Raw genomic sequence first — 49,302 nt, 5'->3', positions numbered from 1 at the left:
AGGTCCGCGACGCCGTGACCGGGGTGAAGGAGAAAATCATGGGAGCAGCAGACACCGCCGGCACCAAAGTCCACGACACCACCGCCACCGGAGCCGGGCACACCACCAACGCCATGCACACCGCAGGAGACAACCTGCACCAGGCAACAGACACCGTCTCCGCGAAACTCTCCGACGCCGGCCAGGCCGTCTCCCACGCCCCCGACCAGGTCAAAGCCAAAACCGCCGGCAACCCCCTGGCCGCCGGCCTCATCGCCTTCGGCGCCGGCATGCTGATCTCCTCCCTGATCCCAGCCAGCGACAAAGAACGCGAAGCCGCGGACCAACTCAAAACCGCAGCCCAGCCCCTGGCAACCCAGGTCACCGACGCCGCCAAAACCATGGCCCAGGACCTCAAGGAACCCGCCCAGGAAGCCATGGAAAACGTCAAGGCCACCGCCACCGACGCCGCCCAAAACGTCAAAACCGAAGGCCAATACGCAGCCACCGACGTCAAAGACCGCGCAACCGACGCCAAAGACACCATCCAAAACACCTAGTCCGCGCGGGCAGCGACGGACTGCAGCAAAGCCGGCTCCGCATCATGCGGGGCCGGCTTTCTGTTATTCGGTCAACAACCAGGTGCCTGGTGGGCTCATGGGGGCTAGCGCTTGCCCTTCTTCCGCGACCCCTTGCCGCGGCCCTTGTCAGGGTTGGGGGCATAGCGCTGGGCCACCTTGGGCGCTTTTTTGGTTCCGGTGCCGCGGCGGTCCGGTTTGGGTTCCTTCTTCACCTTTTGTGGCTGGGCGGAGGGCTGGCGGGAGCTCTGGGCGGTGCGGCCGCGCACCACGCCAATGAATTCCTCCAGCACGTCGTCCGTGGCCTCCGCGGGCCAGGCCAGGGCGATTTCCGTCTCCTCCGCCCCGGTGAGCCTGCGCGCCACGGTGTCTTTGACGTTGAAGTGGCGCGCCACTGACATCGGGAGGACCAGCAGCCCGGCCCCGGAGGCCACCACCTGGAGCGCCGTCTCCGGGCCGCCCAAGGCAGCAGCATCGAGGAAGGACTCCTGGGCGAGGTCGGCAAGGGCCACTTCCTCGAACACTGAGATCTCGTGGCCCTTGGGGGCAACCACCACGGGTTGTTCCTCGTAGAGCGGGATGACGCTGAGGCCGTCCCGGTCAATCGGCAGGCGGACGAAGGCCATGTCAGCCTGGCCGCTTTCCAGCACCTGGCGCTGCACGCCGTCGTCGATCATGAATGCTTCAAGGGGAATATGGGGCATCCGCTCTTCCCAGCGGCGGATCCACTTGCCCGGCGTCACCCCTGCCACATACGCGACGCGCAGCACCCGCGGCGCCGCCTCGTCGGGGGCGGGCTGGGAATCAGGCATGGGGGCATTGTCGGCGGGCACGTCTTCACAGTACCCGCCGCCCGGATACCCTTGAAGCATGACCTCTGCAAACTCCCAGTCCATGAAGCCGGCCACCGTTGCCAAGAAACTTGGCATCTACCTGCCGGCCACCCCGCAGGAGTTCCAGGATTCAACCATTACCCGCGAGGAGTTCGCCGAACTCCAGGCCAACCCGCCGGAATGGCTTGCCGAACTCCGCCGCAATGGGCCGCACCCCCGCCCCGTGGTGGCCCAGAAGCTCAACGTGTCCATCAGCGGCCTGGCACGCGGCGGCGTGGAGGAAGCGCTCACGACGGCGGAGATCACCGCGCTGCTGCAGGCTCCCCCGCAGTGGCTCGTCACCGAACGCGCCACGCACGCTGCAGTCCGTGCCGAGGCCCAGCGGGTCAAGGACGAGGCCGCGAAGAAGCAGGCAAAGAAGGACCGCGCCCAGGCTTAGCCTGCACCGCCGCCCTTTCAGAAGCTTATTCGCCCGTCCGGAGCCTCAGCGTCCGGATGCGCGGACAAGCTTCTGTTGCATCCCGGGCCGTCAGTCCTGGTGGATCTGGATGTAGTTGCCACAGCCGTCGTCGAACACGGCGCTGGTCCCAAATGAGTCCGTGGTGGGCGGAGTCTTGAAGCTGACCCCGGCGGCCGACAGGCGGTCATACTCTGCCTGGACATCGGGTACCCCGAAAACGATGGCGGGGAGGCCGGCCTCACGCACGGCGTTCATGTAGCTGGCGCCGATCGGGTTGTCGCTGGGCTCCAGGAGCAGCCCCACCGAACTGTCGGCCGCCCCCGGATCCTTGATGATGTACAGGTTGTACTCCGGCATGGCCATGAGGGTGTCAAAGCCGAGCGTGCCGGTGTAGAAGGCGTGGGCGGCCGCGGGGTCCTGGACGTGGATGCTGCACATTTTGAGTCGCATGGTCCCACGCTACCGCCCATCATGGCGCCCTTTGGAGTGCCTGCCTCCGCATTTTGCAGCCATTGACGCTGTGCCTGGAAGACGGTCCAATGGAAGGACCAGCCCGGGCTTTCCGGCCGGGGCCAAGTCTTTGTGGGGAATGACGGGCGCGGGAGGTGCAGGATGTCAGTCGTGGCGGAGTCCTTGACCCAGGGACTGCTTCAAGGTGCGGGGGTGGTCCTGCTGTGCGGTGCCGTGCTGGTTGCCAGCGTCGCCGCCACGGTTTTCGTTGTACGACGACGGTCCCTGGCAACCGCAGGCGGCGCACCGGAGGCTCCTGACCAGCTGTTTTGGGACCTGTTCCTCGGTTCCTGCGTGGCGCTTCCGGCCCTTCTGATCCCGGCCCTGGTTTCTCCCTGGGCGGGGCTGGTGCTGGCCGGGGCAGCTGCGGCCTCGGGCCTTGCGGCCTACCGGGGCAGCCCAAAGTTCCTGGCGTGGCGCGCCGCCCGGCGTGAATACCGGGAGCAGCTCTCCGCGCATCAGGCCGCCCGGATACAGCATGATGAGCTCATAGTCCGCTGGCGGCGCTACGAACTGGATCCCGGCTGCAGCATCGACTACCCGGCACTGACCGACGTGCGGCTGCCGGAAACGTCGGCACTGATCAAGGCCATGCGGACCGCGGACCAACTGCGGACCGCCACGCACAAGGGCTACCCGGACGCCGTCGGAAGCCTGGCTGCATCGCTCGCAGCAGCGGAACGGGCGGCGGGAATTCCGGCGGCCATGCCAATGAAGCAGGCCGGCTGAAGTTAACTGCTGTGTCGAAGGGGTTGGATCGGCGCGGAGGCCCGGCGATAGCATCCCAAGATGAAGCCTGAGGAACTGCCTGTCCATGACGAGTACGGCCGGCTGCTGGAGGACCGCGGGGTCTGGCGGCAAGCCACCACGCTGGAGGCCGCCGGTGAGCTGACGGCACGGTGGCTGGAAGGCGGGAGTTCGTACCAGCCGGGCCACTTCGCTGCGGCGTTCGACGCCGAGACGGAGCCACTGGCCGCGCCGTTGGCAGAGTTGAACCGCAGCGGGCTGTTCACGAAGGAGTCCCAGCCGGGCATTCTGGCTGATGGGGCGGCGCAGCGGCAGTACGTCACCGGCTTCTGCAGCGCCGAAACCGCGCGGAGCCTGCTGGCACTTTCCACCCGCACGGAGCTGGTGACGGTAGTCCACGCTCCCGGCGAGGCAAGCAGCGCCGCCATTCCCGTGACCCTGGCCGGAGCAGAGATCACCACGGTCCTCGGCTCCAGCGAGAACCCCGTGGAGGAGGCCCAGATCCAGGACTGGGCCGGGGAGACCAACGATGCGCTGGCCCTCCTGCTCGCGGATTCCTGGTATGTGGAGATCCTGGATCCTGTGTGGGGCCGCAATGACGTGCTGCTGCCTGCAGTCCTGGAGGCATTGAAAGGGGCGGAGCAGCAGTAGCCGCCCCGCCCCCTGTCAACAGCCTGCGCTACAGCTCCACAGTTCCGCTTTCGCCGACGCTCATCCGGCTGTTGGTGACTTTTGACTTCACCCACTGAAGCACCGTGGCAGCGGTGCCGCCCGGGCTGGTCCAGTACTCGGCGGAATCCGAATCGACCCGCAGCAGGCACACCTCGGGGGTGTCCGGACCGTCCGGGAACCATGCTTCAACAACCTGGTTCCACATCTCGTGGATCTTGGCCCGGTCCGTGACCACTTCCGCGGTTCCGGCAACGGACACCCATTCGGTCTTCTTGCCAAAGGCGACGTTGACACGCGGGTCGGCCTGGACGTGCGCTACCTGCGAGGTGCCAAGGCCCGTGAAGAACCACATGTCGCCGTCGTCCTTGACCTCCTGGACCGCCAGCGGCCGGCTGACGAGGGCGCCTGCTTCGTTGATGGTGGTGACCATTCCGATCTTGGAATCGTTGATGATCTCCGTAACCTTGCTGATGCTCTGGGCGTCAGTCATGCCTCACCTCGTTCGTCGAAAAGTCGGGGACGCTCCCCGTCGCCAGCCTATTAGTAAGCATGCTTATTTACCAGCCGGATGCCACCGGAACCTTGGCAACTTCTGCGATGCGCGCCGCGGTGATGCGGCCCATGCGGATGGCGCCGTCCACATGCTGGTAGCCTTCAGCGGCGAGATCGGACGAGGACCAGTAGATGGGGCCGACGGGGGCGTGCTGGTCCTTGCCATAGCGGTGGAGTCCGCCCAGGTCATAGCTGGAGGCATAGGCGCCGCGGGTCCACTCCTCCGAGCCCCAATCGGACTCGTAGTAGACCTCCGGCGCCAGGGCTTCCGCGCCCAGGTAACCGGCGATCGAGTCGAGGATCGCCTTCCTGCGCTCTTCGGCACTCAACTCGAAAACGGCGTCGGCCTTCTCATCGGAGACGAAGCCCACCAGCGTGCCGCGGGCATCGCCATGGTTGGTGTTGTCGTACACCTCCTGGACCAGGGCGTCTGCCCCGAAACAGGTCCCGGAAAGTCCCTTGTCCCGCCAGAACGGGGTGCTGTAGACGGCGTGCACCTTGATGACCAGGCCCAGGGACTGGTGCTGGTGCATCTGGTGCTGGCGGCGCGGCAGCGGCGGATTGAAGGAGACACGGGAGTAGAGGTTGGGCGGCACGGCCATGATGACGAACCGGGCGTTCACTGTGGCCCGGTCGGATTCAACGGTGACGCGGTGGCCGCCGTCGGCATCCGGCTCCCAGTTGATGGTGCGGACCGGGGAGCCAAGGACCACGTCCTCCCCCAGTTCCTGCGCCTGCAGCAGCGAGACCTGCTGCATTCCACCCACCACGCGGCGGTCCAGGATGAAGTCCTCGTCCGTCAGGTGGGTGAAGGAGCCGGCCGAGGCGGCCATCAGGACGGCCTGCAGGGCGGAGAAGGAGTGCGCGGGCTTGGTGAGCATGCCGCCGGCGATGAACAGGCCGATGTTCCTGCAGGCTTCCTCATTGGCCGAGTTCTGCCGCAGCCAGTGGTGGAAGGAGATGGTGTCCAGTTCACGCGCTTTGGGGTGCGCCCAGGGTTCGGTTGGTCCAATCTCCGCGGCGAGTCCGTCCAGCAGCGCCACCAGGCGGTCCATTTCGACGGCGGTGTCCGGGTCCACCGGAAAGGTGTCCCCGGTGTAGCGCACGGGTGAGCCGTCGGCGCCAATGTAGATGGACTCTCCTTCGCGGTAGCGCGGGTAGGTGTCCAGGCCCAGTTCCTGGAGCAGTTCCAGGAGGGCGGTCTGGTCCGGCGAGACCCACTGTCCGCCGATTTCGAGCATGGCCCCATCAACGGTGTCGGTCCAGGTGCGGCCGCCCACCCGGTCGCGGGCCTCAAGCACGGCGACGGTGAGGCCCGCCTTCTTCAGTTCACGGGCGGCGGTGAGTCCGGACGGCCCGGCTCCAACGACCACGACGTCGCGGTTCAGGTTCAGCATGATGTCCTCTCTGCGGCCCTCGGTGACGGGGACCACTAAATGAATGCCATTCATTTAGCTAGAACTATAGCCGGTGCCTGCCGGGAGCGGAAGTGCTGGATGGAATAATGCAGGGGACATCGACGAAAGGGCAGCAATGCCGGCAGTATCAGCCGCACAGGGGCGCTCCGCCAGCAACGGCGGCGCACAGAGGAGGCGGGCAGGCCGGCCGTCGGCTGCAGTGCTGGACAAGGCGGGGATCACGGCAGCCGCCCTGGAACTGGTGAGCCGGAAAGGTTATGACGGCCTGACCATGGCGGCGCTGGCCAAGGTGCTCGACGTGGCACCTTCCGCCCTTTATAACCATGTGAAATCCAAACAGGACGTACTGCTCCTGGTGGAGGACCACCTGATGTCACTGGTGGACGTCTCAGGTTTCGGGGGCGGCAGCTGGGAAGACGCGGTGCGCACCTGGGCGTGGAGCTACCGGGATGTCTTCGCCGAACATACCCCGCTCATTCCCGTTATCGCAGTCCTGCCGGTGACGGACGCCCCCCAGACCCTTGCCATGTACGAAACCGTCAGCAAGGGGTTTTTCGACGCCGGGTTCCCCCGGGAGCGCATTGTCCCCGCCATCGTGGCGCTGGAGTCCTTCATTTTCGGCTCTGCGTACGACGTCACGGCACCGGAGGACATCTTCGATTCCGGTTCCATGGCGGAATCCACGCCGCATTTCACCGCGGCCGTGCGGAGTTCGGCCCACGGGCAGGACGGGCCGGCCCGGCAGGAACGTGGCCGCCCGGCCGATACCGCCTTCCAGCTTGGGCTCGAGGCCCTGATTGCCGGTTTCGGAGCCATCAGGACCTAGCGGCCCTCACGGACCTCAGGGGGTTTGGTCCACTGCCACAACAATCTTGCCGCGGGTATGCCCGGCCATGTTGAGCCGGAATGCATCGGCGGCCCGGTCCAGCGGAAATACCTCAGCGACCTCCACCCGCATCTTCCTGTCGTCCACCAGATCCGCAAGCTCCTGGAGTTGGGCGCCCACAGGGCTTACCCACATCCAGGTTCCGCCATGTTCCTCCACGTCACTGTCGGCGATGGAGGCGTGCCTGCCGCCGTCAGCAAGCACCGCGAGGGTAGCCTCAAGATTGCCGCCGACAAAATCGGCAACCACCTCAACACCGTCCGGGCGGAGGGACCGGACCCGGTCGGCAAGGCCGTCACCGTAGGTGATGGGATGGGCGCCCAGGGACCGGAGGAAAACGTGGTTCTTTTCCGACGCCGTCGCAATGACATGGGCTCCCAGGGCCACGGCGATCTGGATGCCCATGGATCCCACGCCGCCGGCTCCGCCGTGGATCAGCACGGTCTCGCCGGACGTGAGGCCAAGGCGGTTCAGGACCTGGTAGGCAGTCAATCCGGCCAACGGGAGCCCTGCGGACTCGTTCCATTCGAGGGTGGCGGGCTTTCGGGCCAGGAGCCTTTCAGGAAGAGCAATGTATTCGGCGAAGCTGCCGCCGTGGACATAATCCTTGCGGCCATAGGAGATGACTTCGTCCCCGGGCTTGAACTGCTGGGAATCGATTCCCACGGATTCCACCACGCCCGCCACGTCCCATCCCGGGACCGCCGGGAACTGCAGGTCCATCGCAGCATCCAGGTAGCCGGCCATGATCTTCCAGTCCACCGGGTTTACCGAAGCCGCCTTGACCTTGACCAGGACCATTCCGGGTCCCACTTTCGGCATGGGCTGCTCAGTGAGCTCAAGGACGTCGGGGCTGCCGTATTCGCTGTAAGTAATCGCCTTCATGCCTGCGTCAACAGCCTCCTGGCCTGCAGCTATTCCGGCCGGGCACCGTAAGTGGCGCATCGCACGGACGGCCCCACCTACTTGTAATACAAGTATGTGACTTATATCCTAAGAGGGTGGGCGAAGGAGCCCGCCCCGCCCAAGGAGATTAAATGAGCACCGTCGACTTCATCCGGCATGTCAGGCTGTCCACCGCCAGGCTTCCCCTCACCGTTCCCATCAGCGACGCCAAGGTCTTCACCGGCCGGCAGAAGCCCATGACCGAGGTGGTCTTCCTGTTCGCCGAGATCACCACCGAACTGGGCCATTCAGGGATCGGCTTCAGTTACTCCAAGCGCGCCGGAGGGCCGGCCCAGTACGCCCACGCCAAGGAAGTTGCCGGAGGCCTCATCGGTGAGGACCCCAACGACATCGCCAGGATCTACACCAAGCTCCTGTGGGCAGGCGCATCCGTGGGACGGTCCGGCGTCGCCACCCAGGCCCTCGCCGCCGTCGACATCGCTTTGTACGACCTCAAGGCGAAGCGCGCCGGACTGCCGCTGGCCAAGCTCCTTGGCTCCTACCGCGACTCCGTGCGGACCTACAACACCTCCGGCGGCTTCCTGAATGCCACGCTGGAGGAGGTAAAGGCTCGCGCCACCCAGTCGATCGAGGAGGGCATCGGCGGCATCAAGATCAAGGTGGGCCTGCCGGACAGCAAGGAAGACCTGCGCCGCGTTGCCGGAATCCGCGACCACATCGGCCCTGACGTTCCGCTCATGGTGGACGCCAACCAGCAGTGGGACCGCGCCACCGCCCTGCGCATGGGCCGCCGCTTCGAGGAATTCGACCTTGTCTGGATTGAAGAGCCGCTGGACGCCTACGACTTCGAAGGCCACGCCCACCTGGCGCAGGTCCTGGACACCCCTATTGCCACCGGCGAAATGCTTGCCTCCGTGGCCGAGCACAAGGGCCTCATTGCCGCGAACGGCTGCGACATCATCCAGCCCGATGCCCCTCGCGTCGGCGGCATCACCCAATTCCTCCGCCTCGCCGCCCTTGCGGACGAGCGCGGACTGGGACTTGCCCCGCATTTCGCCATGGAGATCCATCTCCACCTCGCTGCTGCCTATCCGCGCGAGCCCTGGGTGGAGCACTTCGACTGGCTGGACCCCTTATTCAACGAGCGCCTGGAAACCAAGGACGGCCGAATGATCGTCCCCGACCGCCCAGGCCTGGGCGTCACATTGAGCGACCAGGCACGGGCCTGGACCACCGAGAGCGTTGAGTTCGGCGCGTAACCCCGACGCCGTACCCTTGAGCCATGAGCCGGAACCTCACCGCGGACCTTGCCGCTGACCTCCGCAACCGCATCGTGGACGGCGTGATCCAGCCGGGCGAGAAGCTGCCCAGCGAGAACACGCTCATCAGCGACTTCGGCGTCAGCCGCACTGTGGTGCGGGCCGCCCTCACCCGGCTGCAGGCGGAGGGCCTCGTCGAAACCGAACGCGGCCGCGGCAGCTTCGCCCTTACTCCGCCCGCGGAAGGGCCGCTGGCAGTGCCCGGAGTCCGCCCCGTGGCCACTACAGAGGACCGGCTGCACCTGCTGGCCTTCCGCATGGGCGTGGAGACGGAGGCTGCGGCCCTGGCCGCCCGGAACCACACGGACCGGCAACTGCGCGCCGCCAGTACGGCACTGGAGGCCTTCACCGGAAGCGCGGGCCATCCTGCCCATGCCATGAAATCGGACTTCGAGTTCCACCGGGCCGTGGCCGCAGCATCCGGCAACCCCTATTACTCGGACTGTCTGGCGGCCCTGGGCCAGACCATGATTGCCATGCCCCGCACCCGCCTGATGACCGGCGTCGAGCATTACGCCCGGGACCATTTTGACCAGGTGGTCCAGGAGCACCGGTCCATCCTGGAGGCGATCGCCGACCGTGACGAGGCTGCCGCGGCGGCAGCCATGCGCAGCCACCTGGCCAACTCACGACGCCGGTTCAAGGCTTCAGCGCGCCCGTCCAGCTAGGGCCCCGTCCGTGAGCGCCGCCGGCCAGGCGCTCAACGCACCCGCCACCGGACGAACCACCCTGGAACGCGCGGGTGCGAAGTCCGTGCACGGGGGCAATCCTTCAGAACCGCTGATCCGTGCGGGAAACGCAAAAGAGCCCCGGTCCAAGACCGGGGCTCTTCCATTTGCGTGCGCGAGGGGGGATTTGAACCCCCACGCCCTTTCGGACACTGGCACCTGAAGCCAGCGCGTCTGCCGTTCCGCCACTCGCGCGCAACTTCCTTCACTCAGCCGGTCCGGTTTCCCGTTCCGCGCCTCGTAAAAGCAGCGAGATCAAGCATAACGGACAGATGCCGCAAATTACCAATTGGCCCCCGTCCGCCCTCCCGCAAGCCTCTCCGGCAGGCTAAAAACCGCGCAAAAGCAGGCATCCTGGGGTCATCAGCCGCGCCCCCGATTCCCCGCCGCAACAGCCCGGAGCAGTCACGCATCCGAACTTTTGCCGGCGCCCGGCCGTTGTGGATTAAGGTCATTCGCAGGGCTGGCCATTAGTATCGGATGTAGGAGTGGCCACTGCCCGCGGGCATCACCGCGCAACGATGGACTGCCCTGCAGGTGGTGGCCAGCAACAACTACTGCCCCGGAACCGGGGGGAAAGGAGAAGAACCATGGGTCTGCTGGACAAGGTTGAACGTGGCATTGAAAAGGCCGTCCGCGGCGTCTTCTCCACCGGTTCCAAAGCGCAGGTTGAGCCCGTTGAGATCGCCAGCCGGCTCCGCCGCGAGGTGGACCACAAAGCCCTCACCGTGGCGGCCGGACGCACGCTGGTACCCAACGTCTTCGACGTCCAGCTCAGTGACGATGACTTTGGCCGCGCACAGGAATGGGGCACGCCGCTGGCCGAAGAACTCTGCGACGTGGTCATCAACCACGTCCGCAGCCAGGGCTACACCCTCCAGGGCCCCGTCCGCATTTCGTTCCGGCGCGATTCCGAACTCCGCGCCGGGGATTTTGAAATAGCCTCCTCCACCGAAAAATCCCAGGGATCCGCCGCCCAGCCAAAGCCCCAGCCCAACGTTCCGGCGGCCCCGAGCCGGCAGCCTGTCAGGCTCCAGCCGGTGCTGGACATTGACGGCCAGCGCTATTCGCTCAACGCCCCGTCCATCATCCTGGGCCGGTCCTCAGAGGCGGACATCCACATCGAAGACACGGGCGTATCCCGGCGCCACCTGGAGATCCGCACGGCCAACGGTGTCACCAGCGCCGTGGACCTGGGCTCCACCAATGGCAGCTACGTCAACGGCCAAAAGGTTTCCGGAAGCACCGAACTCACAGACGGCTCCACCATCACGATGGGACGGACAAAGATCATCTTCCGCCTGCTTCCTGCCAACCAGGGTGGCCACGCATGAGCGACCTCACCATCACCGCGCTGCGGTTCGGCTTCCTGCTGCTCCTCTGGGTCCTGATCTTCAGCATCGTCTCCGCCATGCGCCGGGACCTGATGCTGGGCCGCAAGGCTGCGGCCGGTGCACCCACGGCCCGCCAGATCCGGCGAAACCCCGAACTGGCCGAAGCGCCGCCGCAGCCCGTGAAACAGCAGGCCCGGCAGCTGGTGGTGCTCGAAGGTCCGCTCAAGGGCCGGACCCTGCCCCTGGCAGCGAGCCCCATCCTGCTGGGACGCGCCCAGGAAGCCACCCTGGTCCTTGAGGACGATTACGCCTCCGGCCGCCATGCCAGGCTCTTTCCGCAGGGCAGCCGCTGGTTCATTGAAGATCTTGGTTCCACCAACGGAACCTACCTGGGAGACCAGCAACTTACCCGTGCCCTGCCTGTCGAGCCAGGGGTACCCGTGAGAATCGGCAAGACGGTCATTGAATTGAGGCCGTAACTGTGGCCGAGGCTGAAAACCCCGCAACCGGCTCCAGTCCGGCTCAGCGGCCCCTCATCATGCGCTTCGCCGCGCGGTCGGACGTGGGCCGGATCCGTTCCAAGAACGACGATTCCGCTTACGCCGGCCGCCATCTCGCAGTGGTCGCGGATGGCATGGGCGGCCACGCGGGCGGCGATGTTGCCTCAGCTGCGACCGTCCTGGACATGATCCACCTGGACAGCCCGGACCACGGGGCGGACGCCGGGACCGTGCTGGCCGATGAGATCCAAACTGCCAACTCCCTGCTCTCTGAACTGGTGCACATCAACCCGAAGCTCGCGGGTATGGGCACCACCGTCACTGCGCTGCTGCTGGCGGATGACAAACTGCATTTTGCCCACATCGGCGACTCACGCGCCTACCGGCTCCGCGACGGTGAATTCAAGCAGGTCAGCGTGGACCACACCTTCGTCCAGCGGCTCATCGACGAAGGCCGGCTGCGGCCTGAGGAAGCGGAAACGCACCCGCACAAGAACGTCCTCATGCGCGTCCTGGGTGACGTCGATGCCAGCCCCGAGCTGGACCTGGACACCCTGGACGCCCGGCCCGGGGACCGCTGGCTGCTGTGCTCGGATGGACTGAACTATGTGGCCGCGCATGCGGTGGAGCGGACTGTCCGCGAAACCCACAACCTGCATGAGTGCGCCGAAACCCTTGTTGAACTGACCCTTGAGGCCGGTTCCCCGGACAACGTCACCGTGGTCATGGTGGACATCGTGGAGGAAACGCCCGACGACGTCAGCACGGCAGCCGTCGAAATTGTCCCGCCGGTGCAGGGCAGCAAGCCCGCTGCCGCGGCGGATGCTTCACCCGCAGCCCAGGCTGCTGCCGCCGTGCCGGCCGATGGCAAGGAGGTGGCCGGTTCGGAAGCCGGAGCTCCCAAGCCAGGTACCGGGCCTGCCAAGGAAACGGAAGACGGCGCCGGCGCCAAGGACGGCGACGCCAGCCCGGCCGACTCCGGCGGCACCGACCCCCACCTTGGGGAACACCTCTCCGCCGAGGTCCTGCGCGAAGAGCTGGCCTCCCGCCCGCATGAACTGGTGGGCGCCGCTGCTGCTGCCGCAGAGTCCGGTTCCATCCCCACCGTCGCCGGCCGTACCGTGGCCCGGCGGGCCGCAACGCTCCTGACGCACAAGGCGGAACCGGCAGACGGGGAAGACACCCTGCCGCCACTGCGTCCCCGCCGCTGGTTGACCTGGTCCATCGCGGCCGCCGTCGTGGTAGTGGTGGCCGTTGGCCTCTGGCTTAGTTACGCATGGACGCAGACCCGCTACTACGTGGGCGAGTTCGACTCCCGCGTGGCCATCTACAACGGGGTGTCGCAGCGGCTGGGTCCCATCCAGCTTTCCTCCCTCGAAGCAGTGACGGATATCCGCATGGACTCCCTGCCGCCGTTCTCGCAGCAGCGCGTCCGGCAGACGGTGCCTGCCAATGACCTCTACGACGCCCAGCGGATCGTCAAGAACCTGGAGCTCACCGGAACAACTTCGCCCGAGGAAGAGTGCCCCAAGCCTTCCGCGTCCGCCAGTGCCCCGGCACCCTCCAACAGTGCGCCCCCTGCCAGTGCAGCGGCGCCGCCACCGGCACCGGATGCGTCCGCTCCTGCCCCGGCGTCCGCACCGTCACCCTCACCCACTCCCACCATCACCTGCGAGGCGGCCAAATGAGCCAGGTAAGCACCATGCCCAAGCCTCGCCGCAACGTGGAACTTGCGTTGCTGCTGCTGGCCCTTGCCGTCGGCATCGGCGCCAACATGATGGTGGGCGTGGACCAGGAGAAGGCTTTCGACTCGGATTTCTGGTTCCAGTCCAGCCTGCTGGCAGTGGCCGCCCTGGTGTTCCACGGCGTCCTGCGGTTCCGCGCTAAATATGCCGATCCAGTAATACTTCCGATCGTTGTCGCCCTCAACGGCCTGGGCCTGGCAATGATCCACCGGCTTGATGCTCCCGGCGAGGACACCGGCAACAACCAGCTCCGGTGGACCCTCATTGCCATGGCGGTGGCCATCGCCGTGGTCTTCTTCCTCAAGGACCACCGCATCCTGCGCCGGTTTACCTTTATTTCGCTGGCAGCCTCGGCCCTGTTGCTGATCCTGCCGCTTGTCCCGGGAATCAGCGCCGGTGAAATCCTGGGTGCGCGGGTGTGGATCAGGGTTGGTCCCATGACGTTCCAGCCGGGCGAAGTCGCCAAGATTACGCTGGCCATATTCTTCGCCGGGTATCTGTCCTCCAACCGCGACCTCATCCTGCTCGCCGGCCGCAAGATCGGCCCCATGCAGTTTCCGCGGTTCAAGGACATGGGTCCCATGATCACCGCATGGCTGGTCAGCATCGGCGTGCTCATCTTCCAGCGCGACCTGGGCTCCTCCCTGTTGTTCTTCGGCCTGTTCATCGTCATGATCTACGTGGCCACCAGCCGGATCAGCTGGGTGGTGATTGGGCTGGCCCTGATCATCGGCGGCGGTTTCGTGGCGGCCCAGGTGTTCGCCCACGTCCAGCAGCGCGTCTACGGCTGGCTCAACGCCTTCTCCCCCGACGTCTATGAGAACGGCAGCCGGCAGGTCATCGAAGGCCTGTTCGGCATGGCCAACGGCGGACTGGTGGGCACGGGCCTTGGCCAGGGGCGTCCGGACCTCGTTCCTTTCGCCAACAGCGACATGATCATCGCCTCCCTGGGCGAGGAACTGGGGCTGATCGGCTTGTTCGCCGTGGTCCTGCTGTACCTGCTGTTCATCACCCGTGGCTTCCGTGCCGCCCTGGGCACCCGGGACGCGTTCGGCAAACTCCTCGCCTGCGGCCTGTCCTTCGCGGTCGCCCTCCAGTGCTTCGTGGTCATCGGCGGCGTCACCCGGCTCATTCCGTTGACCGGGCTCACCACGCCCTTCCTCGCGGCCGGCGGATCGTCCCTCCTGGCCAACTGGATCATCGTGGGACTGCTCCTGATGATTTCGCACGCCGCCCGCGGACCCGTGGACACCACTCCACTCCCGCCCGCCGGCGCGGCGGCGGCAACCGGCATTGACACTCCAACCGAGGCGGTGAAGCAGGCATGAACCAGGCAATCCGACACTCGTGGGTAGCCGCAGTGGCCATGTTCGCGCTGCTCTTCGGCGCCATCAGCTTTGTGCAGGTGGTGGGCGCCGACGACCTCAAGACCAATCCGCTGAACCAGCGCGCCATTCTCCAGAACTACTGCAACGACCGCGGCGCCATCATCGTCGGCGGCACCCCCGTGGCCGAGTCCGTGGAGACCGGTTCGGAGACCTGCAAGTTCCAGCGCACCTACCCCCAGCCGGAGCTGTATGCCGGGATCACCGGCTACTTCTCGAAGAACTACGGGGCCACGGGCCTTGAACAGGCCATGGGCGCCGAACTGGCAGGCAACTCGGACCAGCTTTTCCTTGACCGGGTGGGCCAGCTCTTCCTGGGCAACCAGCCCAAGGGCGCCTCGGTGGAACTGACCATCGACCCCCAGATCCAGCAGCTCGCCTACAGCCTGATCCCGGACGGCCAGCGCGGCTCGATCGTGGTCACCAACCCCAAGACCGGTGCCATCCTGGCCATGGCATCCAAGCCGTCCTACAATCCGAACCTCGCCGCCACGCAGGATGCCGCCGCCGAAGGCGCCAACATGAACGAACTGGTGAAGGTCCCCGGCATCAACCTGAACCAGAACGTCAGCGGCCCCACCGGCGAGCTGCTCGCTCCGGGATCGGTCTTCAAACTGGTGGACACTGCCGCGGCCCTGGCGTCGGGGAAGTACAACAAGGACAGCGTCCTGCCCAACCCCGCCGAGATGCCTTTCGACGGCATCCAGTACAAGCTTCCCAACTACGCCGGCGGCAACTGCTACACCAGGGACACCGCGGGGTTCGCCTTCGCCCTGCAGCAGTCCTGCAACACGCCGTTCGCCAGCATCGCCCTGGACCTTGGCCGTGACGCCATTGCCGCCCAGTACAAGAAGTTCGGGTTCGGCGAGGACGTTGGAAACCAGCTGAAGCTTGGCCACGCAACGGGGAACGGGTTCCCCGACAAGCTGGACGCGCCGGGCCTGGCCCAGTCCGCCATCGGCCAGAAGGATGTCCGGGTGACGCCGCTGCAGGTGAACATGATGACGAACGCCATCGCGAACGGAGGCGTCCAGATGGCGCCCAGCCTGGTCAAAACGCTGCGGTCCCCGGATCTGCGCGTTATTGACGAGCCACAGCCGGCCCAGCTCAGGACGTCCACCAGCCCGGAGATCGCCAAGCAAATCACCGAATGGATGACCAGCGTGGTGACGGATGGTATCGCCAAGAGTGCTGCGGTGCCCGGCGTGCAGGTCGCGGGCAAGACCGGCACCGCCGAGCTCGGCAACGGAACCAACAACTCGTGGTTCACCGGGTTCGCCCCCGCTGACAATCCCAAGGTCAGCGTCACGATCGTCATGGAAGGCGTAGACATCTACGCGGGAGCAAAGCTGACCAGTCCTAACGCGAAGAAGATTTTTGAGGCGGTGTTGAATAAGTGAGGCCTACAACGGGAATCACCCTCGGCGGCAGATTCCAGCTGACCACGCGGATTGCGATCGGCGGCATGGGGGAAGTCTGGAAGGCCAAAGACCTCGTCCTGGGCCGCATCGTCGCCATCAAGGTGCTGAAGGAGGAGTACACCGGCGACCCGGGATTCCTCCAGCGCTTCCGCGCCGAGGCCCGCCACACCGCCCTCCTGAACCACGTGGGGATCGCCAACGTCTTCGACTACGGCGAAGAAGAGGGCTCAGCCTACCTGGTCATGGAACTGGTCCCGGGGCAGCCGCTGAGCAGCATCATCGAACACGAGCAGGTGCTCTCGCCTGACCGTACGCTGTCGATCATCGCGCAGACCGCCCGCGCCTTGGCCGTTGCGCACGCACAGGGCCTGGTCCACCGCGACGTCAAGCCCGGCAACCTCCTGATCACTCCTGACGGGCGGGTCAAGGTCACCGACTTCGGCATCGCCCGCCTCGCCGACCAGGTGCCCCTCACCCAGACCGGGCAGGTCATGGGTACCGCGCAGTACCTGGCGCCCGAACAGGCAACGGGCCAGACCGCCACCGGTTCGTCGGACATCTACTCACTGGGCGTCATCGGATACGAGTGCCTCAGCGGCCACCGCCCGTTCTCCGGCGAGTCGCAGATCGCCATTGCCCTGGCCCAGGTGAACGACGCCCCGCCGCCCCTCCCGGAGAGCCTGCCCACGCCGGTCCGCGCGCTCCTGATGTCCATGCTGGCCAAGGACCCCAAGGACCGGCCGGCGAATGCCATCAAGCTCGCCGAAGCTGCGGAAGCCATCCGTAACGGGGATGTGGGCGCTGCCCGTGCCGCGGTGCCCGGCATGCTTCTTTTCGACGCCGATACCGGCCCCATCACCGCACCCGTTGACACGGCCACGGCCCCCACGGGCGTCATCGGCACACAGCGTGACTCGGCCCCCACCGCCACATCCGCCCTCCCGGTGATGGGCGCGGCCGCGGCAGGCGCTGCGGCTGGTATGGCTGCCAGCGCCCACGGCGCATCAGCCGATGGCGGGGAGCGTGCGCAGGGGCCGCTGGCCCGCGCCAACGCATTGGCTGCCGAGCGGAACTGGGACCAGGAGGAGGAAACGTACGACGACGCGCCCTCCGATGAGCCCCGGCGCAAGGGACGCAGCCCGTGGACCTGGCCCCTGGTTGCCCTGATCCTGCTGCTCCTCTTCGCCCTGGTGGGCTTCCTCCTGAACCAGGTGGGGCTCTTCTCGCCGGCCGGCAACCCCAGCTCCAGCGCCACCGCCAGCAGCGCACCGCCGTCGTCCGCGACGCCCACGCGGACCAGCGCCTCGGCAACGCCCACGCAGACGCGCAGCACGCCGACGCCCACACCCACCACGCAGCCCACCCAGGCCACGGTCAACGTGATACCGGCCGCGTACCTCGGCAAGGACTACCGCCAGGTCCAGTCCGCCCTGGCGGGCCTGGGACTCCAGGTGACTGTCCTTCCGCAGGAGAGCAGCACCGAGACGCCTGGTACTGTGCTGGAGCTCAACCCCACCGGGACGGTGCCCAAGGGTTCACTCATCACCGTCATCTACGCCACGGCTCCCAGCCCCGCGCCCACCACGGCGGCGCCAAGCCCTGCCCCCACGTCCTCGTCCCCGGTGGCGGGACCGACGCCCATCTCGCCCCTGGCAACCTGTGCGGCCGGCCAGACGCCGGGAGTACCCCCAACCTGCGCACCCTGACCGTCGGGACCACCAGTGAATGAGTCACCACGCACACCGTTGCACCGGGAGGACAGCCTGCCGGTGGATAACCGGCGTGTCCTGAACGGGCGCTACGAGCTGGGTAACCTCATTGGCCGCGGCGGCATGGCGGACGTCTACAGGGGCACCGACACCCGCCTGGGCAGGACAGTCGCCATCAAGCTGCTGCGGCCCGACATGGCCCGCGATCCGCAGTTCCAGGCACGGTTCAAACGTGAAGCGCAGGCGGTGGCCGCCCTCAACCACCCCTCCATCGTGGCGATTTTCGACACCGGGGAGCACGTGGTCCACGACGGCTCCGCCGAGGACGTACGGGTGCCGTACATCGTCATGGAGTACGTGGAGGGCAGGACCCTGCGCGAACTGATCCGCGGCAACGAGGTCACCATCAGCCAGGCGATCGATTATTGCCTGGGCGTCCTGGGGGCCCTCGAATACAGCCACAAGGCCGGCATTGTGCACCGGGACATCAAGCCTGCCAACGTGATGTACTGCCCGGGCACCAACTCGGTGAAGGTGATGGACTTCGGCATTGCGCGGGCCATCGCCGATTCCTCCGCCACCATGACCCAGACCCAGGCAGTGGTGGGAACGGCCCAGTACCTCTCGCCGGAACAGGCCCGGGGCGAAACCGTCGACGCCCGCAGCGATCTCTATTCCGCCGCGTGCCTGCTCTACGAAATGCTGACTTCTAGGCCGCCGTTCGTCGGGGACAGCCCGGTTTCCGTGGCCTACCAGCACGTCCGCGAAATCCCGGACCCGGCCAGCAGCCTCAACCCCGAGGTGTCACCGGCGCTGGACACGGTCCTCGCCAAGGCGCTGCAGAAGAACCGCGCGGACCGGTTCCAGGATGCGGCCGCTTTCCGGCGTGCCCTGCGCGCTGCAAAGGCCGGAGTGGCCGTCCCGGCCGTGCCGGCGTCCGAGGCACCCACCGATCCGAATGACCACGTACCCCAGGCGGCGCCGCCCACCGAGGCGTTCGCTGCTGCGGGGGCAGGCTTCCTTGACGACGCGCCCACGGGGCGGCTGGCTGCCACCAGCCTGTTCCATGACGACGGCGGTTCCGCGGTTCCGCTGGAGCTGGCGGATGGGCACGATTCGGATGGGCACGATTCGGATGGGCACGGGCCGGATGGGTACGGTGCGGATGCCTACGGGGCCGGCCCGCTCCCGCTCGGCCTCGCTCCCGAACGCGAGCGGACCGCCCGCCAGAAGTCCCGCCGTCGTGCCTGGATTGCCACCCTGGTGATCTTCACCCTGTTGATTCTCGCGGGGGGCGGGCTGTGGCTGTACCAAACGGTGAACCGTCCAGCTCCCGCTCCTCCCAAGGTACCCATCCCTTCGGTGGCGTCCATGACGGAAACCGCTGCGCTCCAGGAGCTGTACAACGCGGGCCTTCGCCCCAGGATCGCCAGGTCGGCAAACGACACGGTGCCCAAGGGGACCGCCATCGGGACGGATCCCGCGGCCGGCGGTTCCCTGGATCCGGGGGCCGACGTAATCCTCAACGTCTCCGACGGCCCCAGCTCGGTCAAGATCCCGGACAGCCTCCCCGGCAAGACCGAGGCAGCGGCACGGGACATCCTCCGCCAAGTGGGGCTGGTTGGCGCTCCGTCAACCACCACCGCCAACAGCGCCACTGTCCCCGCCGGGATCGTCATCACCTCCAACCCGGCGCCCGGGCAAAGCGTCGGCGTCGGCACCAGCGTGGAGCTCATCGTCTCCACCGGCAAGGTGGTTGTCCCCGAACTGCGCGGCATGACACGTGAAGAGGCCGAGGCCGCCCTGAAGGAACGTGGCTTGGTCGCTTCAGTGGTCGAGGCGGAAAACTCGCAGGTGGAGCCCGGCAGGGTCACGGATCAGAGCGACCCCGTCAACGCCGCCGTCGACCAGGGAAAGACCATCACCGTCGTGGTGGCCAAGGCTCCGCCGCCCCCGCCGGCGCCCACGGAAACCCCCACGGAAACGCCCACGCCGACAGCAACGCCGACGCCGAAGCCCACCAGGAAGGGCTGACGCCCGGCCTGGCGGGGGCTGGCCCTGCTAGTGCTGGATCAGCGGGCTTAGCTTCGCAGCCCGCGCGGCCGCACCCTTCATGCCCAGCGACTCCAGCCAGTTGCCGAGCATCTGGTACCCGCCTTCGGTGAGGACCGATTCGGGATGGAACTGCACCCCGCACAACGGTGCAGTCCGGTGCTGCAGCCCCATGACCACGCCGGACGCGGTCTGCGCCGTCACTTCCAGGACCTCGGGAATGGACTCCCGGACCGCCGCCAGCGAGTGGTAGCGGGTGGCAGTGACGGGGGAGGGGAGGCCGGCGAACACGCTGGTGCCGGTGTGCTCCACCTGGGACGTCTTGCCGTGCATGAGCTCGGGGGCGTGGGTCACCTTGCCGCCGAAGGCCTCTGCCAGGGCCTGATGTCCCAGGCACACGCCGAACATGGGAACGCTGTTCTCACCGCACCACTTGATCAGCTCGATGCAGACACCCGCCTCCGCAGGATTTCCGGGACCGGGGGAAATGAGGACGCCGTCCCGGGTACTGGCAAGCTCGATGGCCTCGGCCAGGGTGACGTCATCGTTCCGGACCACCGTGGTCTCGGCACCGAGTTCCTGGAGGTATCCCACCAGGGTGTAGACGAAGCTGTCGTAGTTATCCACTACAAGGATCTTGGTTGTGGTCATGGCTGGTCTGCGGAACCAATCGTTGAGTCGGTGAATTGGGTGAAGTGGGACATCCAGGGGAAAAGGAACTGGACCATCAGGACCAGGGCCACGAAGATCAGTGCCAGCGAGATGATGATCCTGAGCCAGAGCGGCCCGGGAAGGTGGCGGAAAATCCAGGCGTACACGGTCAGCTCCTTCCGGTGGCTGCTGCAACCTGCGCCGCGATCTCAGCAGGCGGCCCTGCGGCTGCCGGCCGCCAACTGTCCAGCAGGGCGTAGGCGATGATGCGTTCTTCCGCGCCGAAGCGGGGGTTGCAGCTGGTCATGGTGAGGTAGCTTTCGGTGGGCGCGACGCCCGGCTGGGTGGGGACAGGTTCCAGGACGTCAGTTCGGGAGGGCATCACGATCTGGTTGTTCCGGAAGACGTAGACGTAGTAACCGTCCTTGGTTTGCACGTAGATCTTGTCACCGGGCACCAGCGTGTGGATGTTGTCCAGCACCGCCCCGTGCGTCTGCCGGTGCCCTGCGACGGCAAAGTTGCCCACCGCACCGGGCATTGCCGTATTGCTGTAGTGCCCCAGGCCCAGCGTATCCAGCACGTCCTGGCTTGTCCCCTGGACGATGGGACGCGTGTAGGTGGGGCCGAACCGGGGGATGTACATGATGCCGATGGTGCCGGCGTGGCCGGGAGCGGTACCCACCACGGGTTTGCCAAAATCCTCGCCGGCGGCAGGGGGCGCCGCGGGGGCCGGGGCGGCCGTCGCGGGAGCGGCACTGCCCAGGTCCCGGGCGAATTCCTTGATGACCTGGCTCTGCTTGGCGTCGGATTCCACGTTGGTCCACCACAGCTGCCACGCGACAAACAGCAGGAGGATGACGCCGGCAGTAATCAGCAGCTCGCCGAGCACCGAGATGGTGCCAGTGAGGAGGGCACGACGGCGCGCGGGCGCAGTGGCGGGCTCCGCCTTCTCCTGCAATACCACGCGTTCCCCTCCGGGCATTCACCCTGGGCACCGCGTGCCCATCAACTGCGGCTAGAATTGGCTGCTAGTAAGAATCCAGATTTGACCAAGATCGCGCAGACCGCTGGCAATTTCCTTCTTGCAGGATACCAAGCCCGGGCCGCCGAGCTTGCCCAGCCCGCCAAGGAGAGCCAGTGCCCGAGTCAAAGCCTCGCAGGAAGACCGCCAGCACCGCCCAGCCGGCATCCCCGCAGGCGTACAAGCCCAACCCCGTGTGGTTCAAGCCGGTCATGTTCGGCCTCATGATCATCGGCCTCTTCTGGATCATCACCTTCTACATCAGCGAGGGACGCTTCCCGGTCCAGGCCTGGCAATCCTGGAACATCGTGGCAGGCTTCGGCATCGCCATCGTCGGGTTCCTGATGACCACCCGCTGGCGCTCATAGCGCCCGCCGCGGAACTGTTCCAAGGAGAACCACACTGGCTCCCGATTCCAGCGGAGTGATCGTTGGCGAGGATGGCCTGGCCCGTCCTGCCTGGGCCGCCACGGATCCGCTCATGCGCGACTATTACGACCAGGAATGGGGACTGCCCGTCACTGACGAGCAGGGCATGTACGAGCGCATCTGCCTGGAGGGCTTCCAGGCAGGTCTTTCCTGGGCCACCATCCTGCGCAAGCGCCCTGCCTTCCGTGCCGCCTTTGCCGGCTTCGACCCCGAACAGGTGGCCTTGTTCAGCGGCGAGGACGTGGAACGGCTGATGCAGGATCCGGGAATCATCAGGAACCGGCTCAAAATCCTTGCCGCGGTCAAGAATGCACAGGCCACACTGGAACTTCGCAACGACGGCGGGCTGGTGGACTTTGTTTGGAGCTTTCGCCCGGCCAGCACCCCGGAGCCCGCGGTGGCCGCCGATGTCCCCACGCAGTCGGCGGAATCGGTGGCCCTGTCCAAGGCGCTCCGGAAACGGGGCTTCTCCTTTGTGGGTCCCACCACCATGTTCGCCTTGATGGAAGCCGTGGGAATAGTGGACACCCATCTGCTGGACAGCCACCGCCGCGGCTCCTCCGGAATTTGGTCCATGCAGGCCTAAAGACCCTACCGCCGCCCGTTATCCCCAACTGTTGGGAAGGTTATCCACACTGTGGACAACCTTCCCCAGGGGTCCTGTAGAAGGCGCCAGCATCCCTGTGCAGCACCCTTCCGCCAAAACCCGCCGGGAAGATGTGGTTATTAACAGTGTGGAATACCTGTGGATAAGTTCAGGAGCCTGAAGGGGACACGTCCCGACGGGCCGGCGCTGGAGACTACGGGCGTGTCCGCCGGACCGGGTGGTGGCTGGTGATGGACACCCTGTTAAATGCGTTCATGGTCACGGCAAGCCAACTCACGGCCGAAAACGCGTCGGCGCTGAGCCGCTCCCGCGCGTAAGCCTCCGCGTGCTCCCGTGACCGCTCATCCGGGAGTTCGGTGATGCTTTCCACCAAGGCCAGCGCGGCCCGCTCCTGGTCCGTGAACAGGGCGGTCTCACGCCAGGCAGGCAACACCGCCAGCCGCTGCGCACTTTCTCCCTCCTCGCCGGCCTTCCGCACGTGGAGATCCAGGCAATAGGCGCAGCCATTGATCTGGGAAATCCGCACGTTGAGCAGTTCCAACAGGCCCCTCCCGATCCCAGCCTCTTCTGCCGCTTCCTGCACCTTCAGGCCCAGGCCGCTGATCGCCCTCCACAGGGCCGGATGCTGTTTATCCAGATACAGGTGCTCGGTGGCAGTCACGGATGTCCTTGTCGGTTGGGCGGCTTGGCAGGCAACCATCATAGGCAGGCGGCCAGAGCGCGACCCTCTGGTGTTTATCCACTTACCAACAATGCGATACCCACAAGTTATCCACAGCTGTGGGAAACCGCGTGGAAATCGGTGCCCCAGGCCGCCCCTGCCCTTACTGCTGCGGGTCGCGCGGGACTCCGAACAACAGCATTGTGACTTATTAACAGTGTGGATACCGATGTCGATAACCCGCCGCCAACGCCGGCAGAGCGGTCCGGCGGGCATCCCACGGGCCGGTTTTTCCACAGAGGGGCCCGGAAAGTGCCTCTTATCCACTTACGCACAGCAATATCCCCACAGGTTATCCACAACTGTGGAGAAGCGCCCGGCTGTTGCCCCGGCATAAGCCGCCAAGGGCCGGGACGGGCCGATCCAGCACCTGAACTACAGCTATGTAAGTTACCAACACTGTGGAAAAGCGCTGTGGAAAACACGAATGCCCCCGTCACCAACGGTGACGGGGGCATCCCGGCTGATTGCGGGCCTGTGGCGGCTAAAGCGTCACGCGGACCCAGCTCGCGGCCACAAGCAGCGCAAAAACGGCGGCCAGCCCCAATGCCTGGAGCAGGCCCTGACGGCGTCCCCGGGGCGTGTAGGCAAGAACCGCGGCGCAGAGGCCGCCGGTGATGAGCCCGCCCAGGTGGGCCTGCCAGGCGATATGCGGAATCAGGAAGCCGATGACGCCGTTGATGGCAATCAGGACCCACAGTTGCCGTGTGTCCCCGCCGCGCTGCCGTTGGACCAGCAGCATGGCGCCGAAGAGGCCGAAAATGGCACCGGAGGCGCCCACCAGCCCCACCAGGCCCTGCCCTGGCACCAGCACGGGGTTCATCAGCAGGTAGCCCACTGAACCACCAAAGGCGGAGATAAGGTACAGCGCCAGGAAGCGGACGCGGCCAAGGATGGGCTCCAGGGCCTGGCCGAAAATCCACAGCGTATACATGTTCAGGAGAATGTGCAGCAGCGAATCCGGGGAATGGAGGAAGGCCGAGGTCACCATCCGCCACGGCTCAAATGCGCCGTACTGAGGGGCGGCAAAGATGTTGTTATACGCGAACTGTTTGTATACCCAGTCCCCGGGAATCAGCATCTGCAGTGCGTAGACCACAACGCAGGCTGCAATGATGCCGTACGTCACCAAAGGTTTGCCAGTGGCAACGGCACCGCCGTAGACGCTCCGTACTTCCGGCGTCGTACGTCGTGTCTCGTTGACGCAGTCAACGCATTGGAATCCGACGGCGGCCGCCCGCTGGCAGTCCGGGCAGGCGGGGCGCCCGCAGCGCTGGCAGCGCACATAGGACGGCCGGTCCGGGTGCCGGGGGCATACCGGAACCTGGGCGGACGGCTCAGCCGACGGAATTCCGTAACTCATGGTGGGGCGTTACAGCTGTTCGATGTCGATGCTGTTGATGGTGACGTCCTCGACCGGGCGGTCACCCATGCCGGTGCGGACACCCTCGATGGCGTCTACGACCTTCTTGGACTCCTCGTCAGCCACTTCACCGAAGATGGTGTGCTTGCCCTGGAGCCAGTCCGTGGGAATGGTGGTGATGAAGAACTGTGAACCGTTGGTGCCCTTGCCCATCTGGATGCCGGCGTTGGCCATGGCCAGCTTGTAGGGCTGGTTGAAGCTCAGTTCAGGGTGGATCTCGTCGTCAAAGCGGTAGCCGGGGCCACCGGTTCCACGGCCCAGGGGATCGCCGGCCTGGATCATGAAGTCCTTGATGATGCGGTGGAAGATGGTTCCGTTGTAAAGCGGCGTGCCGGTCTTGTCCTCGCCGGTTTCCGGGTGGGTCCAGGCCTGCTCGCCGGTGGAAAGGCCCACGAAGTTCTTGACCGTCTTGGGCGCGTGGTTGCCGAAGAGGTTAACCACGATGTCGCCGAGGCTGGTGTGGATGGTTGCTTTTGCAGTTGCGATGGCAGTCATAGGTTGATTCTCCCATGCCGGTTCTGGGCAGCCACGGCTGCGGGGGCAGTTCCGCGCTGGGTGAAATCCCCCTAAAATCCGCAGAGTGAATAGCCCGTGGTGATCTGGGCACGTAGGCTAGCGACAGAACCGTCACATTAATCGGGAGGTAGTTGTGAAGAAATCGGATCGTATTGCCCGTGACCTTGAGCAGTCGGTCACCAGTGCGGTGGAAAACGCCAAGGATTGGGCGGCCCCCCGGGTGGAAGCTGCCGTGGACTGGGCTGTTCCCCGGCTGCAGCAGGGCCTGGACAGCGCATCTCCCAAGATCCAGGAAGGCCTGAAGACGGCGGCCCACAGCCTGGCCGACGGCGTTGCCACAGTGACTCCCCGGATCCAGGACGGATTGGCCCACCTGGCCCCGAAGATCAATGACGTGGTTGAAGGCGCATCGCCCAGGCTGCACGAGGCCCTGGACAAGGCCACCCCGGTGGTCCTGAACGCCCGGGACCGGGTAGTGGTGGAGTACCTGCCCAAGCTCTCGGACCAGATTGGCGTGGCGTCCGGCGCCGTTCACCGCACCCTGGAAAACACCCCGGCACGGGTTGACGCAGTGGCGCAGAAGCTTGGGGACGTGGGAATCATCCACGCCCTCCAGGAGCAGGCCCAGGCCACCGGCACGCAGCTGAAGGCAGCCGCGGCAGGGGCAAGCCGCGCAATGGACGTGCAGCTTGCCCAGCCGGAGAAGCCCAAGAAGCGTGGCTGGCTGATCTTCGGTGTGGTGGCCGCAGCGGTTGCAGCGGGCGTTGCCGCTTGGAAGGCATCCAAGCCGGTCGAGGACCCCTGGAAGACCCCGTCGCCGGTCACCCCCACCCCGGCACCCGTTCCGGCCACTACCGTCAGCGACGTCAAGGCAACCACTGCCGACGCCGCCGACACGGGCACTTCCGCAGCCGCATCCGCGGCCGGTGCTGCCGCGGACAAGGCCGGGGACGCAGCTGGGACGGTCGCTGATAAGTCAGCCGATGCCGCCGACAAGGCCAAGCACGTTGCCGACGACACCGAAGGCGGCGCCAAGACGGTTGCCGATGAAGACAAGGGCAGCAGCCAGGCCTGATCTTCGCCCTTCACACAAGGGGGCTCCGTTTGACGGCGGGGCCCCTTTTTGTGTCTCTTCCCGTCCGCGGAGGCATCTTTCGCGGATGCTAGATTTGAAGTGATGTCAGCCAATCGATCCTCTGGGGATGCCGTGAACGACGCAGCCGTACAGCTCCGCGTGTCAGTCGTCATCCCGGCGTACAACGAGGAGAGCGTGATCAGGCAGTGCCTGATAGCTGCGATCTACCAGTCCGTTCCCGCCCACGAGATCATCGTGGTGGACAACCTTTCGAAGGACCGGACCGCTGACATTGTGCGCCAGATGCAGCTCGAGTATCCGGAAAGCCCCATCATCCTCCTGAGCCAGGACCGGGAACAGGGACTCATCCCCACCAGGAACTTCGGGCTGGACAGTGCCACCGGGGACATCCTGGGGCGGATTGACGCTGATTCCATTGTCGAACCCGACTGGGTTGAACAGGTGCAGAAGGCCTTCGCTGACCAGTCGGTCCAGGCTGCCACCGGCCCGGTGGTCTACTACGACATGCCGATGCGCCGGTTCGGACTCAAGGCGGACGACAAGATGCGCCAGCTCATGCTGAAGCTGGCCAAGCACCAGTACCATTTCCTGTTCGGCTCCAACATGGCCCTGCGGGCCACGGCCTGGGAGACCATCCGTTCCGAGACCTGCCGGGACGAGAAGGACGAGATGCACGAGGACATCGACCTGTCCCTGCACCTGGCCGACCATGAACTGCCGGTGCGCTACTGGCCGCAGATGGTGTCCGGGATGTCCGCGCGGCGGCTTGAGGATTCACCGCGGGACTACCGCTACTACGTCACCCGGTTCGACCGGACCTACAAAGCCCACAACGTCAGGAAGATGGCGCTGAAGGCCCCCATGGTGGTTTTCTTCTCGGTGTACTTTCCGGCCAAGCTCCTCAGGGCCATCCACACCGTTAACACGGCCCAGCCGGTCCGCCGCGGCGGTCAGTAGGGCTCAGTCAGTTCCCAGCCCGGCCAGGCGGTCCGACGGCGGTTCCTCCTGGGGTGCCGTTCCACGGCTGCCCCGGCTGCCATTCCCCTGGCCCCTGCTGTTCCTTTGACCGAGGACCACGACGGCGAGTCCCGCCAGGATCAGGCCGAGCCCGGCGTAAGTGCCTGCGGGCAGCGTCTCGTGCAGGAACACGGCTGCCAACAGCGCTGCCCCCGGGATTTCCAGGAGGATGATCATGGAGACGATGAGGGGGCTCATGGTGGCCAGCAGGTGGTTGAAGGCGGTGTGGCCCACCAGTTGGGCACAGACGGTGATTGCTGCGATGCCCAGCCACCCGCCGAGCTCAAACCCCGCCAGGGGCTGGCCCACGAACAGGGCCAGGGCGGCCACGAGGGCGGCGCACATTCCGTAGCAGAGCGTGGTGTAGGTTCCTGTTGTCATACTCTGCCGTGCCTTGCCACCCGCGAGCGTGTAAAGGCCGGCAAGGGCGCCGCCAGCCATCGCCAGCAGGTCTCCCGTGAGGGCCTGCGGGGAAGAGCCCATGTCGAAGCCGGTGATCGCCACGACCCCGCCAAAGGCGATTCCCAGCCCCGCCAGGACCTGCCAGCGGTGGCGGATGCCGCGGAAGAGCTGGAAGACGGCAATCCAGGCTGACTGCAGGCAGACCAGGGCGGTGGCGGCTGCTACGGATGTCAGCTGAAGGGATGTGATGAAGCAGGCGAAGTGCAGGGCAAGCGCGACGGCTGCCAGCATCGACCAGCGGAACTCGCTGCGGCTGATCCTGCGGAACTGGCCGGGTTCCCGGACCAGGGTGGGGGAGGCCATGACGGCCGCGCCGATGGCGTTGCGCCAGAAGGCGATGGCAAGGGCGCTGACACTTGTGGCGCCGAGCGTGGCCGCGATCAAGGGCCCGGATGATGCAACGCCCAGGACTCCCAGGGCCGCGAAGAAGAAGTTCAATGCAGCCCCCTTGGTTCTGGTTCCTTGCGCAGATGGAAAACAAAAAGTCCCGGCCGGCGTTTCCGCTGACCGGGACTTCCTTATGGTGGAGGCACGGGGACTCGAACCCCGAACCCCCTGCTTGCAAAGCAGGTGCGCTACCAATTGCGCCATGCCCCCATAAGAAGCAACCCGTCCATCATACCCTAGAACCAGGGAGCCCTTGACAGGCTCCCGGAGCGGGTGTCCGGCCTAGTCCACCGTATCGGTTGACTTGCTCCAGACTGTTTTCCGGGCTTCGGATTCCTGTGCTTTCCGGTAGACCAGGAAGCCTGCGATTGCCGCTGCCAGTACAAGCAACTTTTTCACATGCTCCCCGTTCCGATCCGGTACCGGATAACTCCGGACCAAACCTCCGTCTGAAACCTGCACAGGTTCCGTGGGCGTACCAGGACTTGAACCTGGGACCTCTTCGTTATCAGCGAAGCGCTCTAACCGCCTGAGCTATACGCCCTCAATCCCTCATCGGGCCGAGACATGACTTTACAGCACACCCCGGCCCGATCTCAAATCGGGCCTTTTCACCGGTGCGGGCCCGGCGAAAATGGCTTCCTAATCGTCGGTGAGGGTCACGCCAATGCCACCCACCAGGGTGGCGGAGATGTTGTAGAGGACAGCGGAAAGCATGGACAGTGCCGTCAGCAGGACCACGTTGACCACGGCAATGATGGTGGCGAACGACGCAACCTGGCCCAGCGAAGCCACCTTCTTCAGCTCAAAGCCGCCGCTTTCCGAGCCGGCGAGCGTGCCGAGCAGGCTGTCCACCTGGTCAAAGATCCCGGTGAGGTCCAGGACTGTCCACAGGACAATGGCGGCCACCACAGTCACGATCCCCAGTGCCACGGACAGCAGGAATGCCATCTTCAGGACGGACCACGGGTCCACCTTGCTGATCAGGAGCCGGGCCCGGCGGACCTTTGCCTTCGGCGCCGGCTTCACCAGGCCAGGGGTTCCCTGGCTGGAGGCGCCCTGTGCAGGACGCTGTCCGGGCTGGCCCTGGAAGGGGCGCTGGCCGGGCTGCACGGGGCGGTCGCCCTGCTGCGGCCGCTGGCCAGGGACGGCGGGGCGCTGGCCCGGAGCGCCGGCCGGCGCAGCGGGGCGCTGCTGCGGACGAACGGGGGCGTTCACGCGGGGTGCCGCTGAAGGCCGGTTCCCGTCGGGAACAGTACTGTTCGGCTTGGGAAATGAGTCGGAATTACTCACTCGTTACCTCCGTGTTGTCTTCGTTCGGCTCAGCGTCGCCCGAGGCGTCCTCTGACTCAACGGCCGGTGATTCTTCTGCCATTGCTGGCGCGGCGGATTCCCCAGCGGTCCCGCCATCTTCAGCCAACGTTACGTCATCCCCGGCGGATTCCTCGTCCTCAAGACCGCGTTCGCTGTTGCGCGCCACCTCGATAATCCGGTCATTCTTGTCCGGTTTGGCGAAGATGACGCCCATGGTGTCGCGGCCCTTGGCAGGAACCCCGGCAACGGAGGAACGGACAACCTTGCCGCCTTCCATGACCACCAGGACTTCATCTTCTTCCTGGACGATCAGTGCACCCACGAGGTGGCCGCGCTCTTCCTGGTATTTGCCGACCTTGATACCCAGTCCGCCACGGCCCTGCAGGCGGTATTCCTCCACCGCCGTGCGCTTGGCGTACCCACCTTCGGTCACGATGAACACGAACGAACCGTCGGTGACCACGTCCGCGGCCAGCAGTTCGTCGTCCTCGCGGAACTTCATGCCGGTAACGCCGGATGTGGCACGTCCCATGGGGCGCAGTGCGTCATCGGTGGCGGTGAAGCGGATGGACTGGCCCTTGCGGGACACCAGGAACAGGTCGTCGGTTTCCGAGACAAGCTGGGCGGAGACCAGTTCGTCGCCGTCACGCAGGTTGATCGCGATCACGCCTGCCGAACGGTTCGTGTCGTAGTCCTCCAGCCTGGTCTTCTTCACCAGGCCCCTCTTGGTGGCGAGCACCAGGTACGGCGCCTGCTGGTAGTCCTTGAGGTCCAGCACCTGGGCGATGTGTTCGTCGGGCTGGAATGCCATCAGGTTGGCAACGTGCTGGCCCTTGGCGTCCCTGCCCGCTTCCATCAGCTCGTACGCCTTGGCGCGGTAGACCCGGCCCAGGTTGGTGAAGAACAGCAGCCAGTGGTGGGTGGTGGTGACGAAGAAGTGCTCCACCACATCGTCACCACGCAGCTGGGCCCCCTTGATGCCCTTGCCGCCGCGCTGCTGCGACCGGTAGTTGTCGCTGCGGGTGCGCTTGACGTAGCCGCCGCGGGTGATGGTGACCACCATCTCCTCTTCGGGGATGAGGTCCTCCATGGACATGTCGCCGTCGTAGCCCATGAGGATCCTGGTGCGCCGGTCATCGCCGTGCTTGTCCACGATCTCGCCCAGCTCAGTGCTGATGATCTCGCGCTGGCGCTGCTCCGACCCCAGGATTTCCTTGTATTCGGTGATCAGGGCTTCGAGTTCTGCGTGCTTCTCCTGGATCCGCTGGCGTTCCAGGGCGGCCAGGCGGCGCAGCTGCATGTCCAGGATGGCCCGGGCCTGCAGCTCATCAATGTCCAGCAGCTCCATCAGCCCGTCCCGTGCGGCCTCGGTGGTGCTGGAAGCGCGGATGAGGGCAATGACCTCGTCCAGCATGTCCAGCGCCTTGAGGAGGGCCCGAAGGATGTGGGCTTCTTCCTCCGCCTTGCGCAGGCGGTACCGGGTGCGGCGGGCGATAACGTCCATCTGGTGCGTGACCCAGTGGCGGATGAACGCATCAAGGCTCAGTGTCCGGGGCACGCCGTCCACGATGGCCAGCATGTTGGCGGAGAAGTTGCTCTGCAGCTCGGTGTGCTTGTAGAGGTTGTTCAGCACCACCTTGGGCACGGCGTCACGCTTCAGCACGATCACCAGGCGCTGGCCGGTGCGTCCGGACGTCTCATCCCGGAGGTCGGCAATGCCCTGGATCTTGCCGTCCTTGACCAGTTCGGCGATCTTGATGGCCAGGTTGTCCGGGTTGGCCTGGTACGGAAGTTCGGTGACCACCAGGCACGTGCGGCCCTGCAGTTCCTCCACGGCAACTACTGCGCGCATAGTGACCGATCCGCGGCCGGTGCGGTAGGCGTCTTCGATGCCCTTGTGGCCAAGGATGGTGGCTCCGGTGGGGAAATCCGGGCCCTTGACCCGCACCAGCAATTCCTCGAGGAGTTCCTCGCGCGTGGCACCCGGGTTGGAGAGGTACCACTGCACGCCGTCGGCTACTTCCCGGAGGTTGTGCGGCGGGATGTTGGTAGCCATGCCCACGGCGATACCTGAAGAACCGTTGACCAGCAGGTTGGGGAACCTGGCCGGCAGGATGGTGGGTTCCTGGTTTTTGCCGTCATAGTTGTCCTGGAAATCGACGGTCTCCTCGTCGATGTCCCGGACCATTTCCATGGCCAGCGGCGCCATCTTGGTTTCGGTATACCGCGGTGCGGCAGCGCCGTCGTTGCCGGGGGATCCGAAGTTTCCCTGCCCCAGCGCCAGCGGGTAGCGCATGGTCCAGTCCTGGATGAGGCGCACCAGGGCGTCGTAGATCGCGGTGTCGCCGTGGGGGTGGTACTGGCCCATGACCTCGCCCACCACGCGGGCGCACTTGTTGAAGGACCGGTCGGGGCGGTAACCGCCGTCGAACATCGCGTACAGCACGCGGCGGTGCACCGGCTTGAGGCCATCGCGGACGTCGGGAAGGGCACGGCCCACGATGACGGCCATGGCGTAGTCCAGGTAGGACCGCTGCATTTCCGTCTGCAGGTCCACCTGTTCCACGCGGTCGATCAGCACGTCGCCTTCAAGAACGGTGTCCGGAGTTCCGCCCTCAGGGGCGGAGTTCTCGGGGATTTCGTCGCTCATTAGTTATTTTCCGTTTCAGGTATATGTCTGGTTCCGAATACTTTGGAGCGGATCCTTAGATGTCCAGGAACCGGACGTCCTTGGCGTTCTGCTGGATGAAGTTGCGGCGGGATTCGACGTCTTCGCCCATGAGGACGGAGAAGATCTGGTCGGCAGCCAGGGCGTCGTCCATGGTCACCTGCAGCAGGGTGCGGTGGTCGGGGTCCATGGTGGTGTCCCACAGCTCGGTGTAGTCCATCTCGCCAAGGCCCTTGTAGCGCTGGATGCCGTTGTCCTTGGGGATGCGGCGCCCGGCGGCCTGGCCCGACACGAGCTTGGCGTCGCGTTCCCGGTCGCTGTACACGTAGTCATGCGGGGCGTTGGACCACTTGATCCGGTACAGCGGGGGCTGGGCCAGGTACACGTAGCCGTTCTCGATCAGGGGCCGCATGTAACGGAACAGCAGGGTCATCAGCAGCGTAGTGATGTGCTGGCCGTCCACGTCGGCATCTGCCATGAGCACGATCTTGTGGTACCGCAGCTTGGCCAGGTCGAAGTCCTCGCCGATGCCGGTACCGAAGGCAGTGATCATGGACTGCACTTCTGCGTTGCCCAGGGCCTTGTCCAGGCGTGCGCGCTCCACGTTGAGGATCTTGCCGCGGAGGGGAAGGATGGCCTGGGTCTCGGGGTTGCGGCCGCGCTTGGCGGAACCACCGGCCGAGTCACCCTCCACGATGTAGACCTCGCACTTTTCCGGGTCCTTTGAGGAGCAGTCCGAAAGCTTGCCGGGCATGCCAAAGGACTCCAGCGGGCTCTTGCGCCGGGCATTGTCGCGGGCCTTGCGCGCAGCCATCCTGGCCTGCGCGGCGGAAATCGCTTTGCGGATCACGTCGCGGGCGGGGCCGGGGTTGCGCTCCAGCCAGTCGCCCAGCCCGTCGGTGACCACACGCTGGACGAAGCCCTTGACCTCGGAGTTGCCGAGCTTGGTCTTGGTCTGGCCCTCGAACTGGGGCTCGGCCAGCTTGACCGAGATGACGGCGGTGAGGCCCTCGCGGATGTCGTCGCCCGTGAGGTTGTCGTCCTTCTCCTTGATAATGCCTTTTTCGCGGGCATACCGGTTGATAAGGGAGGTCATGGCAGCGCGGAAGCCTTCTTCGTGCGTGCCACCCTCATGGGTGTTGATGGTGTTGGCGTAGGTGTGGACGCTTTCGGAATAGGCGCTGGTCCACTGCATGGCCATTTCCAGGGCGATCTTGCGCTCGGTGTCCTCGGTTTCAAAGGCGATGACGTCCTCGTGGACCACCTCAACCTTCTTGCCCGAGTTCAGGTGCCTGACGTAGTCCAGCAGGCCTTCGTTGTACTGGTACACCACGGTGCGGTGTTCGGCGCTGACTTCACCCTCGGTGCTGAGGTCGTCAAGGTCCAGGTCGCCGTCGGCGTCGTCCCCGGCTGGTGCGCGCTCATCCGTCAGGGTGATCCGCAGTCCCTTGTTGAGGAAGGCCATCTGCTGGAAGCGGGCGCGCAGCGTTTCGAAGTCGAACTCGGTGGTTTCGAAGATCGCCGGGTCCGGGTAGAAGGTCTGGGTGGTGCCGGTGGCGTCTGTCTCTTCGCCCTGGACCAGGCTGCCCTGCGGCTTGCCGCCGTCAGCGAAGGACATCCGCCACACGTGCCCCTGGCGGCGCACTTCGGTATCCACGCGGCTGGAGAGTGCGTTGACCACCGAGATGCCCACGCCGTGCAGGCCACCGGAAACGGCGTATCCGCCGCCGCCGAACTTGCCGCCGGCGTGCAGGATGGTCATGACCACCTCGACGGTGGGTTTGTGTTCCGTGGGGTGCATATCCACCGGAATGCCGCGGCCGTCATCGACCACTTTCACGCCGCCATCGGCCTGCAGGACGATCTCGATATGGCTGCAGTAACCGGCCAGCGCCTCATCCACCGAGTTGTCCACCACTTCGTAGACCAGGTGGTGCAGGCCACGGGGTCCGGTGGAGCCGATGTACATGCCCGGACGCTTGCGGACAGCTTCAAGGCCCTCCAGCACGGTGATGTCGCTGGCGCCGTATTCCCTTGGAGTGGCTGACGCGGGTGGAGTATCAGGGGTGCGGCCATCCTCGACTGCTGTATCTGCTGCCAGAATATCTGTATTGTCGTTAGCCACAGGCGCTGCGACTCCTCTGTTCTCGATGATGGCCGGCCGGTGCCTTTCCCAGGGAAAAGCCACCCGCCAACAGGCACAAACTTATGGCGCCGGTGACCTGCTGACGGTTGGTGGTCCGCGCCCCGCGCGCGGAGAGCGCGCGCAGAACGGACTGAAGTCAACGTTTCATCCGCGCCCAGTTATCTGCATCAATTCTACCGTGAACCAGGACATATCCCCGCATTCCGGGGCCTTCAGCGCCACTGAATATGGCTGTGCGAGGCTCTTGGCCGCGCCTAGGGCGGCCCAGCGGTACGCCCTCCGGGTGCCTATACGCGCTGCGGTCCTTACAGCGCCCTACACGCCGTTGCGCGCAGTTTCAAGAGCTGCCGTCCTGACCTATCCGTACGTGTCCCGCGGACCACGGCCGTTGACACTGCGTCCGCCCTTGCGCCAGCTTGGTGCGGAGGGTCCCAGCACCTGGATGCTGGTGACCACCCCGTCTCCCAGTTCACGGCGGAATTTGTCGAGCAGGCTGCTGCTCAGGAGACGGAGTTGGGTGGCCCAGGCAGTGGAATCACACCGCACGTGCAGGGTGGTGTCGGTGAAGCTTTCCGGGGTGCAGTGGGCGGAGATTTCGGGCCCCACCAGCGTGGACCACTCCGCCATGACCGAGCCGACAGCCACAGGTGAGGTCCAGCCCCGCTCCGCCACCAGCCGTCCTACTACCTTCCCCAGGCCCAACGGGTCCCGGCCGGTGGCGTGGAACTGGCTGAAGCCGCGGGTGTCCCGGATGCTGCCTTTAGCCTTTGCGGAACCGGGCCGTGCAACTTTCCGCCGGACTTCGCCGCGCGCTGCCGCGGCTTCCCGCATCCGGTTCAGCGCCGCCTGCGGCGCATCGATGTCGTCAGGCTCGCGGCCGGGCTGGAGCCCGCCGCCCTGGTCACTGCTCATCGATACCTCCCGGGATGACCTTCACCCGCCGCCCGGACAGTTCTTCCGGAATATCGGCGTCGACGGCGGCGGTCACCAGGACCTGTTCCGCGCCGGAGACTATTGCCGCCAGTTTACGCCGCCGCTGGACGTCCAGTTCGGCAAAGACGTCGTCCAGGATGAGGATGGGAGCAGAACCTCCGGTCCGGGCGTCGTCAAGCATCACGTAGTACGAGGCCAGCCGGAGGGACAGGCACATGGACCAGGTCTCACCATGCGACGCGTATCCCTTGGCGGGCGCCTGCCCGAGCATGAGCTCCAGTTCGTCGCGGTGCGGGCCAACCAGGGATATGCCCCGTTCCAGTTCTTTCTTGCGGGATTCAGCGAATGCCTGCACGTAGCGTTCGGTGAGCTGTTCCACGGAGAGAAGCCGGAGATCATCCTGGCCGTCTGCAGTACCTCCTGCTGCGGAGCGCTGCGCGCTTCCCGCCGGGACGCCGTCGTCGTCCATCTGGCTTTGGAGCGTTGACCGGTAGGTGGCATCCGCCGGTTTGGACGCGTCCGTGAGTTGGGCATAGGCCCGGGCAAGGTGCGGGCGGAGCCGTTCAACCAGTTCCAGGCGCGCGTGCAGCAACTCCGCGCCCGCCCGGGCCATGTGCTGGTCCCACACGTCCAGGGTGGATTCGTGTGCTGTGGTGAACCTGCCGGCGCGGGCTGATTTGAGCAGGGCGTTGCGTTGTTTCAAGACCCGGTCATAGTCGCTGCGGGTGGCAGCGTGGTGCGGGATAAGGCTTGCCAGCAGCTCGTCCAGGAAGCGGCGCCGGTTTGATGGATCCCCCTTGACCAGTGCCAGGTCCTCGGGGGCAAACAGGACTGTCTGGCAGATGCCGAGTATGTCGCGGGCCCGGACCGGGTTGCTGCGGTTGATGCGTCCCCGGTTGGCGCGGCCGGCGTTGATCTCCAGCTCAAGGACTGTGGTCTGCGTGCCCCGGACCAGCCGCGCGCGGACCAGTGCACGTTCCGTCCCGAACCTGAGCAGGGGCGCGTCCGAGCTGACCCGGTGGGAACTGAGCGTGGCCAGGTACCCGATGGCCTCCATCAGGTTGGTCTTGCCGATGCCGTTGTAACCCACCAGGACGGTGACGCCCGGTCCCAGGGTGAGGTCAACCTGGGCGTAACTGCGGAAGTCGGTCAGGGAAAGGTGTTCCAGATACACGCGGTTTTCGGCAATTCTGGGAACTCTGCTGGTCCCCGGTGGGTGCTACTTGGCGGGGCGGGTTGCGTGGCCGCCGAATTGGTGGCGCAGCGCGGAAACCATCTTCATGGCGGGCGAGGTGTCTTCCCGGGATGCGAACCGGGCGAACAGCGCGGCGGTGATGGCCGGGGCGGGGACCGCGTTGGCGATGGCTTCCTCCACGGTCCACCGGCCTTCGCCGGAATCCTCCACGTAGTCGTCAATGGAGGCCAAACCGGGATCTTCGTCAAGGGCCTTCACCATGAGGTCAAGGAGCCATGAACGGACTACCGTTCCCTTTTGCCATGCCCTGAACGTGCCGGGGAGGTCGGTGACGATGTCCTTGGCGGCGAGCAGTTCGTAGCCTTCGGCGTAGGCCTGCATGAGGCCGTATTCGATTCCGTTGTGGACCATCTTGGCGTAGTGGCCTGCCCCGATGCCGCCGACGTGGACAAAGCTGTCCGCCCTTTCACCTTCAGGACGCAACGCATCGAAGACGGGCAGGGCACGTTCGATGTCGGCGGCGTCGCCGCCGGCCATGAGTCCGTAGCCGTTCTGCAGGCCCCAGACTCCGCCGGACACGCCGCAGTCCGCGAAGCGGATTCCCTTGGCGGCGAGGAGTTCGCCGTGCTTCTGGTCCTCGGTGAACCGGGAGTTGCCGCCGTCAATGACGAGGTCGCCGGTTTCCAGCTTTTCGCTGAGTTCAGTGATGACGGCGTCCGTGATGGGGCCTGAGGGCACCATCACCCAGATGATCCGGGGCGCCGGTACGGCGGCGATCAGCTCATCGACGCTGGCAGCATCAGTAACGTCCGGGTTCCGGTCGTAACCGGTTACTTCCAGTCCTCCCTTGCGCAGGCGCTCACGCATGTTGAACCCCATTTTGCCGAGGCCGATCAGTCCAATGTGCATGAGTGGAACTCTTTTCTGCGCTAAGTGGGAGGAACGGGGTTGGCGGTGGGTAGGGCCCCATCGGCGAGGGGCCCGGCCTGAGCTTGCGAAGGCTGGGAGCCGATGGGAACTAGTTGGGAAGCCGGACCGGCATCACCAGGTAGCGGTAGTCATCCTGGTCTTCGCCGTCTGCGTCCGCCTGGGCAGTGATCATGGCGGGCTTGGGAGCTGTGGTGAAGGAGAACCGGACAAACTTGGTCTCGATGACGCTGAGTCCCTCGATCAGGTAATGCGGGTTGAAAGCGACCGTGATGTCATCACCGGACAGCTGGGCTTCGAGTTCTTCCGATGCCTGGGCGTCCTCACCGGTGCCGGCATCGAGATTCAGCAGCCCCGCGGTGAAGGCAAGCCTGACCGGAGTGTTGCGCTCTGCCACGAGGGATACACGGCGGACAGCTTCAACGAGCTCCTGGGTCTGGACGGTGGCGTGGATGGGGGTGGACTCGGGGAACAGAGAGCGGATCTTGGGGTAGTCCCCGTCCACCAGCAGTGACGTGGTGGTGCGGCCGCCGCTTTCGAAGCCGATGAGCCGGCTGTCGTCGTCGGACAGGGCGAGGTTGATGTCGCCGCTGTTACCAAGCGTTTTGGCTACCTCGTTGAGGGTTTTGGCCTTGACCAAGGCGCTGGTGGAGATGCCTGGCGTGACCGGCTTCCACGGAACTTCGCGCATGGCGAGCCGGTAACGGTCGGTGGCCAGCAGCGTGATCAGATCGTCCTCGATCTCCATCCGCACACCCGTGAGGATGGGGAGAGTGTCGTCCTTGCTTGCCGCGATGATGACCTGTGAGACGGCCTGGGCAAAAGCATCTCCCGGGACGGTTCCGCTGATGGCCGGCAGGGATGGCAGGGGTGGGTATTCGGCTTCGGGCATGGTCGCGAGATGGAAGCTGCTTCGACGGCAGGTGAGCGTGACCTTGTTGCCGTCGGTTTCCACGTCCACGGGAGCAGAAGGCAGGCTGCGGCAGATGTCCGCGAGCAGCCGGCCGGATACCAGGATGGTGCCTTCATCCCTGATGTCTGCGGTGATTTCGAGCCGTGCCGACGTCTCGTAGTCGAAGCTCGAAAGGCTGACGGTTCCCGCTTCAGCTTTCAAAAGCAGGCCGGAGAGGACGGGCACGGGCGGCCGCGGAGACAACGACCGGGCTGTCCAGGTGACGGCTTCTGCCAGGACGTCCCGATCGACTCTGAACTTCACGGAAGGGTGCCGCCTTTCATTGCTGCTGCCATGTGAAACCCGGGAATTTCGCAGGAAACTCCGGAAGAAGTTGGGCGCACCCCGGCTGGTGCATGGTCCGCGAAAACGGAAACCACACGAAAACCCAGGGATGGGAGCGCTGCTGACAGCTTAGCCGGAAGATCGGGGATTAACCCATCCCCCAGGGTCCGGTCCAGTCCGCCGGGGGCCGGCAGGCCCCCTGTGTCGGATGCGCGGATCGTTCTTGTTGTTTGAGGGATTTCAATTTTTTGGGATTAGTAGTGTTAATAACTGCTGTGGAAACTGTGGATAACCCGGTCCTGCCGCGTGGTTCCGCGCTTAAGCCCTGTTCACCCGCTGTGCGTTAAGTGGGTTTTAAACAGGGTGTGGATGGGGACAACGCAAAGGGCCATTTTTAACGATCCACAGACGGCTTAAGGGTTTTAAGCCCATTAACCGCGCTTGTCCCCTTAAGTATCCACAGGCTTATCCACATGCCCCTGTTAATAAGGTATAGAGTGCCGGGCGCGGTGTGGATTCAGGAGTCGCGCTGTTGCTGCTTGATCCGGTTGGTCAGCTCGGTCACCTGGTTGTAGATCACACGGCGCTCCGCCATCAGCTCGCGGATCTTCCGGTCGGCATGGATGACGGTGGTGTGGTCGCGGCCGCCGAGTTCCTGGCCGATCTTGGGAAGTGACATGTCCGTCAGCTCCCGGCAGAGGTACATGGCGATCTGGCGTGCGGTCACCAGCGTCCGGGTCCGGGATTTGCTGCAGAGTTCCTCCATGCTGAGCTTGAAGTAGTCAGCTGTCTGCTGGAGGATCTGGGCGGACGTGATCTCCTGGGCGCCGTCGTCGGTAATCAGGTCCTTCAGGACCATCTCGGCAAGGGCCACGTCCACCGGCTGGCGGTTCAGGCTGGCGAACGCCGTCACCCTGATCAGTGCACCTTCAAGCTCGCGGATGTTGCTGGAGATCTTGGATGCGATGTACTCGAGGGCATCATCCGGCGCCGACAGGCCCTCGCTGAGCGCCTTCTTGCGGAGGATGGCGATTCGGGTCTCAAGTTCCGGCGGCTGGATGTCCGTCAGCAGGCCCCACTCAAAACGCGACTTCATGCGGTCCTCGAAGCCGGCCAGCAGCTTGGGCGGCTGGTCCGAGGTGATGACCACCTGCTTGTTGTTGTTGTGCAGGGCATTGAAGGTGTGGAAGAACTCCTCCAGCGTCCGGTCCTTGCCGGCCAGGAACTGGATGTCATCGATCAGCAGGACGTCCACATTGCGGTAGGTCGTCTTGAAGCTCGTGCCCTCATCATCACGGATGGAGTTAATGAAGTCGTTGGTGAACTCTTCGGAATTTACGTATCGGACGCGGATCCCGCTGTACAGGCGCCGGGCGTAGTGGCCGATGGCGTGCAGGAGGTGGGTCTTGCCCAGACCGGAGTCACCATAGATGAAGAGCGGGTTGTATGCCTTGGCAGGTGCTTCGGCAACAGCAACGGCGGCAGCGTGGGCGAAACGGTTCGAGGAACCAATCACGAAGGTGTCAAAGACGTACTTGGGGTTCAGCCGGCCGAATTCGTGCGAGGTGCTGGGCAGCATGGGCTGCGGTTTCTGCTCGATGACCTGGTCCGGTGCGAAAGCCGGCTCGACGATGGGTTCGGGTTCCTCGTGGAGGGGGACCAGATCGGTGTCCACATCGATGGCGCAGCGGATGTCTTCGGAGAAGACATTGTGCAGTGCATCGTCGAGGGCTTCCTTGACCTGGGTCTGGAGCACCTCGCGGGTGAGTTCGTTGGGTACGGCGACCAGGAGCGTGGAACCAATGAGGCCCTGCGCCTGGGCGAGGATGACAAAGCCACGCTGGCGCGGTGTTACGCGGTGGTCCTGTTCCAGCAGGCTGACAACCCGGCGCCAGGAACTTCCGACAGTATTGGCGTGGTTGGCTTCGTCTACTGTCATCAATCGGTTCCCTCAAAACTTGCTATGCCTGCATTGCCTGCAGCCCCAAGTCCGGAACCAGGGTGCTGGCCCAGCTTAATCCACAGGGTTATGCACAGTCCGTGGATAATCGGCTACTGGGACACTCTAGGGGATGAAAAGCCTAGAAGATAGCTGGCTATCCGGCTGTGGATAATTACACGGTTGTGGTTCCGGAAGCACCCCTGTGAGCCACTTCATCCACAGGCTGTTGGGGATAGTTAGGAACAGCTGGGGACAGCCGTGATGGGCCGCCCCGGTTTGACTCGGGCTTGCAGATTGCCCTAACGTTGTGAAGTCCTTTGTGTCCGCTTTTTGGCCCCATCTGAACATCCAAGCGCAACGCGCCTGGAGCAGCCGGGGGAAGCGTGCATATACAAAACTTAGCGTCGGCCAGTTCTTCCCCATTACTGATCGGGTGGGCGCACCTTTGATCCACTGGAGTAACTAACGTGAGCAAGCGGACTTTTCAGCCGAATAACCGCCGTCGAGCCAAGAAGCACGGCTTCCGCCTTCGTATGCGTACCCGTGCCGGCCGTGCCATCCTGGCAGCCCGTCGTGGCAAGGGCCGCACCGAACTGTCGGCCTAAATAACTGGCTTATCGGTAGACATCCCTTTGCGAGTTTAAGGTGCTGGCCACCCGCAACCGCCTGAGGACCTCAACTGATTTTTCAACAACTGTACGTTCCGGTGTCCGCAATGGGCGCCGGAACGTAGTGTTATATGCGGCAGCCATTGCTGCCGACGAACCCAGCCGGATCGGGTTCATTGTTTCCAAGAGTGTAGGGAACGCTGTGGTCAGGAACCTCGTTAAGAGGAGACTGAGAGAAGCGGGTGCTGCCTCGTTGCGCGAGCACGGCACAGGACTCGCTATCGTGGTGCGGGCGCTTCCTGCGTCCGCTTCCGCCAGCTGGGACCAGCTGCTGTCGGACTACAACGCTGCACTGGAATCTACGCTGCACCGGCTGGCCGGCCGCCCTTCGCGGGCTGCTGCCAGGGGTTCAGCCGGTACAACACAGGAGGGGACACCGCGTGCCTAACGCCACCGCCGTCGTCGCCCGTCTCCGCACAGTGTTTGCCGCCGTCGGGAAGTTCCTCTGGAACCTGCCCCGGAACATCCTCATCCTTCTGCTGATGGCCTACCGCAAGGTGGTTTCTCCCTTGTACGGTCCGGTCTGCCGGTTCTTCCCTTCATGCTCGGCCTATGCCCTTGAAGCGGTCACCGTCCACGGCGCGGTCAAGGGAAGCTGGCTTGCCGCGCGCCGGCTTGGCCACTGCCACCCATGGAACGCCGGTGGAGTGGACCACGTCCCCGCCGGCGGCCGGGAATGGCCTCCAGGCCAGACCCCCACAATTGTTGTGCTGAACAATCCGGACAGGTACCTGGTTGCTCGGACTGATGAAGAAGGCCGCAGTGCGGCCTGACGAATAGGGATAAGTATGGACTTCTTTGGAACAATCATGGCCCCGTTCAAGTGGCTGGTTTCCATCATCATGATTGGATTCCACGATGGCCTGAGCGCCATCGGGATGCCCGCCGCGAACGGCTGGACGTGGACACTGTCCATCATCGGACTGGTGCTGGTGATCCGTGCCGCACTGATCCCGGTATTCGTCAAGCAGATCAAGGCCCAGCGCGGCATGCAGTTGCTGCAGCCGGACCTGAAGAAGCTCCAGGACAAGTACAAGGGCAAGACTGACCAGCTGTCCCGCCAGGCGATGGCCCAGGAACAGATGGCCATGTACAAGAAGCACGGGACCAACCCGTTCTCGGCGTGCCTGCCCATGCTGATCCAGATGCCGTTCTTCTTTGCCCTGTTCCAGGTGCTCTCCGGTATTTCCGCCGCCAAGGACCAGGGCGCCGGCATCGGGGCCATGAGCCACGAGCAGGTAGTCGAGTTCGATGCGTCAAGCATTTTTGGTGCTCCGCTGTCCGCTTCCCTGCTGCACGGCGGGGGCGGCAGCGGCCAGGTCGCCGTCGTGGTGCTCTCCATCGTGATGATCATTGCCATGACGGCCTCGCAGTTCATCACCCAGAAGCAGATCATGGCCAAGAACATGTCTGAAGAAGCCATGGCCAGCCCGTTCATGCGCCAGCAGAAGATGATGCTGTATATCCTGCCTCTCGTCTTCGGCGTGGGTGGCATCAACTTCCCCATCGGTGTGCTGATCTACTGGACCACCACCAACCTTTGGACCATGGGCCAGCAGTTCTTCGTCATCCGCCGCATGCCGACGCCGGGATCCCCCGCAGCCAAGGCCCTCGCCGAACGCCGTGCCGCCAAGGGCCTGCCGGCCCTGTCCGTCCTCAGCGGGAAGCGGGATGAAGCAGCGGACGCCGCAGCGGCGGCCGCAGTTGAGATCAAGGCGCAGCGCGTCCAGCCCCAGCGCAAGAACAGGAAGAAGAAGTAATGTCAGCTGAGAGCACCGAACACGCCTTTACTGAAGAAATCGAAGATCAGGACGTGTCCGTGGGCCAGGATGGTTCGTCCCCCAAGGGCTCCACCGCAAGTCGCCTCGAAGAAGAGGGCGACGTGGCTGCCGATTACCTGGAAGAGCTGCTGGACATTGCCGACATCGACGGCGACATCGACATCGAGGTCCGCAACGGACGGACCTACATCTCCATCGTCGCCGAGGATGAGGCCGAGGGGCTGGAAGGCCTGGTTGGCGAGGACGGTGAAGTCCTGGAAGCTTTGCAGGAGCTCACCCGCCTGGCAGTGCTGTCCGCAACGGAGAACCGTTCGCGGCTTGTCCTGGACATCAACGGCTACCGGCAGGAACGTACCGGGCATTTGCAGAAGATCGCCGAAGAGGCCGCGGCTTCCGTGAAGGAAACCGGCAAGTCGGTGGCCCTTGAGCCGATGAGCGCCTACGAACGCAAGATCGTGCACGACGCCGTTGCCGATCTCGGCCTGGTCAGCGAGTCCGAGGGCGAAGGCGCCGGACGCCACATTGTTGTTTCCGCAGACTAGAGAATGCTGACCCAATAGTTATGGTTGACATCACGGCAGCAGAGCTTCGCGCTGCTGAGAAGATCTTCGGCGACCGCCTCGAGCTGGCCAAGCGGTACGTTGAGCACCTCGCTACGTCCGGGACGGAACGGGGCCTGATCGGCCCGCGCGAGGTTCCCAGGCTGTGGAGCCGCCACGTGCTCAATTGCGCGGTCATTGAAAGCGAGATCGCCCACGGGAGCCATGTGGCCGACGTCGGAAGCGGCGCAGGACTGCCTGGCATTTGCCTTGCGATCGCGCGTCCCGACCTTGAGCTGACCCTCATCGAACCGCTGGAGCGCCGGGTGATCTGGCTCCAGGAAGTGGTTGATGACCTCGGCCTGGACAATGTCACGGTGATGCGTACCCGGGCCGAGCTGGCCGTGGGTCACGTGGAGGCCGACGTTGTGACCGCCCGGGCCGTATCGGCATTGACAAACCTCGCTGGCCTTACCATCCCCCTGTTGGGAGGGCGCGGTGAAGTGGTGGCCATCAAGGGCCGCAGCGCCGGCGAAGAGATCGAGAAGGCGGCAAAGACCATCCGGAAGCTGGGTGGTGTGGAGACCTCGGTGCTGACGGTGGGTGACAACCTGCTGGAAGAGCCCACCACGGTGGTCCGCATCGTGGTGAACAAGTCCCAAAAGAAGTCCTAACGCGGGCCCGCTGACGGCTGTCAGCAGGTGCGAGCAGTTAGGCTAGACAACGGCAGCAAAATTGGCTGAACGAGAGTGAGTGTGCCCCAGTGACCAGTAGTGAAGCCTCCGCACAACGGATCCCGCCGTTTGTGTCCTTGGGGTCGGCACGTTCTGTCGCTGGGTCAGGACTGGCGGGCACCGCCATGGCTCCGGGTCGGGGTGGTAATCACCCTAAGACGGTTGCCTCGCCCACGTCCGCTAGCGCGGTTTCACGTGAAACAACCCCCGGCGGTCGTTCCAACGTCATTGACGCCATTGACGACTCGAGCCCCATCGCCCGCGAGCTTGCCCACGAGACGAAGCGCCGTGAGCGCCTGATGGGACGAAAGCTTCCGCGCCCGGAAAAGACCCGGATCTTCACGGTGTCCAACCAAAAGGGCGGAGTGGGCAAAACCACCACCACCGTGAACATCGCCGCCGCGCTGGCTGCTGCCGGACTCAACGTCCTGGTCATCGATATCGATCCGCAGGGCAATGCTTCCACTGCCTTGGGAATCGAACACCACGCAGACGTGGACAGCATCTACGACGTCCTGATCAATGACGTCCCGCTGGCTGATGTTGTTGCCCCGTGCCCGGACATCGGAAAGCTCATCTGTGCGCCGGCCACCATCCACCTTGCCGGTGCGGAAATTGAACTGGTGTCGCTCGTGGCCCGCGAACAGCGTTTGCGGCGGGCCATCGACGTCTACGCGAAGGTGCGCGAGAAGAACGGCGAAGAGCGCCTGGACTACGTCTTCATCGACTGCCCGCCGAGCCTGGGCCTGCTGACCGTCAACGCTTTTTGTGCGGCCAACGAGGTACTGATCCCCATCCAGTGCGAGTACTACGCGTTGGAAGGCCTCAGCCAGCTCCTCAAGAACATTGAGATGATCCAGAAGCACCTCAATGCAGATCTTGTTGTCTCCACCATCCTGCTGACCATGTACGACGGCCGCACAAACCTCGCTGCACAGGTAGCCGCCGAGGTGCGCCAGCACTTCCCCGAGCAGGTGCTCTCGGCCGTCGTGCCGCGGTCCGTGCGGATCTCCGAGGCCCCCAGCTACCAGCAGACCGTCATGACGTACGACCCTTCCTCAAGTGGTGCACTGTCCTACTTGGAAGCCGCTGCTGAAATAGCCGAACGCTAGAATCTTCAATACCGCAACGCACGGAGCCAGGCTGGTCCTGGGTCTACCACTGGAGGGATTTACCCATGAGCGAGAAGCGACGGGGCCTAGGCCGCGGTCTTGGCGCGCTGATTCCTAGTTCCGCCGCAGCCAATGGGTCCTCCGGTAACGGTGGGGCGGTGTCCCGGCCCGTGGATCTCTTCTTCCCCGAGGGTCGGAAGAAGACTGAACCGTTGGAGCAATCGGCGACGCCTGCCGCGCCCGCCGCTGCCAAGACCCAGGCAAAGGATTCCGCGGGTTCGGACAACCGGTCCTCAGCCAGGCCGGCGGCTGCCAAGTCCACTGGGGCCAAGGTCAGTGAAGACGGAAAGACGGAGGCAGCTTCAGCTGCGGCTACCGCTCCAACGAAAAGGGCTCCCGCCAAAAAGGCGCCCGTGCCCAACCCTGAGGTGAAGGCAGCCGCTGAACCTGGCCCTTCAATGGAAGCATCTGCTGCTGCCGGGGTAACGAGTCCAGCGGACTCCGGTGTCGAACTCGTGGAGGTTCCCGGCGCCCGTTTCGCGGAAATCCCCGTTGCTGATATCCATCCCAACCGGAAACAGCCCCGAAGCGTCTTTGATGAAGACGACATGGCCGAGCTGGTTCATTCCGTGCGGGAAATCGGCGTCCTGCAGCCAATTGTTGTCCGTACTTCAACCGAAGACGGTAGCGAACCCTATGAGCTCGTCATGGGTGAGCGCCGGTGGCGTGCTGTGCAGGCAGCAGGGCTGGAAACCATTCCCGCGATCATCCGTGACACAACGGATGACGACCTCTTGCGGGATGCCCTGCTCGAGAACCTGCACCGCAGCCAGCTGAACCCCCTTGAAGAGGCGGCGGCTTACCAGCAGCTCCTGGAGGACTTCGGCACCACCCACGAGCAGCTGGCCGACCGTATCGGCCGTTCCCGGCCCCAGGTGTCCAATACGCTTCGCCTCCTCAAGCTGCCCCCTCTGGTGCAGCGCCGCGTGGCCGCCGGTGTGCTTTCCGCAGGCCATGCCAGAGCCCTTCTGTCGCTTCCGGATGCAGCAGCCATGGAACGGCTGGCCCAGAAGATCGTGGCGGAAGGGATGTCCGTCAGGGCAACAGAGGAAGCAGTGACCCTCTACCAGGATCCTGCCAAGCCTCCCAAGAACAACATTCCGCGCCCCGGTGCGAGGCACGAGCGGCTGGACTATCTTGCATCCTCGCTCTCCGACCGTCTTGACACCAACGTCAAGATCTCGCTGGGCGTCAGGAAAGGCAAGGTCAGTATCGAGTTTGCCAGCGTTGAGGACTTGAACCGGATCATGGACGTCCTGGCGCCGGGTTCCAGTAACTAATCCCTGAGAAAGGCCCGATTCTTTGTGAATCGGGCCTTTTTTGTCTTAGGTGGCCTAGGAGCTTATCCAGCCCACCCAACGGCCGGCTGTTAGGTGGAGATGCTCATACCTGCGACCCTTACCGGCGTCTTGTGGTTTCGTTGTACCTTGTCCGCGTCGGAGAGGGAGACTGCGTCAGGCACGGCGGTCAGCGCACCGGGTTCGGATGGCCGGTAGGCGTGGAGCAGCCCGCGCGCTCCCCGTCGGAAGAGTTTGGAATGAGAGTCTGAAGAAATTCTGGTCGAGGACTGTTTCGCCGCAAGCTGCGCAGCCAGGGAGCGGTTCATGAAGGCTCCGACCGCGTTTCTGCGGTTCCACCAAGCGTGCAGGATCCCAGCGGGGATTGCGTTTCACCGCGTCAACGCCCGCGTCTACGTTTCACGTGAAACTCCTGGTAGGCCAGAACTACCGAAGTCGTCTGACCCAGCCGTACTGGTGCTGGCACCCCAAAATACGAGGCGTTTGCCGTATCTAGAGCGACACTGTGGGCCCTTTTGCTGCCCAGTAGTGGGGGGCAAAGTGTGTTGTACAACGGACATTGCAGTCGCCTAGGAGAAGCGGCGACGTTTGGCGCCGACTTGAGCGGCTGTAGGCACGGGTCGTGATCGCCCAAGTACACGCCACTCCGCGGGCAGGACATGGTCTGGGGTCGCTCATGCCGTGAGTTGGCGCCTACAGCCGGCTTTATACGCTATCTCCTGGTGCGCTGCACCTGTCATCTCCTGTTGATCCGTACTGCATACGGGAATGAGCGGGATGAGCACCCTGGCGGCCCATAAGCCGCGCTGATGCGGCCACAACATCGAAGGAGTCCCCGCATTCAGTGGCGTCAGAATGCTGTATCTTCTACCACTACCAGCCGTCTCGCCGTGCCGCTCGCCCCCGGCGAGGCAGCGTGCGCTGCCCCATAATGCGCTTTCGTAGTTTCCGGCTGGTCTACTCTGCGTATCCGCTGGTACCCAGCCTTTGCCGATCCTTCGAGAAGACGACGCGGCTTTGGGGGACTTTCGCTCGGCAAAGGGGCGCGGACGTTCGAGGGAAGAGCTTATGCTGGCCGGAGCTGTGCCGGTTTCACGTGAAACATACAGAGACCCGTGGTGAGCGTGGACGTTTCACGTGAAACCTTGCACCGCATTGCTGTCAGCCGTGGGCGGATGCCGCCCGATACTGGCGGCCGGGCGTGGGGTGGCCTCAAGAGGCTCGGCAAACCTTATCTGCCATGCACCGACGAGGACCCACCTCAGATGTCCACGTCTGAAGTAGACAATCAGATGCATCCCAACCGGGTCGTGATGCCTGTGCATCATTACCGCCTAGACCCCGATTCTAGGGCTTGCAAGCGTTTCACGTGAAACAAGCGGTGCAGGCGCTCCGCTAGGAGAGACAACTAGCTAGCAGTAACCAGGGCAGAGAGGGGGCAGTGCAGGCGGACTCCCCCGTCTACAAAAGCCCATCAGGCGTCAAGGGGCGTCAGCACGCCTGCAGTCCTCCGAGTAATGGAGCCTCTAGTCAGTTAGTCTCAGGCCAGAGGCACCTAGTATCGGCCGGGAGCGACAATAGCCATGCCTCTACACTCCGTGGCCCGGTGACTGTCTGGGCTCCTAGCCGCGGCGACGTCGGTTTATCTGCGTTGCTGCGTTGCTGCGTTGCTGCGTTGCTGCGTAGCCGCGCTGAGGCGCTGAAGGATCGACTCACCTTGGAGCTTTCTCTGTCCCGGTAATGTGGCACTTCCCGGTATGCTGACCGCCGATAGGTAGGAAGCCCCACACTTTGCGCGCGGTCTCCTTTTTCCCGCCCTCTCCATGGTGTTGTTCTGCAGTCTGCGACAATAATCCCACCAACTGGTGCGCATCGCCGGTGCCATTGGCACTTCGGCACTGCGCTCAGGAACGTAGCCCGCTACCGAGGGGAATGTCGAACTCCCTGAGTGACCGGCTGTGTACTGCTGAGGCTCCGTACCTGACATCCGGGGAGAGCCGCTACGCGTTTTACCGGTCCAGTCGGACGGTTCCATTTCCTGTCACGCGGTGATCCTCCCCATGAGGCGTCCTGCAGTCCCAGGGATGCGGTATAGCTGGTTGTCGGTGGTGAGCCTGCAGCAGTCCAGCCACGCGCGCGGGTAGGCGGGCGGCCCCTGCAGACGTGCAGTCCCCCCGGTCTGCGTATGAGTTCCTGCCCGTCGCCTGGGAGGGACCTGTCTTCGACTGGAGTCACCAGCGGGCGGGAGTCTTCCAGGCAGCACTCCCATTTCTGGCCGCCCGGGCCAGGGCAGCAGAATCTGCTCCTGCCCTAACGAGAAGGGCAAATGCCCGGTGGATATCCCTGTGGATAACGTTGGGGATATCACGCGCCAGCATTGCGCCGGGACTAACCCCTGGGAGTGCCGCAGAGGGTTGGTCACGACCGCACGACTAGGGCCGTGGAACCAGTGACGCCGCATGTGCTCGCGGATGTTTCACGTGAAACCGCTGGGGCTGACCATACGTGCGGGTCGACGATGTATAGACTACTCAAATTGGTTACGGAGGTACCCTGGATGCGGGGCCAAGGGCCCCACGGATAGCGTGTCACGTCGATGGGCTCACACGACAAGACCTCAGTATGGGTCTTGCCGGCCACGGGCCCCACACTAGCTCCAGTGGACGCAGACTCGAAAGCGCCGCG

Annotated in this window: 46 protein-coding genes, 3 tRNA genes and 1 pseudogene; 26 read left to right on the top strand and 24 right to left on the bottom strand. The window is 64.7% G+C overall.

The annotated features are described in order from the left end of the window. On the top strand, positions 1–539 hold a 539-nt coding region (locus PUN51_RS16380), incomplete at its 5' end, for a hypothetical protein (protein ID WP_275181785.1). A gap of 104 nt (positions 540–643) precedes the next feature. On the opposite strand, the gene PUN51_RS16375 is transcribed toward PUN51_RS16380, so the two are convergent. Next, positions 644–1,369, bottom strand: coding sequence for a LysR family substrate-binding domain-containing protein (locus PUN51_RS16375; RefSeq protein ID WP_275181783.1), 726 nt, complete (start codon positions 1,367–1,369; stop codon positions 644–646). Positions 1,370–1,427: 58 nt separating this feature from the next. Between PUN51_RS16375 and PUN51_RS16370 the strand changes: the two genes are divergently transcribed. Then, the gene (locus PUN51_RS16370; RefSeq protein WP_159629326.1) at positions 1,428–1,829 is read left to right on the top strand and encodes a DUF5997 family protein; all 402 of its coding nucleotides are present in this window, start codon (positions 1,428–1,430) and stop codon (positions 1,827–1,829) included. Positions 1,830–1,919: 90 nt separating this feature from the next. On the opposite strand, the gene PUN51_RS16365 is transcribed toward PUN51_RS16370, so the two are convergent. Then, entirely contained in the window at positions 1,920–2,300 is a 381-nt protein-coding gene (locus tag PUN51_RS16365; RefSeq protein WP_159629328.1) for a VOC family protein, read from the bottom strand. A 162-nt stretch (positions 2,301–2,462) separates the two neighbouring features. Between PUN51_RS16365 and PUN51_RS16360 the strand changes: the two genes are divergently transcribed. Together PUN51_RS16360 and PUN51_RS16355 are read left to right on the top strand one after the other, a co-directional pair. Further along, positions 2,463–3,089 (top strand): hypothetical protein, encoded by a 627-nt coding sequence (locus PUN51_RS16360; RefSeq protein ID WP_275181782.1) that lies wholly within the window; start codon positions 2,463–2,465, stop codon positions 3,087–3,089. Positions 3,090–3,149: 60 nt separating this feature from the next. Further along, the gene (locus tag PUN51_RS16355) at positions 3,150–3,758 is read left to right on the top strand and encodes a DUF6919 domain-containing protein (RefSeq protein ID WP_159629332.1); all 609 of its coding nucleotides are present in this window, start codon (positions 3,150–3,152) and stop codon (positions 3,756–3,758) included. A gap of 28 nt (positions 3,759–3,786) precedes the next feature. On the opposite strand, the gene PUN51_RS16350 is transcribed toward PUN51_RS16355, so the two are convergent. Together PUN51_RS16350 and PUN51_RS16345 are read right to left on the bottom strand one after the other, a co-directional pair. Continuing rightward, positions 3,787–4,269: a pyridoxamine 5'-phosphate oxidase family protein gene (locus PUN51_RS16350; RefSeq protein ID WP_159629334.1), complete on the bottom strand. Its 483-nt coding sequence runs from the start codon at positions 4,267–4,269 to the stop codon at positions 3,787–3,789. A 67-nt stretch (positions 4,270–4,336) separates the two neighbouring features. Beyond that, on the bottom strand, positions 4,337–5,782 hold the full coding sequence (locus PUN51_RS16345) for a flavin monoamine oxidase family protein (RefSeq protein WP_275181779.1): 1,446 nt from the start codon (positions 5,780–5,782) through the stop codon (positions 4,337–4,339). Between the two features lie 82 nt (positions 5,783–5,864). Here PUN51_RS16345 and PUN51_RS16340 point away from each other — a divergent pair, with 82 nt between their 5' ends. Continuing rightward, the gene (locus tag PUN51_RS16340; protein WP_275181777.1) at positions 5,865–6,575 is read left to right on the top strand and encodes a TetR/AcrR family transcriptional regulator; all 711 of its coding nucleotides are present in this window, start codon (positions 5,865–5,867) and stop codon (positions 6,573–6,575) included. Between the two features lie 15 nt (positions 6,576–6,590). On the opposite strand, the gene PUN51_RS16335 is transcribed toward PUN51_RS16340, so the two are convergent. Next, positions 6,591–7,520 (bottom strand): NADP-dependent oxidoreductase, encoded by a 930-nt coding sequence (locus PUN51_RS16335; RefSeq protein ID WP_275181775.1) that lies wholly within the window; start codon positions 7,518–7,520, stop codon positions 6,591–6,593. A gap of 152 nt (positions 7,521–7,672) precedes the next feature. Between PUN51_RS16335 and PUN51_RS16330 the strand changes: the two genes are divergently transcribed. Both PUN51_RS16330 and PUN51_RS16325 read left to right on the top strand, forming a co-directional pair. Then, entirely contained in the window at positions 7,673–8,800 is a 1,128-nt protein-coding gene (locus PUN51_RS16330; RefSeq protein ID WP_275181774.1) for an L-talarate/galactarate dehydratase, read from the top strand. Positions 8,801–8,823: 23 nt separating this feature from the next. Further along, positions 8,824–9,528, top strand: a complete 705-nt coding sequence (locus tag PUN51_RS16325) for a FadR/GntR family transcriptional regulator (protein WP_275181773.1) — start codon at positions 8,824–8,826, stop codon at positions 9,526–9,528. 172 nt (positions 9,529–9,700) lie between these two features. On the opposite strand, the gene PUN51_RS16320 is transcribed toward PUN51_RS16325, so the two are convergent. After that, positions 9,701–9,783, bottom strand: a tRNA-Leu gene (locus tag PUN51_RS16320). A 395-nt stretch (positions 9,784–10,178) separates the two neighbouring features. Here PUN51_RS16320 and PUN51_RS16315 point away from each other — a divergent pair. Genes PUN51_RS16315 through pknB form a run of 7 tightly spaced genes read left to right on the top strand, consistent with a single transcriptional unit; the run spans position 10,179 to position 19,716 of the window. Continuing rightward, the gene (locus tag PUN51_RS16315; protein ID WP_159629343.1) at positions 10,179–10,922 is read left to right on the top strand and encodes an FhaA domain-containing protein; all 744 of its coding nucleotides are present in this window, start codon (positions 10,179–10,181) and stop codon (positions 10,920–10,922) included. Further along, positions 10,919–11,401 carry an FHA domain-containing protein FhaB/FipA gene (locus PUN51_RS16310; RefSeq protein ID WP_275181771.1) on the top strand — a complete coding sequence of 161 codons (483 nt, stop codon included), beginning with the start codon at positions 10,919–10,921 and terminating at the stop codon, positions 11,399–11,401. The genes PUN51_RS16315 and PUN51_RS16310 overlap by 4 nt, the downstream gene beginning before the upstream one ends. Positions 11,402–11,403: 2 nt before the next feature. Beyond that, a complete protein-coding gene (locus PUN51_RS16305) occupies positions 11,404–13,110 on the top strand; it encodes a PP2C family protein-serine/threonine phosphatase (protein ID WP_374114962.1) in 1,707 nt (568 codons plus the stop codon). After that, a complete protein-coding gene (locus PUN51_RS16300; protein WP_275181769.1) occupies positions 13,107–14,495 on the top strand; it encodes an FtsW/RodA/SpoVE family cell cycle protein in 1,389 nt (462 codons plus the stop codon). The genes PUN51_RS16305 and PUN51_RS16300 overlap by 4 nt, the downstream gene beginning before the upstream one ends. Continuing rightward, a complete protein-coding gene (locus tag PUN51_RS16295; protein WP_275181768.1) occupies positions 14,492–15,952 on the top strand; it encodes a peptidoglycan D,D-transpeptidase FtsI family protein in 1,461 nt (486 codons plus the stop codon). The genes PUN51_RS16300 and PUN51_RS16295 overlap by 4 nt, the downstream gene beginning before the upstream one ends. Further along, positions 15,949–17,679, top strand: coding sequence for a serine/threonine-protein kinase (locus PUN51_RS16290; RefSeq protein ID WP_159629351.1), 1,731 nt, complete (start codon positions 15,949–15,951; stop codon positions 17,677–17,679). The genes PUN51_RS16295 and PUN51_RS16290 overlap by 4 nt, the downstream gene beginning before the upstream one ends. A 15-nt stretch (positions 17,680–17,694) precedes the next feature. Further along, the gene (pknB, locus tag PUN51_RS16285; protein ID WP_275181765.1) at positions 17,695–19,716 is read left to right on the top strand and encodes a Stk1 family PASTA domain-containing Ser/Thr kinase; all 2,022 of its coding nucleotides are present in this window, start codon (positions 17,695–17,697) and stop codon (positions 19,714–19,716) included. A 27-nt stretch (positions 19,717–19,743) separates the two neighbouring features. On the opposite strand, the gene PUN51_RS16280 is transcribed toward pknB, so the two are convergent. Genes PUN51_RS16280 through PUN51_RS16270 form a run of 3 tightly spaced genes read right to left on the bottom strand, consistent with a single transcriptional unit; the run spans position 19,744 to position 21,349 of the window. After that, positions 19,744–20,385 carry an aminodeoxychorismate/anthranilate synthase component II gene (locus PUN51_RS16280; RefSeq protein ID WP_159629353.1) on the bottom strand — a complete coding sequence of 214 codons (642 nt, stop codon included), beginning with the start codon at positions 20,383–20,385 and terminating at the stop codon, positions 19,744–19,746. After that, positions 20,382–20,552, bottom strand: a complete 171-nt coding sequence (locus PUN51_RS16275; RefSeq protein WP_201302364.1) for a hypothetical protein — start codon at positions 20,550–20,552, stop codon at positions 20,382–20,384. Before PUN51_RS16275 ends, PUN51_RS16280 begins: the two co-directional genes overlap by 4 nt. A 2-nt stretch (positions 20,553–20,554) precedes the next feature. Further along, positions 20,555–21,349 (bottom strand): class E sortase, encoded by a 795-nt coding sequence (locus PUN51_RS16270; RefSeq protein WP_275181763.1) that lies wholly within the window; start codon positions 21,347–21,349, stop codon positions 20,555–20,557. Positions 21,350–21,522: 173 nt separating this feature from the next. Here PUN51_RS16270 and PUN51_RS16265 point away from each other — a divergent pair, with 173 nt between their 5' ends. Next, positions 21,523–21,774: a cell division protein CrgA gene (locus tag PUN51_RS16265; protein WP_141158788.1), complete on the top strand. Its 252-nt coding sequence runs from the start codon at positions 21,523–21,525 to the stop codon at positions 21,772–21,774. Between the two features lie 34 nt (positions 21,775–21,808). Further along, positions 21,809–22,420: a DNA-3-methyladenine glycosylase I gene (locus tag PUN51_RS16260; RefSeq protein WP_275181787.1), complete on the top strand. Its 612-nt coding sequence runs from the start codon at positions 21,809–21,811 to the stop codon at positions 22,418–22,420. A gap of 214 nt (positions 22,421–22,634) precedes the next feature. Here the strand turns inward: PUN51_RS16260 and PUN51_RS16255 are convergent, their stop codons facing one another. From PUN51_RS16255 to PUN51_RS16245, 3 genes are all read right to left on the bottom strand, one after another. Beyond that, positions 22,635–23,102: a carboxymuconolactone decarboxylase family protein gene (locus tag PUN51_RS16255; RefSeq protein WP_224023963.1), complete on the bottom strand. Its 468-nt coding sequence runs from the start codon at positions 23,100–23,102 to the stop codon at positions 22,635–22,637. Positions 23,103–23,646: 544 nt separating this feature from the next. Then, entirely contained in the window at positions 23,647–24,525 is an 879-nt protein-coding gene (locus PUN51_RS16250) for a rhomboid family intramembrane serine protease (RefSeq protein ID WP_224023961.1), read from the bottom strand. Positions 24,526–24,534: 9 nt separating this feature from the next. Continuing rightward, a complete protein-coding gene (locus PUN51_RS16245) occupies positions 24,535–25,080 on the bottom strand; it encodes a peptidylprolyl isomerase (RefSeq protein WP_141158792.1) in 546 nt (181 codons plus the stop codon). Between the two features lie 154 nt (positions 25,081–25,234). Between PUN51_RS16245 and PUN51_RS16240 the strand changes: the two genes are divergently transcribed. Further along, positions 25,235–26,176, top strand: a complete 942-nt coding sequence (locus tag PUN51_RS16240; RefSeq protein ID WP_275181759.1) for a hypothetical protein — start codon at positions 25,235–25,237, stop codon at positions 26,174–26,176. Positions 26,177–26,278: 102 nt separating this feature from the next. After that, entirely contained in the window at positions 26,279–27,154 is an 876-nt protein-coding gene (locus tag PUN51_RS16235) for a glycosyltransferase (protein WP_275181758.1), read from the top strand. Positions 27,155–27,157: 3 nt separating this feature from the next. Here the strand turns inward: PUN51_RS16235 and PUN51_RS16230 are convergent, their stop codons facing one another. From PUN51_RS16230 to dnaA, 12 genes and pseudogenes are all read right to left on the bottom strand, one after another. Next, complete coding sequence (locus PUN51_RS16230; protein WP_275181756.1) at positions 27,158–28,114, bottom strand: DMT family transporter; 957 nt, start codon at positions 28,112–28,114, stop codon at positions 27,158–27,160. A gap of 83 nt (positions 28,115–28,197) precedes the next feature. After that, positions 28,198–28,273 (bottom strand) — tRNA-Ala (locus PUN51_RS16225). Positions 28,274–28,345: 72 nt separating this feature from the next. Then, on the bottom strand, positions 28,346–28,462 hold the full coding sequence (locus PUN51_RS16220; RefSeq protein ID WP_210411329.1) for a DLW-39 family protein: 117 nt from the start codon (positions 28,460–28,462) through the stop codon (positions 28,346–28,348). Positions 28,463–28,533: 71 nt separating this feature from the next. Next, positions 28,534–28,607, bottom strand: a tRNA-Ile gene (locus tag PUN51_RS16215). A 98-nt stretch (positions 28,608–28,705) separates the two neighbouring features. Then, the gene (locus PUN51_RS16210) at positions 28,706–29,356 is read right to left on the bottom strand and encodes a DUF3566 domain-containing protein (RefSeq protein WP_275181754.1); all 651 of its coding nucleotides are present in this window, start codon (positions 29,354–29,356) and stop codon (positions 28,706–28,708) included. After that, positions 29,349–32,027 (bottom strand): DNA gyrase subunit A, encoded by a 2,679-nt coding sequence (gene gyrA / locus PUN51_RS16205; protein WP_141158797.1) that lies wholly within the window; start codon positions 32,025–32,027, stop codon positions 29,349–29,351. Before gyrA ends, PUN51_RS16210 begins: the two co-directional genes overlap by 8 nt. A gap of 55 nt (positions 32,028–32,082) precedes the next feature. Further along, a complete protein-coding gene (gene gyrB / locus PUN51_RS16200) occupies positions 32,083–34,170 on the bottom strand; it encodes a DNA topoisomerase (ATP-hydrolyzing) subunit B (protein WP_275181753.1) in 2,088 nt (695 codons plus the stop codon). A gap of 378 nt (positions 34,171–34,548) precedes the next feature. After that, the gene (locus tag PUN51_RS16195) at positions 34,549–35,103 is read right to left on the bottom strand and encodes a DUF721 domain-containing protein (RefSeq protein ID WP_224023953.1); all 555 of its coding nucleotides are present in this window, start codon (positions 35,101–35,103) and stop codon (positions 34,549–34,551) included. Then, complete coding sequence (gene recF, locus PUN51_RS16190) at positions 35,093–36,298, bottom strand: DNA replication/repair protein RecF (protein WP_275181751.1); 1,206 nt, start codon at positions 36,296–36,298, stop codon at positions 35,093–35,095. Before recF ends, PUN51_RS16195 begins: the two co-directional genes overlap by 11 nt. A 45-nt stretch (positions 36,299–36,343) precedes the next feature. Then, a pseudogene (gene gnd / locus PUN51_RS16185) lies at positions 36,344–37,252 on the bottom strand (phosphogluconate dehydrogenase (NAD(+)-dependent, decarboxylating)); the annotation flags it as partial. Positions 37,253–37,337: 85 nt separating this feature from the next. Next, positions 37,338–38,462 (bottom strand): DNA polymerase III subunit beta, encoded by a 1,125-nt coding sequence (gene dnaN, locus PUN51_RS16180; protein WP_214945168.1) that lies wholly within the window; start codon positions 38,460–38,462, stop codon positions 37,338–37,340. A gap of 538 nt (positions 38,463–39,000) precedes the next feature. After that, on the bottom strand, positions 39,001–40,422 hold the full coding sequence (dnaA, locus tag PUN51_RS16175) for a chromosomal replication initiator protein DnaA (RefSeq protein WP_224023945.1): 1,422 nt from the start codon (positions 40,420–40,422) through the stop codon (positions 39,001–39,003). A gap of 470 nt (positions 40,423–40,892) precedes the next feature. Here dnaA and rpmH point away from each other — a divergent pair, with 470 nt between their 5' ends. The 8 genes from rpmH (at position 40,893) to PUN51_RS16135 (ending at position 46,599) form a co-directional block, all read left to right on the top strand. After that, a complete protein-coding gene (rpmH, locus tag PUN51_RS16170) occupies positions 40,893–41,030 on the top strand; it encodes a 50S ribosomal protein L34 (RefSeq protein ID WP_003800212.1) in 138 nt (45 codons plus the stop codon). A gap of 40 nt (positions 41,031–41,070) precedes the next feature. After that, positions 41,071–41,481 carry a ribonuclease P protein component gene (rnpA, locus tag PUN51_RS16165; protein WP_275181739.1) on the top strand — a complete coding sequence of 137 codons (411 nt, stop codon included), beginning with the start codon at positions 41,071–41,073 and terminating at the stop codon, positions 41,479–41,481. Next, positions 41,474–41,866 carry a membrane protein insertion efficiency factor YidD gene (gene yidD / locus PUN51_RS16160; protein WP_201302365.1) on the top strand — a complete coding sequence of 131 codons (393 nt, stop codon included), beginning with the start codon at positions 41,474–41,476 and terminating at the stop codon, positions 41,864–41,866. The genes rnpA and yidD overlap by 8 nt, the downstream gene beginning before the upstream one ends. Before the next feature lie 15 nt (positions 41,867–41,881). Further along, complete coding sequence (yidC, locus tag PUN51_RS16155; protein ID WP_159629390.1) at positions 41,882–42,853, top strand: membrane protein insertase YidC; 972 nt, start codon at positions 41,882–41,884, stop codon at positions 42,851–42,853. Beyond that, complete coding sequence (locus PUN51_RS16150; RefSeq protein ID WP_159629392.1) at positions 42,853–43,416, top strand: Jag family protein; 564 nt, start codon at positions 42,853–42,855, stop codon at positions 43,414–43,416. The genes yidC and PUN51_RS16150 overlap by 1 nt, the downstream gene beginning before the upstream one ends. Positions 43,417–43,436: 20 nt before the next feature. Beyond that, a complete protein-coding gene (gene rsmG / locus PUN51_RS16145; RefSeq protein ID WP_275181738.1) occupies positions 43,437–44,087 on the top strand; it encodes a 16S rRNA (guanine(527)-N(7))-methyltransferase RsmG in 651 nt (216 codons plus the stop codon). Positions 44,088–44,176: 89 nt separating this feature from the next. Next, positions 44,177–45,259, top strand: a complete 1,083-nt coding sequence (locus PUN51_RS16140; protein ID WP_224023937.1) for a ParA family protein — start codon at positions 44,177–44,179, stop codon at positions 45,257–45,259. A gap of 65 nt (positions 45,260–45,324) precedes the next feature. Continuing rightward, positions 45,325–46,599: a ParB/RepB/Spo0J family partition protein gene (locus PUN51_RS16135; protein ID WP_275181736.1), complete on the top strand. Its 1,275-nt coding sequence runs from the start codon at positions 45,325–45,327 to the stop codon at positions 46,597–46,599. The last annotated feature ends 2,703 nt before the right edge of the window (positions 46,600–49,302 follow it).

Origin of the sequence: Arthrobacter sp. NQ4, assembly GCF_029077345.1 — a bacterium.
GTDB lineage: Bacteria > Actinomycetota > Actinomycetes > Actinomycetales > Micrococcaceae > Arthrobacter.
The sequence above is the reverse complement of the archived record's forward strand: the minus strand, read 5'-3'. Positions and strand labels throughout refer to the sequence as shown.

Coding starts and splice junctions, on each gene's coding strand:
- PUN51_RS16375 (WP_275181783.1), bottom strand. CDS start 1,369: ATGCCTGATTCCCAGCCCGCCCCCGACGAGGCGGCGCCGCGGGTGCTG.
- PUN51_RS16370 (WP_159629326.1), top strand. CDS start 1,428: ATGACCTCTGCAAACTCCCAGTCCATGAAGCCGGCCACCGTTGCCAAG.
- PUN51_RS16365 (WP_159629328.1), bottom strand. CDS start 2,300: ATGCGACTCAAAATGTGCAGCATCCACGTCCAGGACCCCGCGGCCGCC.
- PUN51_RS16360 (WP_275181782.1), top strand. CDS start 2,463: ATGTCAGTCGTGGCGGAGTCCTTGACCCAGGGACTGCTTCAAGGTGCG.
- PUN51_RS16355 (WP_159629332.1), top strand. CDS start 3,150: ATGAAGCCTGAGGAACTGCCTGTCCATGACGAGTACGGCCGGCTGCTG.
- PUN51_RS16350 (WP_159629334.1), bottom strand. CDS start 4,269: ATGACTGACGCCCAGAGCATCAGCAAGGTTACGGAGATCATCAACGAT.
- PUN51_RS16345 (WP_275181779.1), bottom strand. CDS start 5,782: ATGAATGGCATTCATTTAGTGGTCCCCGTCACCGAGGGCCGCAGAGAG.
- PUN51_RS16340 (WP_275181777.1), top strand. CDS start 5,865: ATGCCGGCAGTATCAGCCGCACAGGGGCGCTCCGCCAGCAACGGCGGC.
- PUN51_RS16335 (WP_275181775.1), bottom strand. CDS start 7,520: ATGAAGGCGATTACTTACAGCGAATACGGCAGCCCCGACGTCCTTGAG.
- PUN51_RS16330 (WP_275181774.1), top strand. CDS start 7,673: ATGAGCACCGTCGACTTCATCCGGCATGTCAGGCTGTCCACCGCCAGG.
- PUN51_RS16325 (WP_275181773.1), top strand. CDS start 8,824: ATGAGCCGGAACCTCACCGCGGACCTTGCCGCTGACCTCCGCAACCGC.
- PUN51_RS16315 (WP_159629343.1), top strand. CDS start 10,179: ATGGGTCTGCTGGACAAGGTTGAACGTGGCATTGAAAAGGCCGTCCGC.
- PUN51_RS16310 (WP_275181771.1), top strand. CDS start 10,919: ATGAGCGACCTCACCATCACCGCGCTGCGGTTCGGCTTCCTGCTGCTC.
- PUN51_RS16300 (WP_275181769.1), top strand. CDS start 13,107: ATGAGCCAGGTAAGCACCATGCCCAAGCCTCGCCGCAACGTGGAACTT.
- PUN51_RS16295 (WP_275181768.1), top strand. CDS start 14,492: ATGAACCAGGCAATCCGACACTCGTGGGTAGCCGCAGTGGCCATGTTC.
- PUN51_RS16280 (WP_159629353.1), bottom strand. CDS start 20,385: ATGACCACAACCAAGATCCTTGTAGTGGATAACTACGACAGCTTCGTC.
- PUN51_RS16250 (WP_224023961.1), bottom strand. CDS start 24,525: ATGAGTTACGGAATTCCGTCGGCTGAGCCGTCCGCCCAGGTTCCGGTA.
- PUN51_RS16245 (WP_141158792.1), bottom strand. CDS start 25,080: ATGACTGCCATCGCAACTGCAAAAGCAACCATCCACACCAGCCTCGGC.
- PUN51_RS16235 (WP_275181758.1), top strand. CDS start 26,279: ATGTCAGCCAATCGATCCTCTGGGGATGCCGTGAACGACGCAGCCGTA.
- gyrA (WP_141158797.1), bottom strand. CDS start 32,027: ATGAGCGACGAAATCCCCGAGAACTCCGCCCCTGAGGGCGGAACTCCG.
- PUN51_RS16195 (WP_224023953.1), bottom strand. CDS start 35,103: ATGAGCAGTGACCAGGGCGGCGGGCTCCAGCCCGGCCGCGAGCCTGAC.
- dnaA (WP_224023945.1), bottom strand. CDS start 40,422: ATGACAGTAGACGAAGCCAACCACGCCAATACTGTCGGAAGTTCCTGG.
- yidC (WP_159629390.1), top strand. CDS start 41,882: ATGGACTTCTTTGGAACAATCATGGCCCCGTTCAAGTGGCTGGTTTCC.
- PUN51_RS16150 (WP_159629392.1), top strand. CDS start 42,853: ATGTCAGCTGAGAGCACCGAACACGCCTTTACTGAAGAAATCGAAGAT.
- rsmG (WP_275181738.1), top strand. CDS start 43,437: ATGGTTGACATCACGGCAGCAGAGCTTCGCGCTGCTGAGAAGATCTTC.
- PUN51_RS16135 (WP_275181736.1), top strand. CDS start 45,325: ATGAGCGAGAAGCGACGGGGCCTAGGCCGCGGTCTTGGCGCGCTGATT.